This is a genomic window from Achromobacter sp. Marseille-Q4962 (assembly GCF_943737005.1).
Lineage (GTDB): Bacteria > Pseudomonadota > Gammaproteobacteria > Burkholderiales > Burkholderiaceae_B > Achromobacter.
Map to the genome: position 1 here is coordinate 1 of NZ_CALSFU010000020.1, position 56,010 is coordinate 56,010.

General features: G+C 68.7%; 49 protein-coding genes, 1 tRNA gene, 1 pseudogene and 1 CRISPR repeat array. Of the genes and pseudogenes, 19 read left to right on the plus strand and 32 right to left on the minus strand.

All coding sequences use genetic code 11. The annotated features are described in order from the left end of the window. Positions 1-354 precede the first annotated feature (354 nt). Genes NGJ44_RS17395 through NGJ44_RS17405 form a run of 3 tightly spaced genes read left to right on the plus strand, consistent with a single transcriptional unit; the run spans position 355 to position 2,529 of the window. A complete protein-coding gene (locus NGJ44_RS17395) occupies positions 355-1,617 on the plus strand; it encodes a DUF1173 family protein (protein ID WP_251864716.1) in 1,263 nt (420 codons plus the stop codon). A 17-nt stretch (positions 1,618-1,634) separates the two neighbouring features. Further along, the gene (locus NGJ44_RS17400; RefSeq protein ID WP_251864717.1) at positions 1,635-2,015 is read left to right on the plus strand and encodes a hypothetical protein; all 381 of its coding nucleotides are present in this window, start codon (positions 1,635-1,637) and stop codon (positions 2,013-2,015) included. Further along, positions 2,008-2,529, plus strand: coding sequence for a hypothetical protein (locus tag NGJ44_RS17405; RefSeq protein ID WP_251864718.1), 522 nt, complete (start codon positions 2,008-2,010; stop codon positions 2,527-2,529). The genes NGJ44_RS17400 and NGJ44_RS17405 overlap by 8 nt, the downstream gene beginning before the upstream one ends. A 123-nt stretch (positions 2,530-2,652) precedes the next feature. Here the strand turns inward: NGJ44_RS17405 and NGJ44_RS17410 are convergent, their stop codons facing one another. The 7 genes from NGJ44_RS17410 to cysS form a co-directional block, all read right to left on the minus strand. Continuing rightward, positions 2,653-3,816 (minus strand): tyrosine-type recombinase/integrase, encoded by a 1,164-nt coding sequence (locus NGJ44_RS17410; protein WP_251864719.1) that lies wholly within the window; start codon positions 3,814-3,816, stop codon positions 2,653-2,655. A 159-nt stretch (positions 3,817-3,975) separates the two neighbouring features. Beyond that, positions 3,976-4,068: transfer RNA gene (locus tag NGJ44_RS17415), tRNA-Ser, on the minus strand. 80 nt (positions 4,069-4,148) lie between these two features. Continuing rightward, on the minus strand, positions 4,149-5,414 hold the full coding sequence (locus NGJ44_RS17420) for an aspartate kinase (RefSeq protein ID WP_053245703.1): 1,266 nt from the start codon (positions 5,412-5,414) through the stop codon (positions 4,149-4,151). Positions 5,415-5,505: 91 nt separating this feature from the next. Continuing rightward, positions 5,506-6,519: a tRNA lysidine(34) synthetase TilS gene (gene tilS, locus NGJ44_RS17425; protein WP_502802140.1), complete on the minus strand. Its 1,014-nt coding sequence runs from the start codon at positions 6,517-6,519 to the stop codon at positions 5,506-5,508. 132 nt (positions 6,520-6,651) lie between these two features. Next, positions 6,652-7,617 (minus strand): acetyl-CoA carboxylase carboxyltransferase subunit alpha, encoded by a 966-nt coding sequence (locus NGJ44_RS17430; protein WP_251864720.1) that lies wholly within the window; start codon positions 7,615-7,617, stop codon positions 6,652-6,654. Between the two features lie 36 nt (positions 7,618-7,653). Next, a complete protein-coding gene (locus NGJ44_RS17435; protein WP_251864721.1) occupies positions 7,654-8,298 on the minus strand; it encodes a DNA-3-methyladenine glycosylase family protein in 645 nt (214 codons plus the stop codon). 16 nt (positions 8,299-8,314) lie between these two features. Further along, positions 8,315-9,769, minus strand: a complete 1,455-nt coding sequence (cysS, locus tag NGJ44_RS17440) for a cysteine--tRNA ligase (protein WP_251864722.1) — start codon at positions 9,767-9,769, stop codon at positions 8,315-8,317. A gap of 453 nt (positions 9,770-10,222) precedes the next feature. Between cysS and NGJ44_RS17445 the strand changes: the two genes are divergently transcribed. From NGJ44_RS17445 to NGJ44_RS17455, 3 genes are all read left to right on the plus strand, one after another. Beyond that, a complete protein-coding gene (locus tag NGJ44_RS17445; protein WP_053246290.1) occupies positions 10,223-10,906 on the plus strand; it encodes a tetratricopeptide repeat protein in 684 nt (227 codons plus the stop codon). Between the two features lie 134 nt (positions 10,907-11,040). Then, on the plus strand, positions 11,041-11,550 hold the full coding sequence (locus NGJ44_RS17450) for a peptidylprolyl isomerase (RefSeq protein WP_502802141.1): 510 nt from the start codon (positions 11,041-11,043) through the stop codon (positions 11,548-11,550). Beyond that, positions 11,543-12,313: a UDP-2,3-diacylglucosamine diphosphatase gene (locus NGJ44_RS17455; protein ID WP_053246291.1), complete on the plus strand. Its 771-nt coding sequence runs from the start codon at positions 11,543-11,545 to the stop codon at positions 12,311-12,313. Before NGJ44_RS17450 ends, NGJ44_RS17455 begins: the two co-directional genes overlap by 8 nt. A 79-nt stretch (positions 12,314-12,392) precedes the next feature. Here the strand turns inward: NGJ44_RS17455 and NGJ44_RS17460 are convergent, their stop codons facing one another. The 3 genes from NGJ44_RS17460 to NGJ44_RS17470 form a co-directional block, all read right to left on the minus strand. Continuing rightward, complete coding sequence (locus NGJ44_RS17460) at positions 12,393-13,256, minus strand: undecaprenyl-diphosphate phosphatase (RefSeq protein ID WP_053246292.1); 864 nt, start codon at positions 13,254-13,256, stop codon at positions 12,393-12,395. A gap of 17 nt (positions 13,257-13,273) precedes the next feature. Continuing rightward, on the minus strand, positions 13,274-14,857 hold the full coding sequence (locus NGJ44_RS17465; RefSeq protein ID WP_251864724.1) for a TerC family protein: 1,584 nt from the start codon (positions 14,855-14,857) through the stop codon (positions 13,274-13,276). 200 nt (positions 14,858-15,057) lie between these two features. Continuing rightward, positions 15,058-15,843 carry an inositol monophosphatase family protein gene (locus NGJ44_RS17470; RefSeq protein WP_053246294.1) on the minus strand — a complete coding sequence of 262 codons (786 nt, stop codon included), beginning with the start codon at positions 15,841-15,843 and terminating at the stop codon, positions 15,058-15,060. Positions 15,844-15,960: 117 nt separating this feature from the next. Between NGJ44_RS17470 and NGJ44_RS17475 the strand changes: the two genes are divergently transcribed. Further along, positions 15,961-16,746, plus strand: a complete 786-nt coding sequence (locus tag NGJ44_RS17475; protein ID WP_251864725.1) for an RNA methyltransferase — start codon at positions 15,961-15,963, stop codon at positions 16,744-16,746. 58 nt (positions 16,747-16,804) lie between these two features. Here the strand turns inward: NGJ44_RS17475 and NGJ44_RS17480 are convergent, their stop codons facing one another. Continuing rightward, on the minus strand, positions 16,805-17,794 hold the full coding sequence (locus NGJ44_RS17480; protein WP_251864726.1) for a tripartite tricarboxylate transporter substrate binding protein: 990 nt from the start codon (positions 17,792-17,794) through the stop codon (positions 16,805-16,807). A gap of 159 nt (positions 17,795-17,953) precedes the next feature. Between NGJ44_RS17480 and NGJ44_RS17485 the strand changes: the two genes are divergently transcribed. After that, on the plus strand, positions 17,954-18,715 hold the full coding sequence (locus NGJ44_RS17485) for an IclR family transcriptional regulator (protein WP_251864727.1): 762 nt from the start codon (positions 17,954-17,956) through the stop codon (positions 18,713-18,715). Positions 18,716-18,786: 71 nt separating this feature from the next. On the opposite strand, the gene NGJ44_RS17490 is transcribed toward NGJ44_RS17485, so the two are convergent. The 8 genes from NGJ44_RS17490 to NGJ44_RS17525 all read right to left on the minus strand — a co-directional run bounded on the left by NGJ44_RS17490 (position 18,787) and on the right by NGJ44_RS17525 (position 28,185). Further along, positions 18,787-19,653: a mechanosensitive ion channel family protein gene (locus NGJ44_RS17490; RefSeq protein WP_251864728.1), complete on the minus strand. Its 867-nt coding sequence runs from the start codon at positions 19,651-19,653 to the stop codon at positions 18,787-18,789. Between the two features lie 178 nt (positions 19,654-19,831). Then, entirely contained in the window at positions 19,832-20,941 is a 1,110-nt protein-coding gene (locus tag NGJ44_RS17495; RefSeq protein WP_251864729.1) for a DUF1513 domain-containing protein, read from the minus strand. Further along, positions 20,931-22,034: an imelysin family protein gene (locus NGJ44_RS17500; protein ID WP_251864730.1), complete on the minus strand. Its 1,104-nt coding sequence runs from the start codon at positions 22,032-22,034 to the stop codon at positions 20,931-20,933. The genes NGJ44_RS17495 and NGJ44_RS17500 overlap by 11 nt, the downstream gene beginning before the upstream one ends. 44 nt (positions 22,035-22,078) lie before the next feature. Further along, on the minus strand, positions 22,079-23,581 hold the full coding sequence (locus tag NGJ44_RS17505; protein ID WP_251864731.1) for a di-heme oxidoreductase family protein: 1,503 nt from the start codon (positions 23,579-23,581) through the stop codon (positions 22,079-22,081). Next, positions 23,578-24,876, minus strand: a complete 1,299-nt coding sequence (locus NGJ44_RS17510) for an imelysin family protein (protein ID WP_251864732.1) — start codon at positions 24,874-24,876, stop codon at positions 23,578-23,580. The genes NGJ44_RS17505 and NGJ44_RS17510 overlap by 4 nt, the downstream gene beginning before the upstream one ends. Positions 24,877-25,084: 208 nt before the next feature. Continuing rightward, positions 25,085-26,410, minus strand: coding sequence for an MFS transporter (locus NGJ44_RS17515; RefSeq protein ID WP_053246821.1), 1,326 nt, complete (start codon positions 26,408-26,410; stop codon positions 25,085-25,087). A gap of 62 nt (positions 26,411-26,472) precedes the next feature. Beyond that, on the minus strand, positions 26,473-27,150 hold the full coding sequence (locus tag NGJ44_RS17520) for a DUF4286 family protein (protein WP_251864733.1): 678 nt from the start codon (positions 27,148-27,150) through the stop codon (positions 26,473-26,475). A gap of 123 nt (positions 27,151-27,273) precedes the next feature. Next, positions 27,274-28,185, minus strand: a complete 912-nt coding sequence (locus NGJ44_RS17525; RefSeq protein WP_053246819.1) for a LysR family transcriptional regulator — start codon at positions 28,183-28,185, stop codon at positions 27,274-27,276. Between the two features lie 314 nt (positions 28,186-28,499). Here NGJ44_RS17525 and NGJ44_RS17530 point away from each other — a divergent pair, with 314 nt between their 5' ends. The 6 genes from NGJ44_RS17530 to NGJ44_RS17555 are packed head-to-tail and all read left to right on the plus strand — an operon-like array spanning position 28,500 to position 33,511. Further along, on the plus strand, positions 28,500-29,507 hold the full coding sequence (locus tag NGJ44_RS17530; RefSeq protein ID WP_251864793.1) for an ABC transporter substrate-binding protein: 1,008 nt from the start codon (positions 28,500-28,502) through the stop codon (positions 29,505-29,507). Positions 29,508-29,510: 3 nt separating this feature from the next. Further along, the gene (locus NGJ44_RS17535) at positions 29,511-30,296 is read left to right on the plus strand and encodes an ABC transporter permease (protein ID WP_251864734.1); all 786 of its coding nucleotides are present in this window, start codon (positions 29,511-29,513) and stop codon (positions 30,294-30,296) included. A 1-nt stretch (position 30,297) separates the two neighbouring features. Further along, positions 30,298-31,119, plus strand: coding sequence for an ABC transporter ATP-binding protein (locus NGJ44_RS17540; protein WP_251864735.1), 822 nt, complete (start codon positions 30,298-30,300; stop codon positions 31,117-31,119). A 35-nt stretch (positions 31,120-31,154) separates the two neighbouring features. Further along, positions 31,155-31,337, plus strand: a complete 183-nt coding sequence (locus NGJ44_RS17545; RefSeq protein ID WP_251864736.1) for a DUF4089 domain-containing protein — start codon at positions 31,155-31,157, stop codon at positions 31,335-31,337. Beyond that, positions 31,334-32,722 carry an AtzE family amidohydrolase gene (locus NGJ44_RS17550; RefSeq protein ID WP_251864737.1) on the plus strand — a complete coding sequence of 463 codons (1,389 nt, stop codon included), beginning with the start codon at positions 31,334-31,336 and terminating at the stop codon, positions 32,720-32,722. The genes NGJ44_RS17545 and NGJ44_RS17550 overlap by 4 nt, the downstream gene beginning before the upstream one ends. 45 nt (positions 32,723-32,767) lie before the next feature. Then, a complete protein-coding gene (locus NGJ44_RS17555) occupies positions 32,768-33,511 on the plus strand; it encodes a GntR family transcriptional regulator (protein WP_251864738.1) in 744 nt (247 codons plus the stop codon). Between the two features lie 40 nt (positions 33,512-33,551). Here the strand turns inward: NGJ44_RS17555 and NGJ44_RS17560 are convergent, their stop codons facing one another. Beyond that, positions 33,552-34,091 (minus strand): antibiotic biosynthesis monooxygenase, encoded by a 540-nt coding sequence (locus NGJ44_RS17560; protein WP_251864739.1) that lies wholly within the window; start codon positions 34,089-34,091, stop codon positions 33,552-33,554. A 288-nt stretch (positions 34,092-34,379) separates the two neighbouring features. Here NGJ44_RS17560 and NGJ44_RS17565 point away from each other — a divergent pair, with 288 nt between their 5' ends. Further along, positions 34,380-34,934 (plus strand): NADPH-dependent FMN reductase, encoded by a 555-nt coding sequence (locus NGJ44_RS17565; RefSeq protein WP_053246769.1) that lies wholly within the window; start codon positions 34,380-34,382, stop codon positions 34,932-34,934. Positions 34,935-35,926: 992 nt separating this feature from the next. On the opposite strand, the gene NGJ44_RS17570 is transcribed toward NGJ44_RS17565, so the two are convergent. Further along, positions 35,927-36,142, minus strand: coding sequence for a dodecin (locus NGJ44_RS17570; protein WP_053246768.1), 216 nt, complete (start codon positions 36,140-36,142; stop codon positions 35,927-35,929). Positions 36,143-36,326: 184 nt separating this feature from the next. Between NGJ44_RS17570 and NGJ44_RS17575 the strand changes: the two genes are divergently transcribed. Further along, positions 36,327-36,839 carry a DUF6496 domain-containing protein gene (locus tag NGJ44_RS17575; protein WP_251864740.1) on the plus strand — a complete coding sequence of 171 codons (513 nt, stop codon included), beginning with the start codon at positions 36,327-36,329 and terminating at the stop codon, positions 36,837-36,839. 1 nt (position 36,840) lies between these two features. Here NGJ44_RS17575 and NGJ44_RS17580 read toward each other — a convergent pair whose 3' ends face one another. Continuing rightward, on the minus strand, positions 36,841-37,758 hold the full coding sequence (locus NGJ44_RS17580; RefSeq protein ID WP_251864741.1) for a LysR family transcriptional regulator: 918 nt from the start codon (positions 37,756-37,758) through the stop codon (positions 36,841-36,843). A 119-nt stretch (positions 37,759-37,877) separates the two neighbouring features. Here NGJ44_RS17580 and NGJ44_RS17585 point away from each other — a divergent pair, with 119 nt between their 5' ends. Then, the gene (locus tag NGJ44_RS17585; protein ID WP_251864742.1) at positions 37,878-38,672 is read left to right on the plus strand and encodes an SDR family NAD(P)-dependent oxidoreductase; all 795 of its coding nucleotides are present in this window, start codon (positions 37,878-37,880) and stop codon (positions 38,670-38,672) included. A gap of 20 nt (positions 38,673-38,692) precedes the next feature. Next, positions 38,693-39,706, plus strand: a complete 1,014-nt coding sequence (locus tag NGJ44_RS17590; RefSeq protein ID WP_251864744.1) for a zinc-binding alcohol dehydrogenase family protein — start codon at positions 38,693-38,695, stop codon at positions 39,704-39,706. A 3-nt stretch (positions 39,707-39,709) separates the two neighbouring features. On the opposite strand, the gene NGJ44_RS17595 is transcribed toward NGJ44_RS17590, so the two are convergent. From NGJ44_RS17595 to NGJ44_RS17610, 4 genes are all read right to left on the minus strand, one after another. Beyond that, positions 39,710-40,066, minus strand: coding sequence for a hypothetical protein (locus NGJ44_RS17595; protein WP_251864746.1), 357 nt, complete (start codon positions 40,064-40,066; stop codon positions 39,710-39,712). A 78-nt stretch (positions 40,067-40,144) separates the two neighbouring features. Beyond that, positions 40,145-41,047, minus strand: coding sequence for an aldose 1-epimerase (locus tag NGJ44_RS17600; RefSeq protein WP_251864748.1), 903 nt, complete (start codon positions 41,045-41,047; stop codon positions 40,145-40,147). Positions 41,048-41,153: 106 nt separating this feature from the next. Beyond that, the gene (locus NGJ44_RS17605; RefSeq protein ID WP_251864750.1) at positions 41,154-42,365 is read right to left on the minus strand and encodes a CaiB/BaiF CoA transferase family protein; all 1,212 of its coding nucleotides are present in this window, start codon (positions 42,363-42,365) and stop codon (positions 41,154-41,156) included. A gap of 30 nt (positions 42,366-42,395) precedes the next feature. Continuing rightward, positions 42,396-43,265, minus strand: coding sequence for an enoyl-CoA hydratase/isomerase family protein (locus NGJ44_RS17610; RefSeq protein ID WP_251864752.1), 870 nt, complete (start codon positions 43,263-43,265; stop codon positions 42,396-42,398). A gap of 88 nt (positions 43,266-43,353) precedes the next feature. Between NGJ44_RS17610 and NGJ44_RS17615 the strand changes: the two genes are divergently transcribed. After that, on the plus strand, positions 43,354-44,196 hold the full coding sequence (locus NGJ44_RS17615; protein ID WP_053246589.1) for a LysR substrate-binding domain-containing protein: 843 nt from the start codon (positions 43,354-43,356) through the stop codon (positions 44,194-44,196). 9 nt (positions 44,197-44,205) lie between these two features. Here the strand turns inward: NGJ44_RS17615 and NGJ44_RS17620 are convergent, their stop codons facing one another. The 6 genes and pseudogenes from NGJ44_RS17620 to NGJ44_RS17645 form a co-directional block, all read right to left on the minus strand. Then, positions 44,206-45,255: a Bug family tripartite tricarboxylate transporter substrate binding protein gene (locus NGJ44_RS17620; RefSeq protein ID WP_251864754.1), complete on the minus strand. Its 1,050-nt coding sequence runs from the start codon at positions 45,253-45,255 to the stop codon at positions 44,206-44,208. 35 nt (positions 45,256-45,290) lie between these two features. Next, positions 45,291-47,117: an acyclic terpene utilization AtuA family protein gene (locus NGJ44_RS17625; protein ID WP_251864756.1), complete on the minus strand. Its 1,827-nt coding sequence runs from the start codon at positions 47,115-47,117 to the stop codon at positions 45,291-45,293. Continuing rightward, entirely contained in the window at positions 47,114-49,138 is a 2,025-nt protein-coding gene (locus NGJ44_RS17630; protein ID WP_286012388.1) for an acetyl/propionyl/methylcrotonyl-CoA carboxylase subunit alpha, read from the minus strand. The genes NGJ44_RS17625 and NGJ44_RS17630 overlap by 4 nt, the downstream gene beginning before the upstream one ends. A 16-nt stretch (positions 49,139-49,154) precedes the next feature. Beyond that, positions 49,155-50,321: an acyl-CoA dehydrogenase family protein gene (locus NGJ44_RS17635; RefSeq protein WP_053245591.1), complete on the minus strand. Its 1,167-nt coding sequence runs from the start codon at positions 50,319-50,321 to the stop codon at positions 49,155-49,157. Between the two features lie 111 nt (positions 50,322-50,432). Continuing rightward, the gene (locus NGJ44_RS17640; protein ID WP_053245590.1) at positions 50,433-52,043 is read right to left on the minus strand and encodes an acyl-CoA carboxylase subunit beta; all 1,611 of its coding nucleotides are present in this window, start codon (positions 52,041-52,043) and stop codon (positions 50,433-50,435) included. A 375-nt stretch (positions 52,044-52,418) separates the two neighbouring features. Continuing rightward, positions 52,419-53,789: a CRISPR direct-repeat array (repeat unit 29 nt; unit sequence CGGTTCATCCCCGCATACGCGGGGAACAC). A 62-nt stretch (positions 53,790-53,851) separates the two neighbouring features. Then, positions 53,852-55,648 (minus strand): annotated as a pseudogene (locus NGJ44_RS17645) (CRISPR-associated endonuclease Cas3''); the annotation flags it as partial. Positions 55,649-56,010: the final 362 nt, after the last annotated feature.

A 56,010-nucleotide genomic window follows, 5' to 3' on the forward strand; every position in this document is an offset into this window, starting at 1 on the left:
GCCATTACCTTGATCTCCACTGCTTGCTCCTGAGTCAACATTGTCGGTGGCCAAAAAGCCACCATCATTGCCCAGGTGGGTCAGATTTACTCCGACGGGGTGGGTCAGTATTACACCGGCGCTAACAAGTGGGCCTGTGTGTCAGCGGCGTATTCGCCGTGGTTCTCGGCCTGACGTATGGAATAAGCGTAACGATGAGCCACGCTGCAGCCTTTCAAGAGCGCAAATTGAGACGCCCGCGCCGCTCGGTGTAAACGGCGTTATCACCGGCCCAATCAGAAGGTGCGCCGCCAAGACAGCCATCGCCTGCGTGGTCCTGGTGGTCCAAAACGCAGAAACAACGCAGAGATGAACATGAAGGAAACCCGCTACCCGGTCGAGATCACGCTCGGAGGGAACACACGCATCTACTCTCCGGAGTTCCAGGCCGAGGAACAGTACGCTGCGGCCTGGAAGAGAGTCCTGTTGCTCTCTCATGGAAAAGCCGAGGTGCGGTGCTGCTGCCTCGGTCCCGGCGACAAGCGGCTGTCGATTCACAGCCGCTCGAATTCGGACGCCTTCCATCTGGCTCGATTTCCTGAGACTGGCCCCGAGCATAGCGAGGACTGCATCTACTACGGCGTGGATCCGAACATGTCGGGGCTCGGAGCGTACCGGCGCGGAGTCGTTCAGGAGCTGGATGACGGCAACGTCAAGATCAAGCTCAAGGTGGGACTGCAGCAGCGCGCCGCCACCGCGCCGCAGGAGGAACAAACAGGAACCTCGTCCGAAGCCAAGAAACCAGCAGGCCGAGGACGGCCAGGCCAGGCGAGCATGACACTGCTGGGGCTGCTGCACTACTTGTGGACAGAGGCCGGCTTCCATACCTGGTCGCCGTCCATGCAAGGCAAACGCAACCTTGGCGTGTTGCATTACCACTTGCTGCAAGTTGCCAGCTCAACCTACGCGGGAAAAGTGCGGCTATCCAGCAATCTGCTCATCGGCACTCCCACTGCGGCTGGCCGGCAGGCCGAGCTCAACAAGGCCAAGGCTGTCGAGGCCATGAACCGGCGCCGCCGCCTGGTGATCGTCGCACCCCTAGCTCAATACCAGGCAGGCATGGAGGAAGGTTCGCGATTACCCATCTCCGGCTACCACGGGATTCCTCATTTGCAGGTAACCAGGGAGATCTGGGACGTGCTGCAACGCCGGTTTGTGAGCGAACTGAACAGCTGGATGGCCGGCGACCAGGTCGTTGCGATTGTACAGACGGATGTTCCGACCCCTGCCACTGGCTCGATGCAAGCACGGGTGGTCGACGCTGCCCTGATGGTCACGACCCCTCAGTGGATCCCCGTCGATTCCGGCTATGAGGCCGCGGTCGTCGCTGCTCTGGTGGCCGAAAACCGGCGCTTCGAGAAGCCGCTGCGTTTCGACGCAGGCGAAGACCGGGTGTTTCCGGATTTTTGGCTGCGGGACCGGGCGGAAGATCTGCCGATGGAAGTATGGGGACGCACCGACCCAGATTACATAGCACGCAAGGAGCAGAAAATCGTCCACTACGATGAGAAGTATGGTCCTGGCAAGTGGTGGCAATGGGATGCCACCACCGGGTCTGCCATACCCCCATTCCCGTGAATTTCCGCGAGCGAGGCATGATTGCTGCACTTGGAATTATGACCAACCATAACAACGCCGCCCAGGCGGCAGAGCAAGACCCGATCAACGCCGCTATCCTCATTCTGACCGAGGAAGCGGATACTCTGAGTGACTGCCACACAAGGACCATAGGCGACTGGGCGGGCGAAGATGAAGTCAAGGCAAGGTACGACCACATCCGCGCCATCATCGCTGCGCTGTCCAAGCTGCGCGCCCCTGTAGCCGATGAGCGGGCGGCGTTTGAGAACAGGTTCCCGTCCGCCAGAAACGACCTAGTGACTCACGGCGTGTACCTGCACCAGCGTAACCAAGACCGCTGGGAAGCATGGCAAGCCCGCGCCGCCCTGGCCGCTACGAAAGGGGAAAGCAATGAATGACGTACTGAATGATGCGCTGTCGAACCTGGAACACGACAACTACGAGCGCAGCCACAAGGGGTACGAGAATCGACAGGCCGATGTTGCGATGATCCGCGCCGCCCTGGCCGCGCAGCCTGCCGCGAGCGCGGAGCCGAGCGACGCCCTGAGTGAAAACGAATGGTATGACCTCGCACAGCGGCACGCGACGCGGGACTGGAACGGTAACGGCTATATGGCGGCGATCCAGGCTGTATGTCTCGATTTTCTATCCCGCTACGGCAGGCCCGCAGGGGAGGCGCAGCCGGTGGCGTGGGTCGCCGCCGATACGCTCAACTCCCCGCATCCGAAGAGCATTTCGTCGCTCGTCTATATGTCGCAGATCGACCAGGATCGGGGCCGTGAATACGTGCCGCTCTACGCCGCACAAGCCTCTGTTCGGCCACCCCAGCGGCAAGCGCGCAGACACGCACTGGATGACGTTCATGAAGCCGTCCCACCCCACCCAGCACAACGACGGAGGCGCGGTGTATGAGTGACACCGAAAAAATTCTGGTGACCGCCACCGAGGCGGCCAGCATGCTTTCCATTGGCCGCTCCACATTCTTCCGCAAGGTGGCGAGCGGTTATTTGCCGAAGCCGGTGAAGATCGGCGGAGCTACGCGCTGGCGTCTGGATGACCTGCGCGCTGTAGGTCGAGCCAATCGGCCCACCATTGCATCAGCAGCCGACGCTGCGGCAGGTACTGAGCCCGGTTGTACGCAGCCCTGACTTCATCGACCTCCTTGTGCGCAAGTTGCCGCTCGATCACGTCATGCTCAAACGACGACTGTTCGTTGAGCACGGTGGATGCCAGCGCGCGAAATCCGTGGGCCGTCATGCGCCCACGGTATCCCAGACGATACAGCGCGAACAGGAAAGTATTTTCTGACAGCGGTTTGCCGCGCGACAGCGGAGATTCCAGCACCAGCTCCGACTCGCCGGTCAGCAAGCGCAACTGCGCCAGCACTGCCTGGGCCTGCCGAGACAGCGGCACAACGTGTGGCACGCGGAGTTTCATCCTGCTATCCGGCACCACCCACACCCCACCGTCCTCGCGCAGCTCATCCCATCGCATGGCGCGCAGTTCCCCCACGCGCACGAACGTCAGCGCCAGCAGTTGCAGCCCCAGGCGAGTTATCGGCTCGTCGTAGGTATCGATCAGGCGGAGCAATTCGCCGGCCTCGGACGGCGGGATGCTGGCCATCGGCTTGCGCACCTTGCGGGCTTGCAGCACGCGCACTAGGCCGGCCGCGCCGTGGCTTTCCAGGATCCCCACGTCCTGAGCGTAGTTGAACACCGCCGTGATGCGGCCAGCCACCCGATGGGCAGTCTCGACGCGCCCTCCTTCCTGCGCGGCCTGGACGACCTCGACCAGTTCCGGGCGCCGGATGGTGTCGATAGGCATTGCTCCGATCTTCGGGTACACGAACCGCTCAAGAGTCCCGGCCACCTGACCCTGGTGCTTGATGTTGGACAGACCCGGCAACTTGACCTTCAGCCACGCCTTTGCAACCTCCCGGAACGTCGGCGCGGCCGCTTTGTCCTCAGGCGTTCCCCTTCCGCTCTTGGCCATACCATGAGCGGCCCTGGCCTGTGCCAGGCTCATGCCGGGGTATCGCCCGTAGGTACGCGTTTTCTGTTTGCCGTCCTGCTGATAGTTGGCGCGCCAACTTTTCAGTCCTGTGGGCGCTACGTACAGGTACAACCCTGCGCCATCAGCGAGTTTGTAGGGTTTTTCGGCCGGCTTGGCAGCGTCAACCTGCCGCACGGTTAATGTCATGGTATCGCCTCCAGTTATGCCACGGCGGATACCACGATTGTCTGTTAGATTGAGCGGCACCGACCGAGACTGAGCGGGCCTATTATGCACTGACCAGCCAAGAAGAAAGCCCCACCCAGAGACTGAGTGGGGCTTTCTGAAGCTGCTTGAGATTGTTCTTGGCGGAGACGGTGGGATTCGAACCCACGATGCAGTTTTTGGCCACATACTCCCTTAGCAGGGGAGCCCCTTCAGCCTCTCGGGCACGTCTCCGAAGAATTCGAGATTCTAGCAGAATTTTTTGCTTGTGGCCCCATATGCGGGCCGCCGGGCAAAAAACCCGCAGAGGCCCGTCATTCCTTGGGCGCGGGCACCTGGTCCAGGCCGAACGCCTTGTGCAGGGCGCGCACGCCCAGCTCCATGTACTTGTCGTCGATGATGACGGACGTCTTGATCTCGCTGGTGCTGATCATCTGGATGTTGATGCCCTCTTCCGAGAGCGTCTGGAACATCAGGCTGGCCACGCCCACGTGCGAGCGCATGCCGATGCCGACGATGGACACCTTGGCGACCTTTTCGTCGGTGACCAGCTCGCGCGCGCCCACGGCGGGCACGACTTCGCGCTTGAGCAGGTCGACCGTGCGCGCGAACTCGTTGCGGTTCACGGTGAAGGAGAAGTCGGTGGTGCCGGCCACAGACTGGTTCTGCACGATCATGTCGACGTCGATGTTGGCGGCGGCGACGGGGCCCAGGATGGAGAAGGCGATGCCGGGCTTGTCCGGCACGGCCAGCAGGGTGATTTTGGCTTCGTCGCGGCTGAAGGCGATGCCGGAGACAACGGCGGCTTCCATTTTTTCGTCTTCCTCAAAAGTAATCAGCGTGCCCGAACGCATTTCTTCTTCGAGCGGGATGAGCGGGTCGGTCAGCGAGGACAGCACCCGCGTCGGCACACGGTATTTGCCGGCGAATTCCACCGAACGGATCTGCAGCACCTTGGAACCCAGCGAAGCCATTTCGAGCATTTCCTCGAAGGAAACGACGGACATGCGGCGGGCTTCGGGCACCACGCGCGGATCGGTGGTGTAGACCCCGTCGACGTCCGTGTAGATCAGGCATTCGTCGGCTTTGATGGCGGCCGCCACGGCCACAGCCGAGGTGTCGGAGCCGCCGCGGCCCAGGGTGGTGATGTTGCCGCCGTCGTCCACGCCCTGGAAGCCCGTCACGATGACCACGCGGCCGGCGTCCAGGTCGGCGCGGATGCGCGCATCGTCGATGGAGGAAATGCGGGCCTTGGTGTAGGCGGAGTCGGTGCGCACGGGAACCTGCCAGCCGGCATAGCTGCGCGCCGGCACGCCCTCGGCCTGCAGCGCGATGGCGAGCAGGCCGCTGCTGGCCTGTTCGCCGGTGGCGGCGATCATGTCGAGCTCGCGTCCGTCGGGCTGGGGGGTAATCTCGCGCGCCAGACCGAGCAGGCGGTTGGTTTCGCCTGCCATGGCCGAGGGCACCACGACAACCTGGTGGCCGGCGGCGTGCCACTTCGCGACGCGGCGCGCCACGTTCTTGATGCGCTCGATCGAGCCCATCGAGGTACCGCCATATTTGTGAACGATCAGGGACATCTCGTACTCTGGCTGGGGAACCCGCCGCAAGAAGTATTGACGGGCAAAGCCACATATTCTAACGCGGCGGTAAAAAATTGCGCAGCGCCGGCTATTTTTCGTCCGTGGGGCGCACGGCCCGGGACGGCCGCGGTTCCATCCATACGCGCCCCCGGTGGCAGCGCACCGCATGGCCGGCCTGCTCCACCCGCAGCTGGCGGTCGTGGCCCAGGCTGTGCAGGCCGCGCAACTGGCGCAGCAGGTCGCGCATGCGGGCGTCGGTGGGCATGCGCGCCCCGCACAGCCCGAACCAGTAGCGCAGCACTTGCGCCTGGCGCGGCGCGGAAAGACGGCGCCAGGCGGCCAGCGAGAACGACCGTCCGTCGGGCGCGGGGTCCAGCCCGGCGAAATCGCCGCGCGCCACTTCTTCGAGAATCTGCGCGGCCTCGGCCATGTGGCCGGCATGGCGGGCCACGATGGCGCGCCAGCCCGGCCAGCGCGCATCCAGCACGGGCGCGAGCAGTTCGCGCACCGCCGCCCGCGTGTAGCGCGGATCGGCGTTGGTGGGGTCTTGCACCGGACGCCAGCCGGTGGCGGCCTCGAAGGCCGCCGCGGCGTCGAGAATGGCCGCGCGGTCCTGGTCGAGCCACGGGCGCAGGTAGCGCACGCCATCGCGTTCGGACGCGGGCGCCATGGCCGCCATGCCCGCCACGCCCGTGCCGCGCAGCAGGCGCAGCAGCACGGTTTCGGCCTGGTCGCCGCGGTGGTGCGCGAGCAGCACGGCGCACACGCCGTGCCCGCGGGCCAGGCGCCCCAGGGCCTGATAGCGGGCTTCGCGCGCGGCCGCTTCCTCGCCCTTGCCGTCGGGCCGAACCAGCACGCGTTCGACCGCCACCGGCGCCTCCAGCAGCGCGCCCAGCTCGCGCACCCGGCGCTCCCACTCATCGGCCGCGGACTGCAGGCCATGGTGGACGTGGAAGATCGTCAGGGCCAGGCCCAGCTCGCGCGCCGCCGCGGCCGCATGCGCGGCCAGCATGGCGGAGTCGGCGCCGCCGCTGACGGCCACGCCCACGCGCGCGCCGCGCGCGCACGGGCCGCCCAGCGCCAGGCGCAGGGCGGCCAGCAGGCCGGCATGGGGAAAAGCGGCGGGAGCCGCCGCAAGCGCTCCCGCAGGACTGGGCTGGGGCGGTTGCGGGCGGGTCATGTCGCGGGCGCGGAATGGAACCGCCGCGCCGGCAGGCCGGCGCGCGGCGGCGCCTTAGGCGCGCACTTCCTGGAAAGCGCCGTAGGACAGCAAGCGTTGCACCCGCTGTTCCACCAGTTGCTCGGGCGTCATGCCCTGGAGCTGGCGCAGCGCGTCGCCCAGGGCGCGGCGCAGCAGGCGCGCCATGACGCGGGGGTCGCGGTGCGCGCCGCCCACGGGCTCGTTGACGACGCGGTCGATGAGGCCCAGGTCTTTCAGGCGCGGCGCGATGATGGCCAGCGCCTCGGCGGCCTCGGGCGCCTTGTCGGCGCTGCGCCACAGAATGGACGCGCAGCCTTCGGGCGAGATCACCGCGTAGGTGGCGTATTGCAGCATGAGCACGGTATTGCCCACGGCAATGGCCAGGGCGCCGCCGGAGCCGCCTTCGCCGATGATGGTGACGATGATGGGCACCTTGAGCTCGGCCATGGCGTAGAGGTTGTGGCCGATGGCCTCGGACTGCCCGCGCTCTTCGGCGCCGATGCCCGGATAGGCGCCCGGGGTGTCCACGAAGGTGAAGACGGGCATATTGAACTTCTCGGCCAGGCGCATCAGCCGCAGGGCCTTGCGGTAGCCCTCGGGACGCGGCATGCCGAAGTTGCGCGCGGCGCGCTCTTTGGTGTCGCGGCCCTTCTGGTGCCCGATGACCATGCAGGGCATGCCGTTGAAACGGGCCAGGCCGCCCACGATGGACTGGTCGTCGGCGTACATGCGGTCGCCATGCAGTTCGTGGAAGTCGGTGAAGATCTCGCGCACGTAGTCCAGCGTGTAGGGGCGCTGGGGATGGCGCGCGACCAGGGCCGTCTGCCAGGGCGTGAGCTTGGCGTAGATCTCCTTGGCCAGCGTCTGGCTCTTTTGCTGGAGCCGGCCGATTTCGTCGGAGATGTCCACCGCCGAGTCGGCCTGCACATAGCGCAGCTGCTCGATCTTGTTTTCAAGCTCGGCAAGCGGTTGTTCAAATTCCAGGAATGTATTGCGCATGTAGTGTGGTTCCGTTGATGGGCAACCTGGCGGGCGTCAGTACTGAACCGGCGTCGGTTCCAGACTGCGCCAGAGATACCAGGTGGCCACGGTACGCCAGGGTTGCCACGCCAGCGAGACCTCGCGAGCCTCGAAGCGCGAGACAGGCTCGCCGCTGAAATAGTGTAGCGAGATTGCCTTGAGCAACCCAAGATCATCGAGCGGCAGCACGTCGGGCCGCTGCAGATTGAAAATCAAAAACATCTCGGCCGTCCAGCGGCCGATGCCGCGGATGGCGACCAGTTCCGCGATGACGGCCTCGTCGTCCATGGCGGCCCATTTCTCGGGATGGACGCGGCGCTCGCCGAAGTGGGCGGCCAGGTCCAGCACGTATTCCGCCTTGCGCTGCGACAGGCCGGCCTTGCGCAGGCCCTCCACGCCGGTGCGCAGCACGGCCACGGGCGTGGGACGCTTGCCCACGGTTTCGAGAAAGCGGCCCCAGACCGCGTCGGCGGCCTTGGTGGAAACCTGCTGGCCCACGATGGCGCGCGCCAGCGTGACGAAGGGCGTGCCGCGCGAGGTCAGCCACACCTGCGGATGCTGCGGAATGATCTTCTTGAGAATGCGGTCGCGGCGCATGAGATGCGCGACCGCGGCTTCCCAATAGTCGGGTTTGGGAATCTCGATATCGGCGATGGACATGTCTGACGATTCCCGCTCAGGCCCGGCGCCACTGGGTGACGCCGCCCGGCCTGTCATCGAGCTCGATGCCGGCTTCGCGCAGTTCGGCGCGGATGCGGTCCGCCTCGGCGAAGTCGCGCGCCGCCTTGGCCGCGGCGCGGGCCGCGATGCGGGCCTCGATGGCTTCGGCGTCCAGCACCGGGCGCGCGCCCTGCTCCATGGCCGCCGCGGAGTAGCGCGTGGGCGACTGGAAGTAGGCGGCCGGGTCCTGCTGCAGCAGGCCCAGCAGGCCGCCCAGGGCCTTGAGCTGGCCGGCGCTGCGCGCGCGCTTGCCGCGGTTGGCCTCGGACGCCAGCTCGAACAGCGCGGCCACGGCGCCGGAACTGTTGAAATCGTCGTCCATGGCGGCCTTGAAGGCCTGGGCCTGGGGCTCGTTCCAGTCGATGCCTTGCGCGTCCGGCGCAACGTTCTGCAGCGCCTGGTACAGGCGGTCGAGCGCGTTCTGGGCGTCGATGAGATTGTCCGGCGTGTAGTTCTGCGGGCTGCGGTAGTGGTTGCGCACGATGAAGAAGCGCACCATCTCGGCCTCGCGCGGGTTCACACGGTATTCGGCCTGGTCGGCCGCGGGATCTTCGAGCGCGACCGTCTGGCGGATGGTGCGGAAGTTGCCCAGCGACTTGGACATCTTGTCGGCGTCCACCATGAGCGGCCCGCAATGCATCCACAGGTTGGCCAGCGTGCCGCCGAAGGCGCCCTCGGTCTGCGCGATCTCGTTCTCGTGATGCGGAAACTTGAGGTCGGGGCCGCCGCCGTGGATGTCCAGCGGCAGGCCCAGCAGCGCGCGGCTCATGGCCGAGCACTCGATGTGCCAGCCCGGCCGGCCCAGCCCGTAGGGCGACTCCCATTTGGTGTCTTCGGGCTCGTCGGCCTTGGCCGCCTTCCAGAGCACGAAGTCCAGCGGATCGCGCTTGGACGAATCAACCGCCACGCGCTCGCCTGCGCGCAGGTCGTCCAGCGACTTGCCGGACAGCTTGCCGTAGCCGGCGAAGCCGCGCACGGCGTAGTTCACGTCGCCGTCGGCGGCCTGGTAGGCCAGGCCGTTGGCCTGCAGCCTGCCGATGATGTCGAGCATCTCGCCCACGTACTGCGTGGCGCGCGGCTCGCGGTCCGGCGGGGCCACGCCCAGCGCGCGCTCGTCGGCGTGCATGGCGTCGATGTAGAAGGCGGTGACCTCGCCGATGCGGCGGTTGGTATCCACGGCGCGCCGGATGATCTTGTCGTCGATGTCCGTGATGTTGCGGACGTAATCCACGTCGTAGCCGCTGGCGCGCAGCCAGCGCTGCACCACGTCGAACGACACCAGCATGCGCGCGTGGCCGAGGTGGCAGAAGTCGTAGACCGTCATGCCGCACACATACATGCGCACCTGGCCGGCGTGCGCCGGTTTGAAGGGTTCTTTGGTACGCGATAACGTGTTGTAGATTTGCAGCATGGCGCTCGAGGATCAGTCCAAGTGTTTTTCCGTGCCGGCGGCGCCGGTCCGGCGCCTGCCGTGGTCCGCAGCCGGCCCCCGCCCACCGCGCCCGCCGCGTCCCCGCGCAGGGCATGGACGAGGCATGGACGGGGCGAAAGCGGCCCCGGCTCCGGCGTGCCCGGCGAGCCGGGCATACGCCCGCGTACGGAACGAGACATATTGAAAGACGCGCATTGGAACACCCGTGCGCGCATCCGTCAAAATTTCGGGCCGACTTCCAGGCCGGCTGCCGGGACAAACCGCCAGGCCGGCTGCCGGGACAAACTTCGCCGATCCGGGCTCGCGGGCGCCGCCGGCAAAGGCGCAAGGCCAAAAGCGCATACGAGGCTAAAATGGCGGTCGTCAAGTATAGCAAGCGGCCTGCCGGCGCGTGAATGCGCCCGCGGGCCCGGACTTTTAACGGATGCCCACGTGACTCCAACGCCGCGTTTCTGCGCCACCCTGCTCGCGCTCTTGCTGGCGGCGGCGCCTGCCGCCGCCCCCCGTGCCCAATCCATGGCCGGCGGTTCCGGCGAGAATCCGAATGCCACGCGCACCAAGCTCGACCCCATTCCGCCCGAAGGCGGCTGGGAAGGGCTGGCCCGGCTGCTCGAGGCCGTCAAGCCGAGCCTGGACACGCGCCTGGACCCCACGCCCTCGCAGATCACCGACCATATCGAGCGCCTGCTCAACCGGGGCGAGAACGACGAAGCCCTCGCCCTGATCGAAAAGCGCGAGGCGCAGATCAAGAACCAGCGCGGCACCGACGTGCAGCTCATGTTCCAGCACGCCCGCGCGCTGGCCGCGCTGAACCGCACCCAGGAGGCCATCGACCTCTACACCGAAATGACCACCCGGTTTCCCGAGCTGCCGGAACCCTGGAACAACCTGGGCGCTCTATATGCAGGCCGCGGCGAGCTCGAGAAGGCGCAGGACGCCCTGAAGATGGCGTTGCGCGCCGACCCGAACTATTCCGCCGCGCGGGCCAACCTGGGCGATCTGCAGATGCTGCAGGCGCTGCGCACCTACAAGCAGGCCGCCTCCGAAGGCGTGCCCGGCGCGCAGGACAAGGCCCGGGAAGTCGAAACCATGCTGAAGGACAAAGAACGGAAATGATGTCTCGCACCTCCCCGCTACACCTGCTGCGCCTGACGGCGTGCTCGTTCGCGCTGGCCGCCTTCGCGCCAGCCTTCGTCAGCGCCGCTCCCGCGGCCGCTTCCTCCACTTCTCCCTCTGAAGGCAACCAATCCATGAGCACCAATCCCCGCGTCAAGCTTCACACCAACATGGGCGACATGGTCATTACGCTGGACGCCGCCAAGGCGCCCAAGACCACCGAGAATTTCCTCACCTATGTGAAAGAAGGCTTCTATAACGGCACGATCTTCCATCGCGTGATCGACGGCTTCATGATCCAGGGCGGCGGCTTCGAGCCCGGCATGAAGCAGAAGCAGACGCACGCCCCCATCGAGAACGAGGCCAACAACGGCCTGAAGAACGACAAGTACACGGTGGCCATGGCGCGCACCAGCGACCCGCACTCGGCCACGGCCCAGTTCTTCATCAACGTCTCCAACAACGACTTCCTGAACTTCACCGCCCCGACCCCCAACGGCTGGGGCTATGCCGTGTTCGGCGCGGTGACCGAAGGCACCGAGGTGGTGGACAAGATCAAGGGCGTGAAGACCGGCAACAAGGGCTTCCACCAGAACGTCCCCAACGAGGACGTCGTCATCGAGAAGGCCGAAGTCGTTGAATAAGATCAGCCTTTCCGGACCGGTCTGGCTGGCTTCGGACGTGCACCTGGGGCCGGCCACGCCGGCCACGTCGGAGGCGTTCCTGGCATTCCTGGGCGCGGCGGCCGAAGAGGCGTCGGCCCTGCTGCTGCCGGGCGACATCTTCGACGCCTGGATCGGCGACGACATGATCCGCGCGGCGCCGCCCTGGATGGCCCGCGCCCTCCAGGCCCTGCGCGACACGGCCGCGAAGATTCCCGTATGGCTGGGCCGCGGCAACCGCGACTTCCTGATGGGCCAGGAGCTGGCCGATGCGCTGGGCGCGCGCCTGCTGCCCGAGCCCGCGCTGCTCGAAACCGACTACGGCCTCGTGCTGCTGACCCACGGCGACGAGTTCTGTACCGACGACGCGGCCTACCAGCAGTTCCGCAAGATGGTGCGCGACCCGCAATGGCAGGCCGAGTTCCTGGCCAAGACCATTCCGGAGCGCCTGGCCATGGCGCAGCAGGCGCGCGGCGAAAGCCAGGCGGCCAACCAGATGAAATCGATGGAGATCATGGACGTCAACGCCAGCGCCATCGAGCGGATCTTCCGCGAAAGCGGCGTGACCATGCTGGTGCATGGCCACACCCACCGGCCGGCGCGCCACGTGCTGGACGTGGACGGCAAGAAGCGCGAACGCTGGGTGCTGCCCGACTGGGATTGCGACCACGCCCGCCCCCCGCGCGGCGGCTGGCTGGTCATCGACCGCGACGGTCCGCAGTTCTACGATCTCGAGCAGGAATAGGCGCCGGACATGGCCCGTCTTCGGCGGGCCGGCCCCGACGGGCTGGCCCGCCGAAGACGGGCCCACGCGTTCACGCCGCTCAGCGCGTGAAGATCCACGCCGCCACCACCCCTCCGAACACGATGCGGTACCAGGCGAACACCCGGTAGGTGTGGTTGGCCACGAAGCGCAGCACCGCGCGCACCACGACCATGGCGCTCAGGAACGCGGCCGCGAACCCCACGGCGATGCCGGCGAGGTCGTGCCGGGTGAGCAGGTCGATGTTCTTGTACATGTCGTAGGCCGCCGCCCCCAGCATCGTGGGCATGGCCAGGAAGAACGAGAACTCCGTGGCGGTCTTGCGCTGGATGCCGGCGATCATGCCGCCGATGATGGTGGCGCCGGAGCGGGACGTGCCGGGAATCATGGCCAGGCACTGCGCCACGCCCACGCCCAGGGCCTGCTTCCAGGAAATCTGCTCCAGGCTGCGCGCCGTGGCGTGCTCGTCGGAAGCGGTGTCATCGGCCGCGCCGGGCACGTCGCCCGGCGTGTGGCGCGTGCGGCGCTCCACGTAGAGCATGATGAGCCCGCCCAGCACCAGCGTCACCACCACCACGGCGGGGTGGTAGAAGATCTGCTTGATCGATTTGATGAAGACCGCCCCCACCACCGCCGCGGGCAGGAAGGCGATGAGCAGGTTGCGGGTGAACGCCACCTCGGTGCGGTCGCCGCGCAGCGTGCCGCCGATGAGTCTGGCCAGGCGCGCGCGGAACACCCACATCACCGCCAGGATGGAGCCGAGCTGGATCACCACCTCGAAGACCTTGCCCTGGCTGGACTCGAAGTTCAGCCAGTCTCCGACGAGGATGAGATGGCCGGTGCTGGAGACGGGAATGAATTCCGTCAGTCCTTCCACGATGCCCAGGATGCAGGCCTTGATGAGATAGAGAGCGGCGTCAGTCACGGTCGGGGCGTTTCCGGTTAGTCATTGGCCAGGGCGGCGTCTTCGTCCAGCGGCTCCACGGGCCGCTTCTCGACCCGCACCAGCGCGATGCGGCGGCCGTCCATTTCGAGCACCTCGAAGCGGAAATGCTCGTGATGGGCTTCGTATTCGCACACATCGCCCGGCTTGGGCAGGTGGCCGAAGCGCGACAGCAGGTAGCCGGCCAGGGTGGAGTAGTCTTGCGCCTCGTCGACGAGGCCCTCGGTTTCCAGCACCTGCTCCACGTGATGCAGGTCGGCCGCGCCGTCGATCTTCCAGGTGTTGTCGCCGTCGGCGACGATGTCGGGCATCTCGTCTTCGTCGGGGAACTCGCCGGCGATGGCCTCGAACACGTCGATGGGCGTCACCAGGCCCTCGATGGCGCCGAACTCGTCGGCCACCAGCACGAGCTGTCCGCGCGAGCGCTTGAGGGTGTCCATGAGGCGCAGGATGCCGATGGACTCATGCACGATGATGGGGTCGCGCAGCCGGTTGCGGCGCACGCGGCCCTCGGTGATGAGGTCGGCGATGAGATCCTTGGCGCGGCCGATGCCCAGCACCTCGTCCAGCGACCCCCGGCACACGGGGAAAAAGCTGTGCGGCGCCTCGGTGAGCTGGCGGCGGATGGTTTCCGCGTCGTCGTCGATGTTGATCCAGGAGACGTCCATGCGCGGCGTCATGATGGAGCGGATGGAGCGCTCGGCCAGGGTGAGCACGCCGCTCACCATGTTGCGCTCTTCCACCCCGAAGGCCGGCGCCGTGGGGCCGTCCTGGCTGGGCAGGTCGGGCTCGTCGGCCGGCGGGCGCTTGCCTAGCATGCGCAGCACGGCCGCGGCGGTGCGTTCGCGCATGGGGCGGCGCGCGTCGAGCTTGAGCAGGTTGCGCCGCGCCACCTGGTTGAGCGCCTCGATGGCCACCGAAAACCCGATGGCCGCGTACAGGTAGCCCTTGGGCACCTTGAACCCGAACGACTCCGCCAGCAGCGAGAAGCCGATCATGAGCAGAAAGCCCAGGCACAGCACCACCACGGTGGGGTGCGCATTCACGAAGCGGGTGAGCGGCTTGGAAGCCAGCAGCATGATGCCGATGGCGATCACCACCGCGATCATCATGATGGCCAGGTGATCCACCATGCCCACGGCGGTGATCACCGAATCCAGCGAGAACACCGCGTCCAGCACCACGATCTGCGTCACGATGACCCAGAAGCTGGCGTACACGCGCGGGCCCGAGGCGCCGGCGTGCTGGCCGCCCTCCAGGCGCTCGTGCAGCTCCATGGTGCCCTTGAAGAGCAGGAAGAGGCCGCCGGCCATGAGGATGAGGTCGCGGCCCGAGGGCGATAACGGCCCGATGGAAAAGAGCGGCCGGGTCAGCGTGACCAGCCACGACATGAGGGACAGCAGGCCCAGCCGCATGACCAGCGCCAGCGACAGGCCCATGATGCGCGCGCGGTCGCGCTGCGCGGGAGGCAGCTTGTCCGCCAGGATGGCAATGAAAATCAGGTTGTCGATGCCCAGGACGATTTCGAGAACGACCAGGGTAAGCAGGCCGACCCACGCTGCGGGGTCCAGCAGCCACTCCATCAGGAGCTCCAGAAGTTATGCGACCGATAATCGTACATGGAAATTCCATGACACGCCGGTAACGCGCCTCATCCCTATGCAGGAGAAAGAGAGGCGGCGGCTCGGGCGGCGGCCGATGGCAAGAAGCGCGGCGGCCGGCGCGCGATGCCGCCGGCCGCGCGCATGGAGCCCGCCGCTTGCGGACCCCATGCGCCGATGCGTCAGGCCGCCGAAGGCGGGGTCAGCGCATTGAGCATCTGCGTGAAGACCTTGGGGCTCGCGGCCAGGACGTTGCCCGAGTCCATCCAGTCCTGTTCGCCCTGGAAATCCGCCAGCAGGCCGCCGGCCTCGAGCACGAGCAGGCTGCCCGCGGCCAGGTCCCAGGGCTTGAGGCCCACGCCGCAGAAGCCGTCGAGGCGGCCGCAGGCCACGTAAGCCAGGTCCAGCACGGTGGCGCCGAGGCGGCGCACGCCCGCGCTGCCTTCGGCCATCTGGCGAAAGCGCGCCGAGCCCTGCTCGGGGTCGCTGGAGTTGGGCCAGTGCGCGCCCAGCAGCGCCTCGTGGTAGCGGGTGCGGCCCGAGACGCGCACGCGGCGGTCGTTGAGGAAGGTGCCGCTGCCCCGGCTGGCGGTGAACAGCTCGTTGCGCGACGGGTCGTAGACCACGGCCTGCGTCACCTGTCCGCGCTGGGTCAGGGCGATGGACACCGCGTAGTTGGGCAGGCCGTGGATGAAGTTGGTGGTGCCGTCCAGCGGGTCGATGATCCACTGGAACTCGGCCTGGTCCGGCCCCTGCAGGCCGAATTCCTCGCCCAGCACCGCGTGGTCGGGATAGGCGGCGCGCAGCGTCTCCACGATGGACTCCTCCGCGGCGCGATCGACTTCCGTGACATAATCGCGCGGCCCCTTGCGAGCCACGCTGATACGTTCCAAATCCATGCTGGCACGGTTGATGATGGTGCCGGCACGCCGGGCCGCCTTGATGGCGATGTTGAGCATCGGGTGCATAGAATTCCGTACGAATGCGGTGAAATAGCCGCTTGCCGCCTTCCCGCGGGCCCTGCCGCCCCAACCGGGAAGGCGCCCAAAAACCAGGAAGGCACTAAGCCAAACATGGCATTTTAAATGACTCAGGCATTTTCTCGCGTCCGCTTCATCATGGTGCAGCCCAGCCACCCCGGAAACGTGGGCTCCGCGGCCCGCGCCATCAAGACGATGGGCTTTTCCGAACTGGTGCTGGTGGCCCCCCGCCACGAGGACGTGATCCGCCACCCGGACGCCCTCGCGCTGGCCAGCGGCGCCACCGACGTGCTGGAGCGGGCCCGGGTGTACGGCACGCTGGAACAAGCCCTGGCGCCGGTGACGCTCGCCTTCGCCCTGACGGCGCGCGTGCGCGACCTGGGGCCGCCGCCCTGCGACATCCGGCAGGCGGCCGGACTGAGCTGCGAACACCTCGCCTCCGGCGCCGACACGGTGGCCGCCGTCGTGCTGGGCACCGAGAAATCCGGGCTGACCAATGCCCAGATCGCCCTGTGCCACCGCATCTGCCACATTCCGGCCAACCCCGAATACAGCTCGCTCAACGTGGCGCAGGCCCTGCAGCTGGCGGCCTGGGAGCTGCGCTATGCGCTGCTGGCGCACGCAGGCGCCGCCATGCTGCCGGCGTCCGCGGCGCAGACGCCCGACCCCGGCGCGGAGCCCGCCTCCGGCGAGGCCGTGCAGGCTTTTCTCGCGCACTGGGAGCAGGCCCTGGTCGGGGTGGAGTTCCTGGATCCGGCGCACCCCAAGAAGCTGATGCCGCGCATGCGGCACCTGTTCGCGCGCGCCGGCCTGACGCGCGACGAGGTGGACATGATGCGCGGCGTGTGCACCGCCATGCTGTCGCCGCGCCGGCAATCGGTAAAAAAATAGGGACGGCATAGCCGTCCCTATTTGCCGCCCTGGAGGCCCGCCGAGGCGGACGCAGTCGTCAGTCGACGCGGGCGCCGGAAGCCTTGACCACGGGGGCCCAGCCTTCCACTTCGCTCTTGATGAACGCGCCGAACTGCGCCGGCGTGGTCTTCTCGCCCACCGCGCCCAGCTTCTCGAAGCTGGTCTGCACTTCGGGCTTGTCCAGCGCCTTCTGCATGGCGGCGTTGAGCTTGTTCACCACCTCGGGCGGCGTGCCGGCCGGGGCGATCATGCCGAACCACGACGACACGTCGAAGCCCGGGAAGCCCGATTCCTGCATGGTGGGCACGTCGGGCGCGCTCTTGGAGCGCTCCTTGGTGGTGACGGCCAGCGCGCGCAGCTTGCCGCTCTGCACGTGCGGCCACGACGAGGGCATGTTGTCGAACATGTACTGCACCTGGCCGCCGATCAGGTCGGTCACGGCCGGGGCGCTGCCCTTGTAGGGCACGTGCAGCACGTCGATGCCCGCCTTCATCTTGAAGAGCTCGCCCGCCATGTGGATGGACGTGCCGCTGCCCGATGAAGCGAACGCGAGCTTGCCGGGGTTCTTCTTGGCGTATTCGACCAGTTCCTGCACCGACTTGACCGGCACGCCGGGGTTGACCACCAGGATATTGGGCACCTTGGCGCCCAGCGCCACCGGCGTGAAGTCCTTGGTCAGGTCGAACGTGACGTTCTTGTACAGGGTCTGGTTGATGGCGCTGGTCACCGCCACGAACAGCAGCGTGTAGCCGTCGGGAGCCGCGCGCTGCACCATGTCGGTGGCGATGTTGCTGCCCGCCCCCGGCTTGTTCTCGACCACGAACGACTGCCCCAGCTCCTCGGTAAGTTCCTTGGCGAAGATGCGGGCAATCACGTCGGTGGTGCCGCCGGCCGAGAAACCGACCACGATGCGTACGGGTTTGTCGGGGTAGGCCGCGTGAGCCGTGCCCATTGCGAAAGCGCCGGCGGCGGTTGCCAGCAGCGCGGCGGCGATGCGCCGCAGACCAGGCTTTTGACCTTGAGTCATAGTGTCTCCGTGCAGATACTGTCCACTAAGCGGACGATTGGAATTATTGGACGGGGTATTCTCGACTATACATAGGACGCACATCAAGGTAGAGTCCACTGTACGGACAATGGTTTTCCCCAGTCCTACAAAAAAATTTCCGAGATTTCAGAGAGTTGCATGCAAGACAGTGATGCCGCCGCCGCGGGCCCACGCACCTTGCGGCGCGGATTGGCCGTACTCGCGGCCCTGCGCGACCAGGGCACCGACGGGCTCAGCGTGACCGATATCGCCCGCCTCACGGGCATACAGCGCCCCACCATCTACCGCCTGCTGGCCGCCCTGCTCGACGCGGGCCTGGTGCTGCCGGTGGCGGGCACCAAGAAATACCGCGCCCAGCTCGCCGTGGACCCCGACACCCGCTCGCGCGACCCCCGCGTGCGGCAGCTGCTGCCGGTGCTGCGCCGGCTGGCGGACCGCACGGGCGACGCCGTGTTCCTGGTAGTGCGCGACGAAGACGATTCCATCAGCCTGCACCGGGAAATCGGCAGCTACCCGGTGCAGATCCTGGCCACCTATGCCGGCAAGCGCCAGCCGCTGGGCGTGGGTTCAGGGGGCATGGCGCTGCTGGCCGCCCTGCCCGACGAGGTGGCGCGCGGCATCGTGGAGCGCAATTCGGGCCGGCTGGACGAATACGGCGGCATGACGCCGCAGGAAATGTACCGCCTGATCGAAAATACCCGCGCGCGCGGGTATTCGGTGGTGGGCAACCATGCGGTGCGCGGCGCGCTGGGCGTGGGCTGCGCCCTGCTCGATGCGCACGGCGCGCCGCTGCTGGCGGTGAGCGTCACCGCCATCATCGACCGCATGCCGGCCCAGCGCCAGCGCGAAATCGCCGGCTGGATCAAGGCGGAGCTGGCCCGCCTGGCGGTGCAGGCCTGAGTCCGCCGGGCCGCCCCGGCTCGGGAAGCACGGCGGCGCTCCGGCAAGCCCGCCCGCGGCGCACGGCCGGATCAGGCCGCGCCGGCTCCGGAATCGGCGCGGCGTTCCTGGCCGGCTTCCTGTTTCGGCGCCTGGATCTCGCGCAGCGGAATGGGCGCCTGGAAGCCCGCCTGCTCCAGCGAGCAGCGGATCTGGTGATAGAGGCCCCAGCGCAGGTCCCAGTACTTGGCGGCATCCGCCCAGACGCGCACGGTCACGATGACGCCGCTTTCCTTGTAGTCGCTCACCATGACGATGGGCTCGGGGTCCTTGAGCGCCAGCGGATGCGCCGTCACGATTTCCTTGAGCTTGGCCACCACGGCATTCAGGTCGTCGCCGTAGCGCACGGGCACCGGCACGTCCAGGCGCCGCGTCTTGTTGCGGCTGTAGTTGGTGATGGTGGCGTTCCAGACCGTGCTGTTGGGCAGCGTGAGATGAATGCCGTCGACCTGCACCAGCCGCGTGAGAAAGAGTCCCACCTCTTCGACCGTGCCGTCCGCGCCCGAGCTGAGGGCCACGTATTCGCCCGCGCGGATGGGACGCAGGATCAGCAGCATGATGCCGGCGGCGATGTTCTGCAGCGTGCCCTGCAGCGCCAGGCCCACGGCCAGGCCGGCCGCGCCCAGCACCGCGATCAGGCTGGCCGTCTGCACGCCGAAGCGCGCCAGCACCGCGATCAGGGTAAAGATGCGCACCGTCCACACCACGGTGGTCTGGAACATGGGAACGATGGTGGGATCGACGCGGCTGGAGCGCGTGGCCGCGCGCCGCACCCAATTGCCCAGCAGGGCCGACACCCACCAGCCGATGACGAGGATCAGCAGGGCCACGAGCACATTGATGCCCAGATCCACCAGCCTCGGCGCCCAGGTGTTGAATTCTCGCAAGACGTCGTCCATGGACTCTCCCGGTTAAAGCCAGAAACGGAACGGCCCGAGCGGGCCGCCTCCCGGGAAGGTTCCCGGGAAAAAACGACCGCAAACTTTATCAGATGCCCCCTGCGCGGCGCTGCCGCGGGGATGTCAAGGTTTGTAAGGAAATACCACGCCGGCGCGCCGCGCAGGCGGCGCGCCGGGATCAGGCCGGCACGCGCCGGAAATGGTTGTCCCAGGAAAGCCCGGGCGTGGGCGGCAGCACCTGCGCGGGCCGCGCGCCGGCCCGCGCGCGCAGCATCGCGCCCAGGCCGCTGGTGACGAAAAAACCACCCTCCGGCGCGGGCGCCACGCCGCAGCCGTCGGCGAGCTCCGTCGTGCCGAGGCAGCGGCCGCTCGCGGCGTCCCAGTACATGACCTGCCCGCCCACCGGGCTGGACGTGGCCACCACCGCGCCGCTCGCGTCCACCGACACCGAGCCCACGTAATTGCGCATGCGGCGCAGGCTTTCGGCCGGGCCGGCGTACAGCTCGGGCCGGCCGCCGCGCCGGTGGCGGCCCACCAGCGCGGGCCGGTCTTCGGCGGGGCCGGCGTACTGGCAGCCGAACCACACGCTGCCGTCGCCCGCCAGGGCGAGGTGGCGGATGGAAAGGCGATGCCAGCGCGGATCCAGCTCCACGCGCTCGAGCAGTTCGCCCGTGGCGGCGTCCAGATAGGCCAGCGACGGCCGCATGGTGTCGAGGTTGAGCTCCAGCTTGCCGTAGTCGGGGTGCGTGAGAATGCCGCCGTTGGCCACGCACAGCGTTTTGCCGTCGGGCATGAGCACGACTTCGTGCGGGCCAATGCCGCCGCAGTCGTATTCTCCGATGCGGCGGTATCCGCCTTCGGGCGCGGCGTCGTAGATGCCCAGCACGCCGCGCCCGCCCTCGAAGTCGTTTTCGGTGGCGGCCAGCCGGCGCGCGCCGTCGAAGAACACGCCGTGGCCGAAGTAGTGCCGGTCGTCGGGCAGCGGCAGCGGGCGCGGCGCTTCCTTGCCGTCCAGGCGGAAAGCCAGCGCGAAGAACCCGGGTTGGCGTCCGAACACCACGCCGCGCCGGCCCGCGGGGTCGATGGCGAAACTGTGGCCGCGTTCGGGCATGGGCACGACCAGGCGGTCGCGCCCGGCGGCATCGATGACGGCCGCCTCGTCCCGCCCGTCGCGCTTGCGGGCGCTGAGATAGAGGGGCCCTGCGGCGGGCAGCGCCGCCAGCGCGGCGGCGGGGCCCAGGCCCAGCGCGGCGGCCAGGCCCAGGAAGCGGCGGCGGTCAATCTCCATCGAGCGCGTTGAATCCTATGGTGACGCCCACGGCGGGGGCGAGATCCTGGTCCACGATGGCCTTGGCGTTCTTGAGCGTGACCGCGGCCAGGTTCACCGCGCGCCAGCCTTCGGCGGATGCCAGCGCGGCCTCGATGTCGGGCGGCGCCTCGCGCAGCGCCCGGGCGGCGCGCGCCAGCTCGCCGCGCACCGAATCGCCGATCCAGGCGCTTGCCTCGGGCAGGGGATAGCGGCCCGCTTCGTAGAAAGCGCGCATGCCGTCCAGGCCCGCCGACAGCGTGCGCAGGGCCAGCCCGCTGCGCCAGAACGCCGCGCGCCTGGGCCGCGCGGACGCGGGGTCCTGGCCGAGCGTCGGCAGGAGCTTGATATCGCGCGCGAACTGCAGGCCGGTGGAAAGCGATTTGACCGCCTCGGCGGCCACTTCCTGCGCGTCGCGGTACAGGGCGTTGCCCGGCTCGGGCCGGGCGAACTGTCGTCCGAAATCCGCGCCGGGACGCCAGGCCTCGTCCACCTCGGCGGAAATCGCCGCCACGTTGGCGGCCACCGCCCGCGCATACCCGCAGGCATAGGCGGCGGCCGGCGCCTGCGGCTCGGCCAGCAGCGCCGGCTCGCCGTAAAGCGTGTACTCGAGGGCGGGCAGCCCCTGCACGGCCACGCTGCGCGCGGCGAGCGCGCCGGGCGCCAGCAGGGCCGCGTCCTGTTCGGCCAGCAGCGCCCTTACCTGGCGCGGCATGACCCCGCGCGCGTCGGGCCAGAAAACCAGGCGCTCATAGCGGTTGCCTTGCACCAGCGGACCGAAGCGCAGGAACTCGACGCCGGACCACGCCGTCGCCAGGCGAGCGAAGGCGTCGCCCACGGCCCGCGCGCCCGCGGCGTCGCGCTTGCCGCACCAGCCAGCCAGGGTCTGCTCCATGCCGGCGGCCGCCTCGCGCAGCGCCGCTGCCGCGGGACGGACGTAGCCGCCCGCCAGCCGCTCGCCGAGATCGGCGGGCAGGCCGGCCGCCGCGGCGGGCAGCGCCAGCGAGGCGAAAGCCAGGGCGCGGAGGGGGTTGACGAAACGGCGGCCGGCGCGGACCGCGAGGGAAAGAGACATCGAAACGACTCCGTTCATGGCGGCGGCGAAAAAAAAGGCTGCATTCAGAGCGACTCCAGGAAGCGGATCAGGTCGGCGCGCTCTTCGGGCGTCATGGCCACCACGCGGTCGCGCGCGGCCTGCGCCTCGCCGCCATGCCACAGCACGGCCTCCAGCAGCGTGCGGGCGCGTCCGTCGTGCAGCCAGGTGGCGGTGGGGTTCACGCTGCGGGTCAGGCCTATGCCCCACAACGGCGGCGTGCGCCAGTCCCGGCCCGTGGCCTGCCCGTCGGATACCCCGTCGGCCAACCCGTCGCCCATGTCGTGCAGCAGCATGTCGGTATAGGGCCAGATGAGCTGGAAACGGTGCTCGGGCTGGCGCGCGTTGCGGCTCGTGACGTACTTGGGCACATGGCAGGCGACGCAATTGGCTTCATAGAACAGCTTCTTGCCCGCCAGCACGCGCGGATCGCCGGCGTCGCGGCGGGCCGGCACGGCCAGGTTGCTGGAGTAGAAGGAAACGAAATCCATCAGGCGCGCCGGCACCTCGTGCTCGCCCAGGTGCGGCTGCGCGCCGTGGGGCATGTCCAGACAGGCCGCCTGCGCGGCGGTGCATTCGCCGGAGTGCCGCGGAAAGAGCGGCGTGGACAGGCCCATGTCGTTGGAAAAAGCCGATGCGCTCTGCTGTTCCACGGAAGGCTGGCCCGCCTTGAGGTTGAAGCGGCCCAGCACGCGCTTGCCGGTGCGCGCGTCGACGACCCAGTTCGGCTTGCCCACGATGCCGTCGCGCTTGTCCGCGCCCACGTTGGCCAGGATGTCGGCCTCGTGGATGGCTTCGAGCAGGCCCAGCCCGATCATGGGCGGCGCCAGCCGGGGAGAGAGCTGCGTGTCGGCCCGCATCGGCCCGTAGCCCAGGTTCTCGATGCGGTAGACGGGTTTCATGAGGGTCGCGGTCTCGCCCCCGTTCAGCGCCACGGGGACCGGCTCGTATTCGATTTCCATGCGGCCCTCGGCGGGCAGTCCGGCCACGGCGAAGTTCTGCAGCTGCACGCCGTACACGGGTTCGGGCAGCGCGGCGATCTCGCCGGGCGCGAGTTCCGCCCGGCCGCGGTCGGGGCCTCCGGGCACCGCCAGGCGCAGCAGCAGGGCCACCGTATCGGCGCGCTCCAGCGGATCGAAGCCAGGCACCGAGCCGCGCCCGTCCTTGGTGTGGCAGCCTTGGCAGGAACGCGCGTTGAACAGCGGCCCCAGCCCGTCGGACGCCTGCGTGGAGGACGGCGCCGACACCCAATCCTTGCGAAACAGCCCGTTGCCCACCTGGAACTGCTGGCGGCCCTCGAAATCCAGATTGGCCGAGGGATGGGAAAAGATGTCCGCGTTGAGCAGCTTGTTGGTCGTGGCCGCGCCGGCCTGCATGACCTCGAACTTCTCGGGCTGCGAGAAATCGCGCGTGGGCGCGGTGACGGCCCGCACGCGCCCGAGATCCCGGGGATTCAGGTCGTCGCGCACGGGCTGGGCGGCGGCGGCGTGGGCCGACGCCGCCAGCATGACGGCGACTGCGAGCTTCACTTGAAAACCGCGTCCGGATTGTCGAGGCTGTCGGACCCTTCGATGGCAACCTTGCCCAGATCCAGCAGCGTGATCACGCGCTCCAGGCTGCGGGTCTGGTCGACGAGGCGGTCGATGGCGGCCTGCACCACCGCGTTGCCCTCCTTGTTGCCCTGCGCGATCATCTGGTCGTAGGTTTCGACCTTGTCGGCGCGGTCGCGGATGGCCTGCATGGCGGCCACGGTGGCGTCGAGCTTGGCGCGCACCTCGGCGTCGAGCTTGGGATCCCGGGCCTTGACCAGGTCGGACAGGCTGGGGCCGGAGACGGTCTTGCCGTCCACGCGCGCATACTTGCCCAGGTACACGTTGCGAATGCCGATCTGGTTGTAGTAGTGCGAGTTGTGCGTGTTGTCGGAGAAGCAGTCGTGCTCTTCTTCGGGATCGTGCAGCATCAGGCCCAGCTTCATGCGCTCGCCCGCCAGCTCGCCGTACGAGAGGCTGCCCAGGCCGGTCAGCATGGCCGCCAGCCCGGCCTTGGGATCTTCCTGCACCGCCTTGCGCGCGGCGCCGTCCGGTTTCCAGTTGGCCGCCATTTCGGCCAGGTCGTCCACGAGCAGCTGGGTGACGGCCTTCAGGAACTCCACGCGGCGTTCGCAATTGCCGCCCGTGCAGTTGGCGGGATCGAAGTCGGTATGGGGACGGTTGCCGGAATGCCGCTCCTGGGGCGTGCCCTTGCGGCCGGCCGGCGCCGGGCCGGTGCCATTCAGATCCTGGCCCCACAGCAGGAATTCGATGGCGTGGTAGCCGGTGGCCACGTTGGCCTCGTTGCCGTCGGCCTCGTGCAACACTTCGGACAGCAGCTGGGGCGTGATCTTGCTGGCGTCCACGGTCTTGCCGCCCACCGAGATCTTGGCGTTGGCGATGACGTTGACCGCGTAATAGGCGTTTTCGTCGTTTTCGGTGCCGTAGGAGGCGTCCACGTAGTCGATCAGGCCCTCGTCCAGCGGCCAGGCATTCACGCGGCCCTCCCAGTCGTCCACGATGGGGTTGCCGAAGCGGTAGGCTTCGGTCTGCTGGTAGGGCACGCGCGCCTGCAGCCACGCCTCGCGGGCGGCCTTCAGCGTGTCGGCGCCGGGCTTGGCCACCAGCGCGTCGATGGCGGCCTGCAGCTTGCGGGCCGAGGCCAGCGAATCTTCATAGCCGGCCAGCGCCAGGTCGGCGTAATTGGCGACCACCGCCTTCGGCTCCGCGGCGGCGTGCGCCGCTCCCCCGAACACCGCCGCCGCGAGCGCGGCCCCCAACAGCAACTTGCGCATGGACTTTCTCCCGTATGGCGGGCGCGCCGCCCCGCGACGGCGCGCCCTGACTCGAATCTTGTGGATGCGAGTGTAAACAATTTTTGTTTGCCATTCAGAAGACCGTCAGGTAGCTGACATTTTTCCGAACAATACCGGCTGCGGCCGCGCGCGAAAACGCCGGCGCGGGACGGCCCGGACCGGCGTTTTCAGGAAGCGCGCGCCGCGTTCAGCGCTGCAGGGGCGACTTGCCCGTTTCCCGCGCGGCCAGCACGGCCACCGCCGTGACGACCAGCGCCAGCGTCACATAGACCGAAATGGCCAGCGTCGACTGCCAGGACTTGAACACGCTGGCGATGATCAGCGGCGCGAAGCCGCCGCCCAGGATGCCCGCCAGCGTGTAGGCCAGCGACGCGCCGGCATAGCGCACCCGGCCCGGGAACTGCTCGGCGACGAAGGCCGCCTGCGGGCCGTACATCATGGCGTGCACCAGCAGCCCGCCCGCCACCGCGGCGCAGATGGCCACGGGATGGGCCTGGTCCATCAGCACGAAGAACACGAAGGCCCACGCCATGCCCAGCACCGCGCCGGCGAGGTACACCGGGCGTCGGCCCACTTTGTCGGAGAGATGCCCGAACAGCGGCACCGCGACCGCGTTCAGGGCCGAGCCCAGCATGGTCGCGCCCAGCGCCATGGGACGCGACAGGTGCAGCACACTGGTCACGTAGGTCAGCGAGAACACCACCACCAGCGCGTACAGCACGTCCGAGCCGATGCGCGAGCCGCCGGCAATGAGCAGCTGCCGCCAGTACGCGCCGAGCACTTCCTTGATGGGCGTCCTGGCGGTTTCGCGCTTCTGCTCCATTTCGCGGAACACCGGCGTTTCCTCCACGCCGCGGCGCAGCCAGAGCCCGAAGCTCACCAGCGCGACGCTGGCGATGAACGGCACCCGCCAGCCCCAGGCCTGGAACTCCTCCGGCGCCAGCCACGCCGACACCGCGGCGATGAAGCCCGTGCCGATCAGCGTGCCGCAGGACGGCCCGATCTGGGTGAAGGAGGCGTTGCGGCCGCGCTGGTCCGGCTTGCCGTGCTCCATGGACAGCAGCACCGCGCCGGCCCATTCCCCGCCCAGCGCCACGCCCTGCACGAAACGCAGCGCCACCAGCGCAATGGGCGCCCACACGCCCCACGTGGCGTAAGTGGGCAGCATGCCCATCAGCCCGGTCGAGGCGCCCATGATGACCAGCGTGGTCACCAGCACGAACTTGCGGCCCAGGCGGTCGCCCAGGTGGCCGAAGACGAAGCCGCCCAGCGGCCGCGACACATAGCCCACGGCATAGGTCGAGAAAGCCAGTATGGTGCCCGTCAGCGGATCGAAGGACGGGAAGAAGATCGCGTTGAACACCAGCGCCGCCATCAGGTTGTAGATGGTGAAGTCGTACCACTCCAGCGTGGTGCCGACCGAGCTGGCCATCGCCAGGCGCTTCATCTTGCCCTGGCCGTGCGCAACCCCGGCCCGGACGGACGCCGGGCCGCGCAATGCGTTTTCTGTCATGCTGTTCCCCTGGTTGAATATGTGGCCGGGCGCGGCCGGAGGGGCGCCCGGCGGCGCCGGCGTCAGCGCAGGTCGGCCGCGTTGAGCTTCCAGCCCAGCGCCATCAGCCACGCGTCGGCGGCGCGCGCGCCCAGCGTCTCGCGCGCCCGGGCGCGCAGCGCCCGCGCGGCGGCCTCGGTGCCGGCCTCGATGACGAAAATCGGATCGAGCCTGCGGTTCTCCGGCGACTCGCGCGGCAGCGGCGTGCTCAGGGACGCGTCGGGCGTCAGCAGATACGCATGGACGAAACCGTCGATCTCCGCCAGGGCCGCGCCCAGCGCCTGGGCCTGCGCCTGCAGCGCGTCGTCGGAAGCGGCCAGCGGCAGCACCGCGAGATGGCTGCCGCTGCCCATGCCGGTTTGCGCCGTCACGGCGCAGACGCGTCGCATGGGATCGCGCATGCGGTCCAGGTTGGCCACCGACCACGGCGTCTGGCGCTGGAACGCGGCGCGGTAGGCGTCGGAAGTGAAGGCGTCCAGCGACCGGGTCAGGTACAGGCCGAGGTATTTGCGGCCGCCTTCCAGCGAGAAATAGCGGGCGCCGGACAGGAAGCCCGGAATGCGCACGCGCTCTTCGACGTGCTCGCGGTCGTACCAGCGGTTGAAATCGCGCTCGTCGGCGGCCGGGTCCAGGTCGCAGGCCACGAACAGCATGCCTTGCGGTCGCGGCGGCGAGGACGGGGAATTGACGGTATGGCTCATGGAATGAAGTGGCGGTCCTGCGTTGACGAAAGACCTCATCTTCGATCCGGGGCGCGCTTCGGACAAACGAGTTATTTTTTGTCCGCGGCAACAGAATTACTGAAAGCCATCTAGGGGATAACACTATTGCGCGGAACCGAAATCCGGCTCCCGCACCGACGAGGTGAACTGATCCGAGGCCCGGCACGCCATTTCCGCCACCAGCCGGATCGCGTCCGACCCCGCGCCCTCCAGATAGCTGACCACCAGCAGTTGCGGCGGCACGATCACGTCGCTGCGTATGACCTGCACCTCGCCGCGCGCCACGTATTCGTAGATGGGCGGCAGCGGCACCAGGGCGCGGCCGAAACCGCCGCGCACCAGGCGCGCCAGCGCCGAGATCGAACTCACGCAATGCACCTTGCCCAGCGGGATGCCCGCCTCGCGAAACAGCGCCTTCAGGGCCTCGTGCGGCTGCGAGCCCGGGCTCATGGTCAGCACGGGCTCGGCGAGCAGTTGCCTCACGGGCAGGAAAGCCTCGTCGCCCGCCGGGCCCACCCAGCCCATTTCCATGGGCAGGCACGGCGTGCTGATGATGCCTGCGCCGCTGAGATGGTCGGTCTGCAGGGCGATGTCCAGCGTGCCTTCGCGCAGCCCGCGATGCAGGGCGCGCGTGGTTTCCGAGGTGAGCTGGACCTCGATGCCCGGGTAGGTGGAGCGCAGGTTCGTGAGAAAGCCGATCAGCCAGGTGTGCACCACCGTCTCGATGGCGCCGATGCGCACCAGCCCGAACACCTCGTCGCCACGCCTGCCCAGCGACAGGATCTGCTGCCGCAGCTCCAGCAGGCGCTCGCCGTAGTCCAGCAGGCGCGTGCCGACCGCGGTGAGCCGCAGTTCCTTGGCATCGCGCTCGAACAGGCGCGCGCCGATGTCCTCTTCGAGCGAGGCGATGCGGTTGGCCACCGCCGCCTGGGTGATGTGCAGCCGGTCGCTGGCGGCGCGGAAACTGCCCAGCCTGGCCGACCACAGGAATGCTTCGACAAAACGCGTATTCATTGCTTCACACCATCGCGCGGGCGCCCGCCCCGAAACGGCGGACGCCGGTTTCCGGGGGCACTGCCCCGGCGATTTCTGCATCCTAACCCGTCCGCCCGGCGCGCGGGGCCGGCCGCGCCAGGCCCCGGGGTCGCGTCCCCTCCGGCGGTGCGCCGCGCACTGTTTTGGGTCGCCGGCGGCACCACGCTGAGGCTGGGCCCGCGGGCCGGGGCTGGGGCCCGGCCGTGCATGGGGTTGGCACGGGTCTTGCTTGAAGAGGCTGGTATGCAAGCTTGTCCACAAGACTCTTCGACACCGCCGACCAGGAGCTTTCCATGATTCACCGCAACGCGCCCTTCGCCTTCAACGCCACCCGCCGCAAGCTGATCCAGGGCGCCGCCCTGGGCGCGGCGACACTGGCCGCCCCGGCGCTGGCGCGGGCGCAGGCCGGCCCCGCCATCCGCATCGGCTTCTGGCCCGTGGCCGCCGGCCTGCCCTTTTACGCGGCCATCGAAAAGGGCTACTTCAAGGAGGCCGGCCTCAACGTCGAACCGCTGAAATTCGCCGGCGCCCAGCAGGTCATGGAAGCCATGCTGTCCGGGCGCGCGGACGGCAGCGCCAACGGCACCGGCTCGGCCAACCTGGCCATCGGCGAAATCGCGTCTCCCGGGCTGTTCAAGATCTTCGCGTCCAACCCCAGCAACGCCAAGTACGTGCTGGACGAGTTCATCGTCGCCAAGGACAGCCCCATCCGATCCATCGCAGACCTCAAGGGGAAAAAGGTCGGTTCTGGTCCCGGCATCCAGAATTCCACGCTGGCCAAAGCAGTGCTGGAGCGCGCCGGCGCAACCGGGGCGACCGTGGTCGAGCTGGCGATCAGCCAGCACGTGGCCGCGGTCGCCGCCGGCCAGCTGGACGCATGCTACACGCTCGAACCCACGGGCACGGTGGGCCGCCTGAACGGCGCCACGCGCGTGCTGGAGGCGGGCGTGATCGCGAAATACGTGCTGGGCGACCCGATGGCGCCGTGGTTCGGCGGCTCGGCCTCGCTCACCACGGCCTTCCTGAAGAAGCATCCCGAAGAAAGCCGGAAATTCATCGCCGCCTACGCGCGCGGCATCGAACTGGTGCGCAACAAGCCGCACGAGGCGCGCCCGTTCCTCAAGGGCTACACCGCCATCGAAGGCCCCATGACCGAGGAGGTGCCGCTGGCCGCCTACACGCTTTACAGCGAGTTCACCGAATCGGACGTGCGGTACTTCCAGAAGTTCTTCGACCTCTTCGCCGACAAGGGCGTCTTTGCCGGCAAGGTCGACGTTTCCTCCATGCTCTACAAGGGCTGACCGATGAACGCAGGCATCGCCAAACCGCCGCGCCGGTTCAATGCCGGCCGCTGGCTGCCGCTGGCCGGCCCGCTGGCCCTCTTCGTGGTCTGGGACCTGACGCTGCGGCTGCAGCTCGTGAGCCCGGTGCTGCTGCCCACGCCCGCCGCCACGCTCGCCGCGCTGGCCCGCGGCATGGCGGGCGGCCCGCTGCTGTGGGACTTCCTGGCGTCGGTCAACCGGACCCTGCAGGCTTTCGTGATCGCCGCCGTGATCGGCGTGCCGCTGGGCGTGGTGCTGGGCAGCAACGAGAAGGCCTACCGCAGCGTGGAGTTCCTGGTGGATTTCTTCCGCTCCACGCCCTCTTCCGCGCTGATACCGCTCTTCCTGATGATCTTCGGCGTGACCGACATGAACAAGATCGCCATCGCCGCCTTCGCCGCGGTGCTGGTGATCCTGTTCAACAGCGCCTATGGCGTCATCAACGCCCGCAAGCAGCGCGTGATGGCCGCGCGCGTCATGGGCGCGTCGCGCTGGCAGATCTTCAAGGACGTGCTGATCTGGGAAAGCCTGCAGCCGACCTTCGTGGGCCTGCGCAGCGGCGTCTCCATGGCGCTGGTGATCGTGATCGTGGCCGAGATGTTCATCGGTTCTGACACGGGGCTGGGCAACCGCATCATCAACGCCCAGCAGGTGCTCAACGTGCGCGACATGTACGCCTCCATCCTGGCGGCCGGCGCGCTGGGCTACGTACTCAACATTCTCTTTCTCGTGCTCGAAAAGCGCGTGGTCCACTGGAGCGGCCGCTGACATGTCCACCGTCCTCAACCCCGTCATCGCGCCCGCGCCCGCCGCCGCGCCGTTCCGGCCGGGCCCGCTGGGCACCCACATCACCATCCGCGGCCTGACCAAGCATTTCGCGGGCTGGCCGCTGTACGAGAACTTCGACCTGGACATACCCAAGGGCAAGATCGTCTCGGTGTTCGGCCCCAACGGCTGCGGCAAGTCCACGCTCATCAACATGATCGCGGGGCTCGTCCCCATCGACGCGGGCGAGATCCTGTTCGACGGCAAATCGCTGGCGCAGACCAAGATCGGCTACGTGTTTCAGAACTACCGCGAGGCGCTTTTTCCGTGGCTGCGCACCATCGACAACATTGCCTACCCGCTGCGCCTGGAGGGGCGAAGCAAGGCCGAGGTGGACGCGCGCGTGCAGGAGCTGGTGGCCTCGTTCGACGTCAAGTTCGATCTCAGACGCTATCCGTACGAGCTGTCGGGCGGACAGCAGCAGACCGCCTCCATCATGCGCGCGCTGGCGCCCGGACCCGAGGTGCTGTTCCTCGATGAGCCCTTCTCCGCGCTCGATTTCGAGATGACCCTTTTCATCCGCGAAAAGCTGCAGGAAGTGTTCATGCAGACCGGCACGACCATGCTGCTGGTTTCGCACGACCTCGAAGAGGCCGTGTACCTGGCCGACCAGATCCTGCTGCTCACCAAGCGCCCGACTCGGGTGGCGGAGATCCTGGACTACGCCGACGCGCGGCCGCGCACGGTGGAAACGCTGTCCGAACCCGGCTTCGTCCGCATGAAGAAGCTGAGCCTGGAGATCTTCCAGCGCGAAGTCCGCAAATAGACCGCAAAGACCTTTGAACATCCAGGGAGCCCGGCATGACCCAGGAAACCATCGACCAGTATGTGCGCACCGCGCTGGCCCTCGCCGGCTACGCGCTGCGCGACTCCGCCGAAGCGGAAGTGGCGCTGCAATTCGCGCGCATCCACGACATCGCCTCGGTCTTCGTGGACGAGGCGCTGCCCGTGGAGCTGGAATCGGCGTCGGTGTTCCGCCCGTGACCGGCCCCGCCCTCGATATCGCCCGCCAGGTGCGCAGCGGCGAACGCAGCGCCGTTGCGGTGCTGGACGCCACGCTGGCCCGCATCCGCGAGCGCGACCCGCGCTACAACTGCTTTACCGAAATCACGGAGCAACGCGCCCGGCAGGAAGCGGCCGCCATCGACGCGCTGCGCGCCGGCGGCGCGCCGCTGCCGCCGCTGGCCGGCGTGCCCTACGCCGTCAAGAATCTGTTCGACATCGCCGACGTGACCACGCTGGCCGGCGGCAAGGTCAACGCCGCCAACCCGCCGGCCGCCCAAGACGCCGTGCTGGTGCGGCGCATGCGCGCGGCCGGCGCGGTGCTGGTGGGTGCGCTCAACATGGATGAGCATGCTTACGGCTTCACCACCGAGAACACGCACTACGGCGCCTGCCGCAATCCGCACGATCCCGGCCGCATCGCGGGCGGCTCGTCGGGCGGCAGCGCGGCCGCGGTGGCCGGCGGCCTGGTTCCGCTGACGCTGGGCTCGGACACCAACGGATCCATCCGCGTGCCCGCCTCGCTGTGCGGCGTGTTCGGCCTGAAGCCCACTTTCGGGCGCCTGCCGCGCACCGGCAGTTTCCCTTTCGTGGGCGACCTCGATCATCTCGGCCCTTTTGCCGCCAGCGCGGCCGACCTGGCCGCGGCCTACGATGCGCTGCAGGGCCCCGATGATCGCGATCCGGCCTGCGCGCCGCGCGCCGCGGACCCCGCGCTGCCCGACGTGACCGACGCGGACCGCCCCCTGCGTGTGGCCGTGCTGGAAGGCTACTTCGACCACTGGGCGGGCGAGCAAGCCCGGCGCGCGGTGCGGCTGGCGGCCGAGGCGCTGGGCTCGTCGGACAGCGTGGAATTCGCCGCCGCCGCCCAGGCCCGCGCGGCGGCTTTCGTCATTACCGCCGCGCAGGGCGGCGCCCTGCACCGGCGCCGGCTGATCACGCACTATGACTACTACGAGCCGCATTCCCGCGACCGGCTGGTGGCCGGCAGCCTGGTGCCTGCCGACTGGGTGCAGCAGGCCCAGCGCGTGCGCCATCGCGCCAGCCAGGAGGCGCGTGCGCTGTTCCGGCGCTACGACGTGCTGCTCGCGCCGGCCACCCCGGTGCCGGCCACGCCCCTGGGCGCGCAATGGCTGGAGCTGGCAGGCGGCCGGCTGCCCGCGCGCGCGGGCATGGGCCTGCTCACGCAGCCGATTTCCTGCGTGGGCCTGCCCGTCTGCGCCGCCCCGGTGTGGCCCGGAACGGGCCTGCAGGCCCATCTTCCGATAGGCGTGCAGCTCATCGCCGCCCCGTGGCGCGAAGCCGACTGCCTGCTGGCCGCGCGCCGGCTCGAACAGGCGGGCGTTGCCCGCGCGCGCCCCGCCTGACGAACCCTGCCCCTATTCCGAACCGACGATTACCGAGGCATCGACATGACTACCGCCTTCGCCGTTATCGACACCCCGCGCACGCTGGCCGACGCCGCATACGGCGCGCTCAAGCGCGACATCCTGGATTTCCGCCTCGCCCCCGGCGACCGCTTCACCGAAACCGAAATCGCCGAACGCCTGCAGGTCAGCCGCACGCCGGTGCGCGAGGCGCTGTTCCGGCTGGAGCGCGAGGGCTATCTGGAAGTCCGCCAGCGCAACGGGTGGCTGGTCAGACCGCTGGATTTCGACACGCTGGATCATTTCTACCAGTTGCGCTGCGTGCTGGAAGCCGCGGCCGTGCGCATCCTGTGCGCGTCCGGTCCGGTGTCCGGTCCGGTGTCCGGTGCGGCCGGCGCCGCGGCCCCGGACCCGCGGCGGGCCCTGGCGCCGCTGGCCGACATCTGGCTGGTGGACCCAGGCGACCGCTCCGCCAATGCGGAATGGCTGGCCGACCTCGATGAACGCTTTCACATCGGGCTGGTGGCCGCGGCGGGCAATCCCGAGATCGCCCGCGTGCATCGCGCCGCCACCGAGCGCATCCGCATCGTGCGCCGGCTGGACTTCACCCAGCCCGAACGCATCGACAAGACCTACGAAGAACACGGCGCCATCCTGCGCGCCGTGATGGCGGGCGAAGCCGAACAGGCCGCGCGCCTGCTCGAGGCCCACATCCGCGAAAGCCAGGAGGCCGTGCGCAAGATCACCCTGCACCGGCTCTATTCCGCGCGCCGGGCGCGGGCGGCATGAGCCAGCCGGAGGCGCCCCCGGCGGAGCGCCCCGGCGCGGCTCATTCCGGCCGCAGCCAGCGGTGCAGCGCGCGCGTGACCAGCGGAATGCAGATGAAAGACAGGATGGGCGTGAGGACCAGCGTGGTGAGCAGCACCCGCCAGAACACCGGCAGCGCGCTCAAGTGATCGCTGGCCAGCACCGTGAACAGCAGCAGCATCGGGAAGTAGGCCAGCCAGATGCTCACGGCCTGCTTCCAGCGCGGCGGGGCGCTCTGCCGCGCGCCGAACCAGCTGTCCATGCCGCTCACGCGGCGTTCGCGGCTGGCCCGCACGAGCTGGGCTCCGCGCTCCAGCCACATGCGCCGGGGCAGCGACTTTTCCCAACGCGCGAGGCTGGCCTCGTCATTGAAGCGCAACACGATTTCGTACTGGTCGCCGCCCTCGGGCGGCTGCAGCACCCCGGAACCCAGGAAGCCCGGAAAGCCCGCCGCGAGGATCTCGCCCTGCCGCATCCACGAAAGAAAATCTCCGTAGCGTTCAGGCGCGATGTGACGGGTGACCAGCATGGTGACCGGGGCGGTGGCGGCAACGTGGGACATGAGGGAACTCCTGCAACGAAGCGGCCGGAAGCGGGTTGGCCGCCCTCTCTTCAAAGCAAACGGCATGCCAGCGCTGCGCCGGGCCGGCGCGCGCGGCGAACGGATGCGCCGCCGGGCCCGCGCACCGCGCCGCACACCATATCGGTGATTACCCCTAGATTGCGCGCCATCATGGTGCACGCCGGCCGGGCGCAGGCAGGCGCGCGCGGCGCCGGCGCCGTCATTGAGCCGTCCCGTTCCGGGGTCTACACTGTTTCTCCCTTCCCTGCCTCAAGGAGCATTCGCCTCATGAGCACCTACAAGATCGCCGTCTTCGTCGGCAGCCTGCGCGCCGCCTCGATCAATCTGCGTCTGGCCCGCGCGCTCGAAAAGCTGATGCCCGCCGACTTCAAGCTGGAATACGCGAGCCTGGGCGACCTGCCCCTTTACAACCAGGACAACGAAAACAACCCGCCCCCGCCCGTGGTCAAGCTCAAGCAACTGATCGCCGACGCGCAAGGCATCCTTTTCGTGTCTCCCGAGCACAACCGCTCCCTGCCCGCCGCGCTCAAGAACGCCATCGACTGGGGCACGCGCCCGTGGGGCCAGAACTCGTGGGCGGGCAAGGCCGCCGGCATCCTCGGCGCCTCGCCCAGCGCGGCCGGCACCGCCATGATGCAGCAACACCTGCGCAACATTCTTGCCGCCGAAGGCGTCAGCGTGCTGAGCACCCCCGAAGTCTTCATCCAGTTCGGCGAAGGGCTGGTGGATGACCAGTACAACATCACCAACGAAGGCACGCGCAAGTTCCTGCAGGGCTGGGTGGACCGCTATGTGGCCTGGATCAGGAAGTTCAACGACTGACGCCGCGAAGCTGGCGAGGCGCGGCCGGCGAGGCGCGGCCGGCCAGGCGCGCCCCCGTCCGCCGGCGCCTCCCAGCCCCTTGCCCCGGCAGGGCCGGGGCGCTGCAGGTTGCCGGAAGCGCGAAAATCGGTCTGCTTGCCGTCGCTGCAGAACGGTGGCAACCCGGAAGACGATTGCCCGCGCGGATCGTGCTGTTGATAGCCCCACGCCCGCGGTCGCCAGCGTGGCCGGCGTCAGGCCGGCCTTCAGCACGCCATAAAGCACGCTCTTATTCTGTTTGTCGTGGCCGATATAGGTATTGCCTTGCTCATCGCAGCCACGAAGCGTCCGCGCGCGCGACATGCCGGCGGCATTGATCGGGCCGCCCATATCCAGCTCGCCGCGCCCGCGCTTATCCCCGCCCGCTGTGGAGAAGCATGAGGACAGCCTTGGGGAAGCTGGAAAAAACCCAATGCCGCCAGGCACTTGCGGAACCCGGTCAAAAACTGCGCACCCGGGCGCCCGGGTGCGCAACGGCCCGGATCCGCCCGGACTTATCCACGGACGGCCGGCCGCAGAGCCTGGAATGCGCCGATGCGCCCGCCTTGTCCCCGTCTTTTGTGGACAAGCATGAGGACAGTCTGAGGGCAGCATGAAAATTCCCTTGCCGATCAAGGCACTGCGGGCGCTGGTCAAGAAAGGAGCACGCGCCGTTCCCGGCCGGCCGGTTGTCCCCGGCAAATGTGGATAAGGCTGAGGACAGCATGCGGGCAGGTCGGAAATATCCTTGCATGCCAATGACTTGCGGCGCGCGGGCAAGAAAGGCGCAGCAATGGAGCGCCCGCGGACCACGGAAGATCCGCCGTGCCGGCCGGCGTCGGGCGCGCGCCGCTCATCCACAGCGCATGTGGACAAGGCTCTGAACAGTGCGCTAACAAGCGGAAATTTTCCTTTCCCGTCAGGCACTTGCGGGCTCCGCTCAAAAAATGAGCGGCGCCCGCGCGCGGCGCGCGCTATTCGTTTCCTTCGAGGCGCATGCCGATCTTCAGGCCCACCTGCCAGTGCGCGACCTTGCCGTCCTTGATGTGGCCGCGCACTTCCGTGACTTCGAACCAGTCCAGGTTGCGCAGGGTTTCCGAAGCGCGCGCGATGGCCCGGGCAATCGCGTCATCGGTGGACGTCGTGGAAGAGCCCACCAGCTCGATCTGCTTGTACACGTGATTCGTCATCGCTCGTCTCCGTTGTGGTGAGGAAAAACCGGGAACGGCCCGCCGGGTGCTGACGCTTACGACCGGCAATCCATTCGTACACACAGCATACGCGCGCGGCGCTATGGTGGTGTTACGAGTTCCGTCGCGGCGTGACGCCGCGGCGATCCGTTCTCGCAACCGCAAGCAAGCCAAGGAGATCGTCATGCCTGAACGCAAGACCCTGGAGCGAGCCGCGCGCGACAAGAAGCAAGGAAAATCGGCGTCCACCCAGGCGGGGGAATTCGTGCGCGAGGAGATCGACCGCGTGCGCGCCGGCAAGCACGGTGTCAAATCCACCAAGCAGGCCATCGCCATCGGGCTCTCGAAAGCGCGGCGCGCCGGCGTGGACGTGCCCGCCTCCAAGAGCGCCAGCTCCGCCACGCGCCGCAAGGCCGAACAGGACAAGCGCGCCAGCCGCGATGGACACGCCAAGTCTTCCACCCGTTCCCAAGCCACCACCAAGGCGCTGAAGAAGGAAAGCGGCGCACCCGTTTCGCGCGGCGCGCTGTCGCGCCAGGCCAGCCGCGCCGCCGCCAAGCGCACGGCGGCCGACCGTTCGGCCGCGGCGCGCAAGGCGGCCCGCACCAAGGGCGCGGCCGGACGCTCGGCGGCGGCCAAGAAAGCCGCCCGCACGCGGGCCGCGAACCGCGCCGCCGCGGCGCACGCGCACCACTGAGTCAGACGCCCGCGCCGTCTTCCGCGTCGAAAGCCTGGAAACGCTCGCGCAGATAATCGCGCAGCCGCTTGACGGCCGGAGACAGCAGCATGCGGTGCACGCACAGCAGGTAGACCGGCGAAGGCTCGGTGCCGTAGCCGGGCAGCAGCGGCACCAGACGGCCGGCGCGCAGGTCGGCCAGCACGTCGAAACGCGACTTGTAGGCCACGCCCCGGCCGGCCAGCGCCCAGCGGCGCACCAGCTCGCCGTCGTCGCCCGCCCGGTCGCCCTGCACGGGCACGGTCAGCGGCGCGCCGTCGCGCTCGAAGCGCCAGCGGTCGTGCAGGGTTTCGCCCAGCACGAAGGACAGGCAGTTGTGCCGCCGCAGGTCGGCGGGCGTGCGCGGCACGCCGTGGCGCTGCAGGTAGGCGGGCGAGGCGCACACCACGCGGCGGTTGTGCTCGGCCACCGGCAGCGCCACCAGGCTGGAATCGTCGGGCGTGCCGTAGCGCACCGCCAGGTCCACCGGCTGCCGGTAGAGGTCGGCCAGGCGGTCGCTGATGCGCACCTGGAAATGCACGCGCGGATGGCGCGCCTGGAATTCGTCCAGCCACGGCAGCAGCACGTTGCGGCCCAGGTCCGACGGCACCGAAACCGACAGCGTGCCGCCCACCGCGGTCTTGTCCCGGGCCAGCGCGTTGCGGCCCGCCTCCAGCGCCGCGAGCGCGGCGCGCGCGTGCTCCAGGTAGCGCTCGCCGTCCGCGGTAAGCCGGATGCTGCGCGTGGAACGCACGAAGAGCCGCGCGTCCACCGCCGCCTCCAGCCGCTTGAGCGCGGCGCTGGCCACCGCCGGCGTCACGTCGAGTTCGCGGGCCGCGGCCGAGAAGCCGCCCAGGTCGGCCGCCGCCACGAAAATGCGCAGGTCGTCGAAACGGACCATGGATCTATTTTCAAAAATCCGTTGAAACTGACTGCGATGCTAGCGGGTTTTTCCGCTGCCGGACATGGGCAATCATGCGGCCATACCCGTTTTCCCTTTTCTCTTTCAGGAGTCCTCGCATGAAAATCGAACTCAACGGCAAGAAGGCGCTGGTGACCGGTTCGTCGGGCGGCATCGGCCTGGCCATCGCGCAGGGCCTGGCCGAGGCGGGCGCCGAGGTAGTGCTGCATGGCCGCAACGCCGACAAGCTCGCCGCCGCGCGGGCCGCCGTCGCCAGCCGCCATCCCGGCGCGCGCCTCGGCACCGTGCAATCGGATCTCGCCACCGCCGACGGCGCCGCCGCCCTCTGCGCCGCCCATCCCGACGTGGACATCCTGGTCAACAACGCGGGCTACTTCGCGCCCAAGTCCTTCACCGAGATCACCGACGACGATTGGCAATACATGCTGGACGTGAATGTGATGAGCGGCGTGCGGCTGTCGCGCCACTACCTGCCCCGCATGATGGCGGCCAACTGGGGGCGCATTGTCTTCATCTCCAGCGAATCGGCCCTGCAGATCCCGGCCGAGATGATCCACTACGGCGTGAGCAAGACCGCGCTGCTGGGCGTCTCGCGCGGGCTGGCCGAACTCACCGCCGGCACCGGCGTCACGGTCAACGCCGTGCTGCCCGGCCCCACGCGCTCCGAAGGCGTGGCCGGGTTCTTCGCCGAAATGGCCAGGGAGCAGAACGTGCCGCAGGCGCAGATGGAAAGCGACTTCATCGCCCGGCACCGGCCCAGTTCGCTGCTGCGCCGCCTGGCCACCGTGGAGGAAGTCGCCAACATGGTGGTCTACGCCTGCTCCGCGCAGGCCTCCGCCACCAACGGCGCCGCGCTGCGCGTGGACGGCGGCGTGGTGCGTTCGATCGCCTGAACCCTCATGCATCCGAGCCCATGAAAGCCATCGCCTATTATCGCAACCTGCCCGCCGCCGATCCCGAGTCGCTGCAGGACGTCACCCTGCCCGACCCCGTGCCCGGCGAACGCGACCTGCTCGTCGAAGTGCGCGCCATCTCGGTCAACCCCGTGGACGTGAAAGTCCGCGCCAACCGCCGCCCCCGGGACGGCCGACCCGAAGTGCTGGGCTGGGACGCGGCCGGCGTGGTGCGCGCCGTGGGCGCGCGCGCCGGCCTCTTCAAGCCGGGCGACCGCGTGTACTATGCCGGCGCGCTGGACCGCCCCGGCGCCAATAGCGAACTGCACGTCGTCGACGAGCGCCTGGTGGGCCGCATGCCCGAAAGCCTGGACTATGCCCAGGCGGCCGCGCTGCCGCTCACCACCATTACCGCCTGGGAGCTGCTGTTCGACCGCCTGCGCGTGCTGGACAACGCGGCGCCCAGCCAGCGCAGCCTACTGGCGGTCGGCGCGGGCGGCGGCGTGGGCTCCATCCTGGTGCAGCTCGCGCGCCAGCTCACGGGCCTCACCGTCATCGGCACCGCCTCGCGCCCGCAAACCCGCCAATGGGTGCTGGACCTGGGCGCCCATCACGTCATCGACCACAGCCGGCCGCTGGCCTCCGAGCTGCGGCGCGGCGGGTTCGGCCAGGTGGACTTCATCGCCGGCCTGACCCAGACCGACCAGCACTTCGGCCAGATGGCCGAGGCCATCGCGCCCCAGGGCCGGATCGCGCTCATCGACGACCCCGGCGCCATCGACGTGCGCCTGCTCAAGAGCAAGGCCGCCTCGCTGCATTGGGAATTCATGTTCGCCCGCCCGTTGCACGGCACGCCCGACATGATCGCCCAGCACGGGTTGCTGGAGCAGACGGCGCGCCTGGTCGACGCCGGCCGGCTGCGCACCACGCTGGGCGAGCACTACGGCGCCATCAACGCCGCCAACCTGCGCCGCGCCCACGCCTTCCTCGAAAGCGGCAAGGCGCGCGGCAAGATCGTGCTGGAAGGGTTCTGAACCTCAGCCCCGGCCCTCGCGCCGGGCGCGCGCGTGGGGGTCGGCGATCTCGGCTTCGATCTCGGCGATGAGCCAGTCGAACCACCCGCGCTCGGCGCGCGCGTACACGGCCGCCGCCGGCGTCTTGCCGTCGCGCCAGCCCGGCTGGTGCGCGTCCATCCAGGCCGCCAGGCTCTTGTGCGGCGCCAGCAGCCCGGACAGCCAGGCCCAGACGTACTGGCCCATGCCGCGGCGCAGCCCCTGGGCGCTGGCGTATATCGCGGGCTCCAGCGCGAGGCTGCCCGTGCGCGCCAGCCTCGCCTGAGTCCGGCGCAGGATTTCCGCGGCGGCCTGCAATTGTTCGGTGCTGAGCTTTTTCACGTCACGACTCCTACGACCTGTTGATACGTACCGGCGCGGATTATCGCCCGCCCTGCCCCGCCGCTCCAAGCGCGGCCTTCAGGCGGCGCGCCGCGACGGCTGCAGCGCCATCAACAGGGTCGCGCCGTAGCGCTCGCCCGGCTCCAGCACCCGCATGCCCGTGCGCGCCTGGCCCGCCGCCGCCAGGTTGAAGGCATCGGCCACCTGGGTGACCGGCTCCACGCAGAGAAAGTCCGCGCCGGGCGCGGCGTACACCACCAGATGCTCGAAGGCCGCATCGGCGTGCAGGGTCAGCGCGTGCCCGTCGTCCCAGTGCAGCGTGGCCTGGCCGCCCCACTGCGACAGATAGGTGTCGCAGCCTTCGGCGGACTGGCGCAGCTCGCGCACGTGCGTGGTTTCGCTGCCCGTGGCCAGGCCCTCGGCATCGGCCTGCCACCGGCGCCGGGCATGCAGCGTCACGCGCCGCGCGGTGAAATACGGATGGATGCCGAAGCCGAAAGGCATGGGCGTATCGCCCAGGTTGGCCATCTGCAGCGTCAGGCTCAGCCCGCGTCCGCCCAGCCGGTAGCGCTGCACGCACTCGAACGGCCACGGCCAGCCCAGCGGATCGTCCTCCGAGGCCAGCACCAGGTCCACCGACTCCGGCGACTGCGCGCGCACCGTCCAGGCGCGGTACAGGCCGCTGCCGTGGATGGCGTGCGGCCGGCCGGGCAGCGGCCGCAGCGCATGTTCCCGGCCCTCGAAAACGAAGCGCCCGTCGCGGATGCGGTTGGAATACGGAACCAGGGGATACGACCCGGCGCGCGGCCAGCGCGGCGCCGGCCATTGGGTTTCGGTTACCGGAACGATCCATTGATGCTCGCCCGTCGCCAGCCGCGTCAGGCGGCCGCCGGCCGCCGGTGCGAACTCCGCGCGGTGCGCGCCATAGGCGATGGAAACGCGCCCGGCGGCGTCCAGAATTTCGGGGATGGAAGTAGGCATAAGGCTCGTCGCGCGCAGGAAGACGGCGCGCCGCCGGCCGGCAAGCCGCCGCCCCGGGCGGACGCGCTGCCGCCATGATAGCAAGGCCGCGCGGTCCGGGCGCTGCCTATGCCGGCGCCCGGGCCGCGTCCTTCGACTCCGCCTGCCGGATCACCCCCTTGGACATCAGCCATTCGATCTGCTGCGCCGACAGGCCCGCCTCGCTCAACACCTCCAGCGTGCTCTGGCCGATCTCCTGCGGCGGCCGGCGATAGCTGGCCGGCGTGCGGCTGAGCTTGATGGGCGAGGCCACGGAGCGAAAGCCGTCCACCTCGGCCACCATGCCGCGATGCGCCGTGTGAGGATGGTCCAGCGCCTCGACCACGCTCTGGATCACGCCGCAAGGCACGCCCACCGACACCAGCTTGCGGAACAGCGTCTGCGCATCGAAGCCGCCGAAGGCGCGCTGCAGGTCCTGCTTGAGTTCGAAGCGATGCACGGCGCGTTGGGCGTTGGTGGCATAGCGCTCGTCCTGCGCCAGGTGCGCGTGGCCCACGGCCTCGCACAGGCGCTGGAACTGGTTGTTGTTGCCCACCGCCAGGTAGATGGGGTCCGTGGCGGTGGCGTAGGTGTCGTAGGGTGCGATATTGGGATGGCCGTTGCCGGAACGCAGCGGCGCCCGTCCGGTGAACAACGTGTTGATGGAATGCGGATAGAGGGAAAAGATGGCGCTGTCGTACAGCGCCGATTCCACCGACTGTCCCCTGCCGCTGCGCTCGCGCTCATGCAGCGCCATCAGGATGCCGATCACGGCGTTCAGCCCCGTGGTCACGTCCACGACGGGCACGCCCATGCGCGTGGGCACGCCGTCGGGGTCGCCGTTGATGCTCATGAGTCCGCTGAGCGCCTGCACCGCGGCGTCGTAACCCGGCAGCCCGCCCAGCGGGCCGGTGGCGCCGAAGCCGGTGACGCGGCAGTGGATCAGGCGCGGAAAGCGCCGGCTCAGCGTGTCTTCGTAGCCCATGCCCCAGCGCTCCAGCGTGCCTACCTTGAAGTTCTCGATGAGCACGTCGGCGTCGGCCAGCAGTTGCATCACCACGTCGCGTCCCTGCGGATCGGACACGTCGACGCACACGGTGCGTTTGTTGCGGTTGATGCCGGCAAAGTACGAAGCCATGCCCGCCTCGTTGAAGGGCGGCCCCCAGGTGCGGGTTTCGTCGCCCGCCGGCCCTTCCACCTTGATCACGTCCGCGCCATGGTCGCCCAGGATCTGGGCGCACAGCGGCCCGCCCAGCACGCGCGACATGTCCACGACTTTCAAACCGTCCAATGCTGCCATGATGTCTCCTTTTTTCGCGGCGCCCTGGCGCTATGCCAGATCCAGCGCCGACAGTTCCGCGGCCTCGTTCCAGCGGGCGGGCCGTTTTTCCCTGGCCGCGCTCACTCCTTCCAGGGCTTCCGTACGCATCTGCTGCGCGAACAGCTCGGACGCCGCGTCCAGGTAGCCGCACAGCGCGGCGTTGGATTCCAGGGGCGCCATGGGCAACTGCCCCAGCATGCGCTTGGTGCGCGCCGACGCCTGCGGCGCGGTGGCCAGAATGGATTCCAGCACCTGCCGCGTGAGCGCCGGCAGGGCCTGGTGCGATTCCGCCACGTGATCCAGCAGCCCGATGCGGCAGGCCTCGGCGGCATCGATGCGGCGTCCCGTGAGCATGAGCCGCCGGGCGGCGGGCAGCCCCAGCCGCGCGGCCACGAAGGGCAGGATCTGGCCTGGCACGAGCCCGATGGCCGTCTCGGGAAAACCGAACCGGGCCTCGGGCGATCCGATGGAAATGTCCACCGCGCACGCCAGCCCCGCGCCGCCGCCCATGGCCGCGCCCTGGACGCACGCCACCGTGACCTGCGGCACCTGGGTCAACCGGGTCAGGAACTCGCCGTAGCGCCGGTTGCCGGCCGCGATCGGATCCTTGCCGTCCGGCCCGGCCGCCGCCGCGAGCCGGTCGCCGAGGTTGCCCAGGTTGCCTCCCGCGCTGAACGCCGGCCCCGCGGCCGTGAACAGGATGACGCGCACCCCTCCCAGCGCGGACGCGCTCTCCACGGCCTCGCCCAGCGCCTGTACCATTTCCGCGCCCAGGGGATTCCGGGCGTCGCCCCGGTTCAGGTGGATCCGGAACACCGGCCCCACCCGCGAGGCGCGCACCCACGCTACGCTGTCTTTTTCTTCCATCTCGAACCTCATTCCAAAGAGCCGCCTACAATCGCGGCACAATACGGCGACAAGGGCACACGGGATACCTCATGCAACCGGGGATCGTTCTGCGATGAGCATGCGCAATCTTGATATCGGCCTGCTGCGCACCTTCGTGGCCGTGGCGGAGCGCGAGAACTTCACCAGCGCCGCCGAAAAGGTCTACCGCACGCAGGCCGCGGTGTCGCAGCAGATGCAGAAACTCGAAGCGGTGCTGCAATGCACGCTGTTCGAGCGGGTGGGCCGCCGCAAGAAGCTGACGGCCGAAGGCATGCGGCTGCTGGAATACGCCCGGCGCATGGTCAGCCTCAACGACGAGGCCTACCGCGTCGTCACGCAGCAGGAGTTCACCCAGCCCGTGAAGATCGGCTCGTGCGCCGACGCGGTGGACACGCTGATGCCCGCCTACCTCGAGATCTGCGCCGAGAACTTCCCCAAGCTGAGCATCGACATCCAGGTGGGCCGCAGCCGCTGGCTGGCCTCGGCGCTGCGCAAGGGAGACATCGACCTCATGGTGGACATCGCCCCGCATCCCGAATTCGCGCACACGGTGCTGCGCACCTCGCCCGTGGCCTGGATCGCCGGCGCCCGCTACCACCCCCAGGCGGGCGCCTCGGTTCCGCTGATCCTGATGGAAGCGGCCTGTCCGTTCCGCAGCAGCATGGTGCAGGCGCTGGCCGACGCCCGCATCCCCTGGCACCTTGCCTTCGAAACCTCCACGCTGGCCGGCGTGCGCGCCGCGCTGCGCGCCGGCCTGGGCATCACCGCCCGCACCGTGGAGATGCTGGCGCCCGACCTGCGCGTGCTGGATCCGCTGGCCCGCCTGCCGGCCCTGCCGCCGATCAGTTTCGCGCTGTACTGGCGCGCCGACGCCGACAACGAAAGCGCCATGAAAGTCCGCCATCTGATCGCTCCCCCTTGAACGCGCCGCTCAGGGCTGGCGCATGCCGGCTTCGACGATGATCTTTCCCCACTCCCGGGTATCGCGCGCCTGCAGGCGGCGCAGATAGTCGGGCGACACGGGCGTGGGAACCAGGCCCTTTTTCACGAGAAACTCCTGGCCGGCCGGCGCTTGCAGCGCTTCGCCGATCCAGCGCGACAGCGCGGCCGACACGGGCGGCGGCGTGGTGGCCGTGGCGCTCCACATCGCGATCCACGAGCTGACGTCGAAATCCGGATAGCCCAGTTCGGCCACGGTGGGCACCTCGGGCAGCGTGGCGACGCGCTGGGCGCTGGACAGCGCAAGCGCCCGCACGGCGCCGGCCCGCACCTGGGGCAGCGCGGTCACCATATCGCAGAAGTAGTAGTCGAACTGCCCGCCGATCAGGTCGGTCATGGCCTGCGCGCTGCTCTTGTACGGCACGTTCACGGCGTTGATGCCGCTGAGCTGCTTGAAGCGCTCACCGGCAATGCGCCCGCCCACGTTGGCGCTGGCGAACGACAGGGGCTGGCCGCTTTTCTTCGCCCAGTCCAGAAAGCCCGCGATCGAGTCCTGCGCAATGCGCCGGGGGTTGACGAGCATGGCGTAGGGCGTGGTGGCCAGCGTGGCCAGCGGCGTGAAATCGGCTTCGGGGTCGTAGCCCAGCTTGCGGTAAATGGTGGCATTGGCCGCATGGGTGGACGAGCCCGAAACCAGCAGGTTGTAGGCATCGCCCGACGGCGCCCGCACCACGAACTCGGCGGCGATGTTGCCGTCCGCGCCGGGCCGGTTTTCCACAATGGCCGGCTTGCCGCCGCGCAGGGCGATTGCCTCGCCCACGTAGCGGGCCAGGCTGTCGGACGCGCCGCCCGCGCCGTACGCCACCACGATGCGGACCTGCTTGTCCAGCCTGGGTTCGGACGCGCCGGCCTGCTGCGCCAGCGCCGCGCGGCCGGCCGGCAGGCCCAGCAGGCCGAGCACGCCTGCCCTGCGCAACAGCTCCCGGCGCGACAGCAGGAAACGGGACTCCGGATTCGCCACAGGGGCTGAATGTCTGTTCATCTTCTGTCTCCTCGGCTCCGCAAGGCAAGCACGGTTCAAACCGGCGCCAGCTCCGCGGGGCAATCGATTTCCATGTCCAGCAGCATCTGCGCATAGCACTTGCCCAGGGGATCGGACCGCAGGCTGCACGAACCGCCGCCGCCCAACGCGCGCTGCAGCACGAAGTTGAATGCGCCCAGGCCGGGCAGTTCGTAGCGCTGCACCGGGCCGCGCACCAGATGGGCGAAGTAGGCCAGCACGCGCTCGGCCGTCACCTGCTCCCGCAACACCGGCAGCCATCGCGGATGGCGGGCCATTAGGCCGATGTTGGCGTCGTCGCCCTTGTCGCCGCTGCGTCCATGGGCGATGCGTCCCAGCGCGATGCGCACGGCCGGGCCGCGCGGCGGGCGGGCCGGCTCCCCGGCTTGCGGCAGCGGTCCGGACGCGCGCTCGGCGGGCCGGGCCGCGCCGTCCGCCGCCAGGCTGCCGAGCGCCAGCGGCGCCTCCTCCGCGCACGCCTGCACCTGCACCAGGACAGCCGTCTTGGGCAGCAGAAACGAAGCGGTTCGGATGACGCTCTGCACGTCGGAGCGGCCGCCGAAATGGCTGCGCGTGCCCGGCCCCATCGAGGTGCCCGCCGAGGACGCCTCCTTCTGCAGAAAGGCCAGTGCGCGCCGCTCGCCATGCCGGGCCGCGATGCGCAGCACGATCTCGCGGCTGTCGGCGACGCGCCGGTTCGGACCGTACATGGACTCCGCGCCCAGCAGCTCCACCAGGGTCTCGTCGTAGTCCGCGAAGCCGGCCGCCTCCATCTGCCAGCGCGTGCGGGCCAACAGGGCATCGGCGGTGCGCTGCGCCTTGGCCAGCGCCCGCTGGCCCCGGATGGCCATCATGATGGCGATCTGCCAGCCGTGCTGGTAGGTGGCCGTCACCTTGTACCTGCTGCCGGGCGCACGGCCGCGCGCGCCGGTCACCCGCACCCGGCCGCCTTCCGCGTCGTGGCCCGCCAGGTCTTCCAGCCGCACCTGCGAGAAGTCGCAGATCACGTCGGGCAGCTCGTAGGCCGCGGGGTCGCCGATTTCGTACAGCAGCTGCTCGCCCACCGTCTGCCGCGTGACCAGGCCGCCTGCGCCCCGCGGCTGCGCAATCTCGAAGCTGCCGTCAGCGTGCATCAGCACCAGCGGATAGCCGATCTCCGCCCAGTCCGGCACTTGCTCCCAGTCGGTGAACAGGCCGCCGCAGCCCTGCGCCCCGCATTCCACCAGATGGCCCGCCAGGCTCGCCTGCGCCAGCCGGTCGTAGTCGTTCATGTCCCAGCCGAATTCGTGGATCGCGATGCCCAGCAGCGTGGCGCTGTCCACGCAGCGTCCCGTGATCACGATGTCGGCGCCGGCCGACAGGGCCTGGGCAATGGGCCAGGCTCCCAGGTAGGCGTTGGCCGACATCAGGGGCGGCAGATCCTGCACGCGCTCCGCCTCTGCGCCCCAGGGCTCGAACCGGTCCTGCAGCGCCAGCACGTCGTCGCCCGTGACGATGGCCACCTTCAGCGGCACGCCCTGCTCGTGGGCCAGCGCCAGGATGGCGTCGCGGCAGCCCGCCGGGTTCAGTCCGCCGGCATTGGAAACCAGACGGATGCCCCGGTCCTTGATGGCGCGCAGATGGGGGCCGACCGCCGCGGTGACGAAGTCCGTGGCGTAGCCGAGTTCCGGCGAGCGCAGCCGCGCGCGCTGCAATATCGACATCGTGGTTTCGGCCAGGTAGTCGAACACCAGGTATTGCAGCCCCGGCTGGCGCAGCAACTGGGGCACCGCGATCTGCGAGTCGCCCCAGAAGCCGGACGCGCCGCCGATGAGCACGGTGCGGGAGGAAGACGGGAGATTCATGGCGCCTCCTTGCCGGATTCACGCTCCACTTCCAGAATGGCCTGACCGGCCTCCAACTGCTGGCCCTCGGCCACGCGCAGCTCCGCGATGCGGCCCGCGCAGGGCGCGGCCAGCGGCATCTCCATCTTCATGGACTCCAGCACCACCAGCGGATCGCCCTCGGCGACTTCCTGCCCCGCCCGCGCCAGCACGGCGATCACCCGCCCGCTCATCGGCGCGCGCAGCATTCCGCCGCCCTCCTGCGTGCCGCCGCCGGCCTCGAAACGCTCGACACGCTCGAAGACGAAGGCGTCCGCCCCATCCTGCACCCACAGCCGCCCCGGCCGCTCTTCGAAGCACGCCAGCTCGCGGTAGATGCCGTCGACGGCGAGCCCGAGGCGGCGCCCGCCGGCGTCGTCGTGCCAGCGCAGGTCGCCGATCCGCCATGTGGCGGCGTCGGGCGCAGCCTCGGGAGCCGGGTCCGCACCCGCCGGATGCGCGCGGCACCGCACCGCGCAGCCCTCGGCGTCCTGCGCCACGGCGCAATGCAGCACGCGGCCCCGCGGGTCTGCGGTGACGTCGCTCAGCCACAGCGCGCGCCCGCCCAGGCGTTCGGACGGCCCCGCGCCGGGCCGGGCCGCTCCGCCGAGCGCGAGCGCCGCCGCGGCCAGCGCATGCGGCGAGGGTTCGCGCCGCCAGAACGGCTGCTGCAGGTCTTCGCCCGCCAGGAAGTCGGTGGTTATCTGGCCCGCCGCGAAGCGGGGATGCCGCAGGCAGCGCGCCAGGAACCCCTGGTTGGTACGCACGCCGAGCGCGGTGGCGCGCTCGCAGGCCCGCGCCAGCCGGGCAATGCAGGCTTCGCGGTTCTCGCCCCAGGCCATGAGCTTGGCCGCCATGGAGTCGTAGAACGGCGTAATCTCCACGCCGCTGCGCAGCGCCGCATCCACGCGGATGTCCTCGGGCGCGCGCCAGTCGCCCATGACGCCCACCTGGGGCAGAAAGCCCGCCCAGGGGTCTTCGGTGCAGAGGCGCACCTCGATGGCATGGCCGCCGAGCCTCACGTCCTGCTGGCCGAACGCCAGCGGCTCACCCTGGGCCACGCGGATCTGCTGCTCCACCAGGTCCAGTCCCGTCACCAGCTCCGTGACGCCGTGCTCCACCTGCAGGCGCGTGTTCATTTCCATGAAGTAGAAACGCCGCTGTTCGTCGAGCAGGAACTCCAGCGTGCCCACGCCGGCGTAGCCGATCGCCTCGCAGGCCTGGCGGGCGACCTGTCCCATCGCCTCGCGCAGCGCCTCGTCCACCGCGGGCGACGGCGCTTCCTCGATCAGTTTCTGGAAGCGGCGCTGCGTGGAGCAGTCGCGCTCGCCCAGGTGCACGCAATGCCCGTGCTCGTCGCACAGCACCTGCACCTCGATGTGGCGCCCCCGGTCGATGGCGCGCTCGATGATGATCTCGCCGGAGCCGAACGCGCCCGCGGCCTCGGATTGCGCCTGGCGGAACATGTCGGCCAGGTCGTCCGGCCGCCGCACCACGCGCATGCCTCTCCCGCCGCCGCCGGCCGCGGCCTTCAGGATCACGGGAAACCCCAGCCGCTGCGCGGCGTCGGCGGCCTGCGCCGGGGTGGCGCAGCCCTGTTCGCCGGGCACGGTGGGCACGCCGGCCGCCTGCATGGCCTGCTTGGCCCGCGCCTTGTTGCCCATGAGCGCGATCACGCGCGGCGAGGGCCCGACGAAGACCAGGCCGGCGTCGGCCACGGCCTGCGCGAACTCGGCGTTCTCCGAAAGAAAGCCGTAGCCCGGGTGGATGGCCTGCGCGCCCGACCGGCGGCAGGCCTCGATCAGCGCCGCGCCGTCGCGGTAGCTGCGGTCGGCGGGCGCCGGGCCGATGTGCACCGCCAGGTCGGCGGCGCGCACGTGCGGGCTGCGCGCGTCGGCGTCCGAGTAGACCGCCACGGTGCGCAGGCCCATGCGCCGCGCCGTGCGCAGGACGCGCAGCGCGATCTCCCCGCGGTTGGCCACGAGCAAGGTGTCGAAACGCATGATGCCTCCCCGGCTCTCAGGCCGCGCGCCTGGGCAGAATGCCCATGTGCTTGCAGATGATGGTGAGCATGATCTCGTCGGCGCCGCCGCCGATGGAGATCAGCCGCAGGTCGCGCCAGGCACGCGAAACCTTGTTCTCCCAGGTAAAGCCCATGCCGCCCCAGTACTGGAGGCAGGAGTCGGTCACCTCGCGGCACAGGCGGCCGGCCTTGAGCTTGGCCATCGAGGCCAGCTCCGTCATGTCGCCGCCGCTCATGTGCACCTGCGCGGCGCGGTAGATCAGCGAGCGCAGCATCTCCACTTCGGTCTTGAGCTCGGCCAGCCGGAAGTGCACCGCCTGGTTGTCCAGAATGGACCGCCCGAAGGCCTTGCGCTGGCGCGTGTACTCGATGGTGTCGTTGATGACGTTGGTCAGCGCCGTCACGCGGCGCGTCGCGCCGCTCAGGCGCTCTTCCTGGAACTGGCGCATCTGGTAGATGAAGCCCATGCCCTCCTCGCCGATGCGGTAGCGCTGCGGCACGCGCACCTCGTCGAAGAAGACCTGCGCCGTGTCGGACGACCACATGCCCACCTTCTTGATCTTGTTCATGGTGATGCCGGGACGCAGCTTGCCGTTCTCGCGCAGCGGCAGGCAGATGAGCGACTTGTTGCGGTGCACGTCGCCCTCGCTCGTATTGGCCAGCAGGCACATCCAGTCGGCTTGCGTGCCGTTGGTGATCCACATCTTGGAGCCGTTGATCACGTAGTCGTCGCCGTCCTTGCGCGCGGTGGTCTTGAGCGAGGCCACGTCCGAACCGGCCCCCGCCTCCGACACGCCCAGGCACACCACCCGGTCGCCCGCCACCGTGGGTTTGAGGAAGCGCTCGCGCAGCTCGTCCGAGCCGAAATGCGTGAGCGCCGGCGTGGCCATGTCGGTCTGCACCGCGATCGCCATGCCCACCCCGCCCGAGCTGATGCCGCCGATGGCCTCGCAGAACGCGATCTCATACGAATAGTCCAGTCCCATGCCGCCGAACTCCACGGGCTTGTTCACGCCCAGGAAACCGGCCGATCCCAGCTTCTTGAACACCTCGTGCGCGGGAAAGATCTCGGCGGCCTCCCACTCGTCCACATAAGGCTCTATCTCGCGCTCGATCAGCTTGCGCACACTGTCCTGCAAGGCGATGTGGTCGGAAGTCATCATGATCTTGTCTCCATGGGAAAAAGGGAATGCCCGGATCCGGCAACCTGCCGCGGCGGCAGGCCGCCGGACGCCTGCTTTTCTGCATGAACCGGGTTCGCCGGCTGCACCCGCCTACAGGCGGGCCACGCCGAACTGCATGGGCTGCGCCGTGCGGCCGCGCGCCTGCGCCGCCATGGCCAGCGCCATGCCCAGCCAGGCGCGCGTCTCGCGCGGGTCGATCACGCCGTCGTCGAGCAGCAGGCTGCTGGTGTGGATGGCGCTCGACTGCGACTCGAAGGTCTCCACGATGGCGCGGCTCTCGGCTTCCAGGGCCTGCTCGTCCAACGGCTTGCCGCCGCGCCGGGCGGCGTTCTCGGCCACGGTGCGCATCGTCATGGCGGCCTGCTCGCCCCCCATGACGGCCGTCCTGGCGTTGGGCCAAGAGAACAGCAAGTCGGGCTTGAAGGCGCGCCCGCACATGCCGTAATTGCCGGCTCCGTACGACGCGCCGCAAAGCACGGTAAAGCGCGGCACCGGCGCGTTCGACAGGGCCTGGATCAGCTTGGCGCCGTGCTTGATCATGCCCGCCTCCTCGTGCCGGCGCCCCACCATGAAACCCGTGATGTTCTGCAGGAAAACCAGCGGCCGCCCCAGCTGCACGCAGAGCTGGATGAACTGGGCCGCCTTGTTGGAGCCGTCGCTGTCCAGGGGACCGTTGTTGGTCAGGATGCCCACCTCGCGGCCCTCGATGGCCGCGTAGCCGCACACCGTGGCCGGGCCGAACCGCTCCTTGAAGCCGTGGAACTCCGAACCGTCCACCAGCCTGGCGATCACATCGCGCATATCGACCGGCGTGCGCATGTCCGCGGGCATGATGTCCAGCAGTTCGTCGGCATCGTGGCGCGGCGGCCTGGCTTCGGGCGCCGGCGGGCTCGTCCAGCCGATGCGCCGCAGGATCTCGCGCACCCGCATGATGCCGTCCAGATCGTTGTCGGCCACGTAATCGGCCAGGCCGGACACGCTGGCGTGCATGTCGGCGCCCCCGAGTTCCTCGTCGCTGGCCTCCTCGCCGGTCGCGGCCTTCAGCAGCGACGGCCCGGCGAGATAGGCATGCGCCTGTCCGCGCACCATCACCACATAGTCGGACAGGCCCGGCAGGTACGCCCCGCCCGCCGCCGACGAACCGTGGATCAGCGCCACCACCGGCAGCCCCGCCGCCGACAGCCGCGCCAGGTTGTAGAACATGCCGCCGCCCACCACGAAGCGCTCGACGCGGTACTTGCGCAGATTGCCGCCCGCGCTTTCCACCAGCTGGACGAAGGGCAGCTTCTGCGCCAGCGCGATCTCCTGCGCGCGGATGAGCTTCTGCCCGGTCAGCGCCTGCATGGCGCCCGCGCTGATCCCGGAATCGTTCGCCGCGACCATGCAGCGCACGCCGCTGATATGGCCGATGCCGACGATCAGGGCGCTGCCGGGCACGCTGGTTTCCGGGTTGGGGTCTTCCAGCCCGCAATAACCGGAGAGCGTCATCAACTCGTAAAAGGGCTGGTCGGCATCCAGCAAGTGGGCCAACCGCTCGCGCGGCAGCAGCTTGCCCTGGGCATGGAAATGCGGAGCGGCGCGGGCCGAGCGTTCCTCCGCCCGGCGCTCCAGCCGCCGCACTTCCTCAATACGCTCCAGCATGTGCGAGCGGTTGCGCTGCGCGCGGCTCGGCGCCGGATCGGTATCGGACCTGTCAGCCATCTCGGTGTCTCCTCCTGCGCCGCGCCGGCCGGGCCGAGCGGGGCATGTGCGGCGTCGCCGGGCCGGTCTGCCCCGCACGCGCCGCTGGTCTGCATGCTGGCCATCATGGCAAAGGCCAGGCCGGGTTTCCAACAATTACTTCCAGCGCAATCCATAAGAGGCATTTATGATTCGCTCCGACCGTGGCCGAAGGCTGCCGCCGCAGCCCCGCGCGCACGCTTGCGGCCGATGCGCGAGGCATGGCCAGGCCGGCCCACAGAGTAAGGTACGGCTTTCATAAGCTGGCGCTCCAGAGAATCGCGCCGACCCGGCGCCCCGAACGGGCGGCCGCCCGCCATGCAAAACCGGCGCAATCCGGCCGTAATCCGGGTTGCGTAGTTCATCCCCGCATACGCGGGGAACACCACGCTTACTACGGGCGGCGGCGCTCGATTCGCGGTTCATCCCCGCATACGCGGGGAACACTGAAGCTGTCCTATTTCATCCCGGGCTTGCGCCGGTTCATCCCCGCATACGCGGGGAACACCAAATCGTTGAAGTGGGCCTGTGTGTCAGCGGCGGTTCATCCCCGCATACGCGGGGAACACACCCACTCGTTGCGCAGGCGGATCGTGGCTGGCGGTTCATCCCCGCATACGCGGGGAACACGACCCCTCGGTCCAGGTCTGGACGCATGTGGTCGGTTCATCCCCGCATACGCGGGGAACACTGGAATTCGACGGCCAGGCCGCCGTCGGCCAGCGGTTCATCCCCGCATACGCGGGGAACACTGGTCAACGATCGTGTCGAACGACTGGACCTCCGGTTCATCCCCGCATACGCGGGGAACACGCAGTCGAAGTCGGTTCCGAGTCCGCCACCGCCGGTTCATCCCCGCATACGCGGGGAACACGTGTACTCGTCGTGGTCGACATACCGATCCCGCGGTTCATCCCCGCATACGCGGGGAACACGAGACGCTGACGGACATCCAGCGCGCGGCGCGCGGTTCATCCCCGCATACGCGGGGAACACCTGTTCGCCAAAGACGACTGGAGGGCGGCACTCGGTTCATCCCCGCATACGCGGGGAACACATTGAAACCGGCATTCTGTCGTTCGAGGGTGCCGGTTCATCCCCGCATACGCGGGGAACACATCATCAGACTCCACGCAGGCGCCCGGCGCTACGGTTCATCCCCGCATACGCGGGGAACACTTCCCCCTTTCGCGCTGACGTAAAAAAGCCGCCGGTTCATCCCCGCATACGCGGGGAACACATGCCGCGGCGCAGCTTGGGCAGACCGATTCGCGGTTCATCCCCGCATACGCGGGGAACACCCTCCGTTAGGCTGTGGCGTGTCCAGATCGACCGGTTCATCCCCGCATACGCGGGGAACACGCCCGCCTTGTCCCCGATGATGAGCGCATGGGCGGTTCATCCCCGCATACGCGGGGAACACGGGTTCTCGTACAGCAGTTCTTTCACCATCTTCGGTTCATCCCCGCATACGCGGGGAACACCCGAGCAAAGTCTTCTGCTCGGCAATTGCAGACGGTTCATCCCCGCATACGCGGGGAACACCGTTTCCTCAACGGTCGATTCCATGCCGCCGACGGTTCATCCCCGCATACGCGGGGAACACGTTTCCTTGAGGGCCGCGGACAAATCCTCAGTCGGTTCATCCCCGCATACGCGGGGAACACGGACATGCTCCGGCCCTTCGTAGATTGGCAGGCGGTTCATCCCCGCATACGCGGGGAACACTCCTCGATGTCGAGCCGGTCGCCCATGGCGAATCTTCCGTGAAAGAGCGTCAATTGATCGGGGGGCAGGCTGGCCGCCAGCAGATCGCAGGCCCGCAGGGCGTCCTCCACGGTGTTCCGGATCCAGCACACGCAGCGGCCGGCGGCCGCCTCAGTCAACACGGCGGCAACGGCCTCGTCCTCGCGATGGCAAAAGTTCACTTGCACGCGCCGCACCAGCCGGGGCCGGGTCTGGCAGGCATGGACCGCAATGTCCTCGCCCATGCGCGTGGCCAGCGGATAGCGCAGATCGGGCGCGACGTCGATCGGCGGCAGGCCCAGGCCGGCGCGGTAGTCCTGCAAAAGCTCTGCGCGGTAGAAAGAAGGCAAGGTCGCCGACAGCAAGATGGCGCTGCCGCCCTGCCGTGCATGGCTGGCCAGCAGGCGCTTGAGCAATGTGCGCACGTAGCTGTCGTAGGCGTGGACCTCATCCACGACGAGCACTTTGCCTGCCAGGCCCAACAAGCGCAGAGACTGGTGCCGCACGGGCAGCACGCCCAGCAGGGCCTGGTCGATCGTGCCCACCCCGACCTCGGCCAGCAATGCTTTCTTTCTGTTGTCCGCGAGCCAGGCGCTGCATGCGGCCGAGGCCGTGGCCTCTTCGGGCGTGTAATTGCGGTCTGCCGGCAGACCGTCGGACTGAAGAATGCTTTGCCTGAACCCCTCCATGAGATGGCGCGCGCCGTGCGCCAGCACCAGCGATGGCAAGGCATCGTCGGCGAACAGATGTCGATATACCGAGCCGACCCGCTGGTACATCTGATTGGCCGTCGCCATGCTCGGCAGGGCGAAGTACAGCCCGCACGCCAACCCTTTCTCCATGAGCCGTTGCACGAGCATGAGCGCGGCCTCGGTCTTTCCCGCGCCGGTGACGTCTTCCAGGAGAAACAGTTGCGGCCCGGCTTCCAGCGCCACGCTGGCCGCATAGTGCTGCAGCGGCGTAGGTTCGCGCAGATAATCGAAAAGCCCCGTCGGTCCGGACCAGGGACGCGCCGTTTGCGCTTGCAGGCCAGCCTGGCGGATGGCGGTTTGCGCGCGCGGCAAGGCGGTGTTTCGCCAATAGGTCGACAGATCCTGCGGTTCCTGGCGATAGGCAAAGACGGACTGATTGGACCCCAGCCAATCGGCAAGCACCGCCAGGCCGGCCAAACGCCATGCGTGCTGCCGCAGCATTTCCAGTTGCTCCCGGCCGGGCTTCGGAATATCGGGCGGCGCCCAGCCCGCCGCCAGCGCCTGGGTGTAGGCCGCGGCCGCTTTTCTGTCCTCGTCGAGGAAGTGGTCCTCGACGTACAGGCCGGACAGCCCATCGCGGCTGGCTTCATGAGGCGGTTTGCCGTGGTGCCCCACCGCCGTTTTCATCCAGGCCGCCCAGAAATCTCCTTCGGCATTCGGCAGAACGTCGGCAAGCGTCTCGGGGGCAAGATCGTCCCGCCACAAGATCCAGCCCAAGGTATCGTGCCGATACTGGTAGGGCATGCCGGCATCGTTCTGCACGAGATCCGCCGACAGGCCCGGCGCCCGGCCCTGGAAGCCTCGGGCAAACTTGCCCACGTCGTGCAGCGCCAGAAAGAACACCGCCAAGGCATTCACCACGGGCAGCGGCCACCCAAGCGCTTGTGCAAGCCGCGTCAGGGAAAACTGCGGCAGCTGGAGCAACTGCCATCCGCATGCGGCCACATCCAGGCCGTGAAAGGCCAGGAGATGATAGCGATCCAGACCCGCCTGGACAGGCGACGCCTTTCCCCAATAGGCAAAATACGAAGCGCTGACTGTCATCGATTCATGCGTTTTGTGGAACATGACGAGCACGCGCAGCGGCATTGCCGGTTTGCGCTACCTTTGAATTATGGCTTTTTAATTCAAAAAGTAAAATTTCCCACAATCCGCCCGGCGCCGCTTCCGGACCTTGAAGCACTTACCTTCGGCCTCTTGCGTTGCGCTTGAATGGTTTCTGCACGCCAGCGCCGGCATTGCCGCCCCGGCGACACTGCGCCGCATGAACACCAGTGAGCGCAATGAACACTTGCGTACGAACGTTGCCGTGCCGTCGAATGGGGGTCGGTCCGTGCCGACCTTTGTTGCCGCGCGCGACCGACGCCGAGCCGATTGATCTCATGAACAGAGCGGCGCCATGGGTGCGCGTGCACCGATGCACCTCGTCCGGGACGCCCGGGTGCTGCCGG

Excerpts from the sequence above, each read along its gene's own strand:
- NGJ44_RS17490 (WP_251864728.1), bottom strand. The coding sequence starts at position 19,653 with ATGGACGACGTCTTGCGAGAATTCAACACCTGGGCGCCGAGGCTGGTG.
- NGJ44_RS17580 (WP_251864741.1), bottom strand. The coding sequence starts at position 37,758 with ATGGTCCGTTTCGACGACCTGCGCATTTTCGTGGCGGCGGCCGACCTG.
- NGJ44_RS17625 (WP_251864756.1), bottom strand. The coding sequence starts at position 47,117 with ATGAATCTCCCGTCTTCCTCCCGCACCGTGCTCATCGGCGGCGCGTCC.
- NGJ44_RS17480 (WP_251864726.1), bottom strand. The coding sequence starts at position 17,794 with ATGACTCAAGGTCAAAAGCCTGGTCTGCGGCGCATCGCCGCCGCGCTG.
- NGJ44_RS17540 (WP_251864735.1), top strand. The coding sequence starts at position 30,298 with ATGTCCACCGTCCTCAACCCCGTCATCGCGCCCGCGCCCGCCGCCGCG.
- NGJ44_RS17630 (WP_286012388.1), bottom strand. The coding sequence starts at position 49,138 with ATGCGTTTCGACACCTTGCTCGTGGCCAACCGCGGGGAGATCGCGCTG.
- NGJ44_RS17410 (WP_251864719.1), bottom strand. The coding sequence starts at position 3,816 with ATGACATTAACCGTGCGGCAGGTTGACGCTGCCAAGCCGGCCGAAAAA.
- NGJ44_RS17555 (WP_251864738.1), top strand. The coding sequence starts at position 32,768 with ATGACTACCGCCTTCGCCGTTATCGACACCCCGCGCACGCTGGCCGAC.
- NGJ44_RS17575 (WP_251864740.1), top strand. The coding sequence starts at position 36,327 with ATGCCTGAACGCAAGACCCTGGAGCGAGCCGCGCGCGACAAGAAGCAA.
- NGJ44_RS17635 (WP_053245591.1), bottom strand. The coding sequence starts at position 50,321 with ATGATGACTTCCGACCACATCGCCTTGCAGGACAGTGTGCGCAAGCTG.
- NGJ44_RS17395 (WP_251864716.1), top strand. The coding sequence starts at position 355 with ATGAAGGAAACCCGCTACCCGGTCGAGATCACGCTCGGAGGGAACACA.
- NGJ44_RS17530 (WP_251864793.1), top strand. The coding sequence starts at position 28,500 with ATGATTCACCGCAACGCGCCCTTCGCCTTCAACGCCACCCGCCGCAAG.
- NGJ44_RS17485 (WP_251864727.1), top strand. The coding sequence starts at position 17,954 with ATGCAAGACAGTGATGCCGCCGCCGCGGGCCCACGCACCTTGCGGCGC.
- NGJ44_RS17465 (WP_251864724.1), bottom strand. The coding sequence starts at position 14,857 with ATGGAGTGGCTGCTGGACCCCGCAGCGTGGGTCGGCCTGCTTACCCTG.
- NGJ44_RS17520 (WP_251864733.1), bottom strand. The coding sequence starts at position 27,150 with ATGAGCCATACCGTCAATTCCCCGTCCTCGCCGCCGCGACCGCAAGGC.
- NGJ44_RS17500 (WP_251864730.1), bottom strand. The coding sequence starts at position 22,034 with ATGTCTCTTTCCCTCGCGGTCCGCGCCGGCCGCCGTTTCGTCAACCCC.
- NGJ44_RS17435 (WP_251864721.1), bottom strand. The coding sequence starts at position 8,298 with ATGTCCATCGCCGATATCGAGATTCCCAAACCCGACTATTGGGAAGCC.
- NGJ44_RS17405 (WP_251864718.1), top strand. The coding sequence starts at position 2,008 with ATGAATGACGTACTGAATGATGCGCTGTCGAACCTGGAACACGACAAC.
- NGJ44_RS17475 (WP_251864725.1), top strand. The coding sequence starts at position 15,961 with ATGACTCAGGCATTTTCTCGCGTCCGCTTCATCATGGTGCAGCCCAGC.
- NGJ44_RS17590 (WP_251864744.1), top strand. The coding sequence starts at position 38,693 with ATGAAAGCCATCGCCTATTATCGCAACCTGCCCGCCGCCGATCCCGAG.
- NGJ44_RS17450 (WP_502802141.1), top strand. The coding sequence starts at position 11,041 with ATGAGCACCAATCCCCGCGTCAAGCTTCACACCAACATGGGCGACATG.
- NGJ44_RS17615 (WP_053246589.1), top strand. The coding sequence starts at position 43,354 with ATGCGCAATCTTGATATCGGCCTGCTGCGCACCTTCGTGGCCGTGGCG.
- cysS (WP_251864722.1), bottom strand. The coding sequence starts at position 9,769 with ATGCTGCAAATCTACAACACGTTATCGCGTACCAAAGAACCCTTCAAA.
- NGJ44_RS17420 (WP_053245703.1), bottom strand. The coding sequence starts at position 5,414 with ATGTCCCTGATCGTTCACAAATATGGCGGTACCTCGATGGGCTCGATC.
- NGJ44_RS17400 (WP_251864717.1), top strand. The coding sequence starts at position 1,635 with ATGATTGCTGCACTTGGAATTATGACCAACCATAACAACGCCGCCCAG.
- NGJ44_RS17525 (WP_053246819.1), bottom strand. The coding sequence starts at position 28,185 with ATGAATACGCGTTTTGTCGAAGCATTCCTGTGGTCGGCCAGGCTGGGC.
- NGJ44_RS17560 (WP_251864739.1), bottom strand. The coding sequence starts at position 34,091 with ATGTCCCACGTTGCCGCCACCGCCCCGGTCACCATGCTGGTCACCCGT.
- NGJ44_RS17585 (WP_251864742.1), top strand. The coding sequence starts at position 37,878 with ATGAAAATCGAACTCAACGGCAAGAAGGCGCTGGTGACCGGTTCGTCG.
- NGJ44_RS17570 (WP_053246768.1), bottom strand. The coding sequence starts at position 36,142 with ATGACGAATCACGTGTACAAGCAGATCGAGCTGGTGGGCTCTTCCACG.
- NGJ44_RS17515 (WP_053246821.1), bottom strand. The coding sequence starts at position 26,410 with ATGACAGAAAACGCATTGCGCGGCCCGGCGTCCGTCCGGGCCGGGGTT.
- NGJ44_RS17470 (WP_053246294.1), bottom strand. The coding sequence starts at position 15,843 with ATGCACCCGATGCTCAACATCGCCATCAAGGCGGCCCGGCGTGCCGGC.
- NGJ44_RS17535 (WP_251864734.1), top strand. The coding sequence starts at position 29,511 with ATGAACGCAGGCATCGCCAAACCGCCGCGCCGGTTCAATGCCGGCCGC.
- NGJ44_RS17495 (WP_251864729.1), bottom strand. The coding sequence starts at position 20,941 with ATGGAGATTGACCGCCGCCGCTTCCTGGGCCTGGCCGCCGCGCTGGGC.
- NGJ44_RS17610 (WP_251864752.1), bottom strand. The coding sequence starts at position 43,265 with ATGAGGTTCGAGATGGAAGAAAAAGACAGCGTAGCGTGGGTGCGCGCC.
- NGJ44_RS17600 (WP_251864748.1), bottom strand. The coding sequence starts at position 41,047 with ATGCCTACTTCCATCCCCGAAATTCTGGACGCCGCCGGGCGCGTTTCC.
- NGJ44_RS17565 (WP_053246769.1), top strand. The coding sequence starts at position 34,380 with ATGAGCACCTACAAGATCGCCGTCTTCGTCGGCAGCCTGCGCGCCGCC.
- NGJ44_RS17545 (WP_251864736.1), top strand. The coding sequence starts at position 31,155 with ATGACCCAGGAAACCATCGACCAGTATGTGCGCACCGCGCTGGCCCTC.
- NGJ44_RS17430 (WP_251864720.1), bottom strand. The coding sequence starts at position 7,617 with ATGCGCAATACATTCCTGGAATTTGAACAACCGCTTGCCGAGCTTGAA.
- NGJ44_RS17510 (WP_251864732.1), bottom strand. The coding sequence starts at position 24,876 with ATGCGCAAGTTGCTGTTGGGGGCCGCGCTCGCGGCGGCGGTGTTCGGG.
- NGJ44_RS17605 (WP_251864750.1), bottom strand. The coding sequence starts at position 42,365 with ATGGCAGCATTGGACGGTTTGAAAGTCGTGGACATGTCGCGCGTGCTG.
- NGJ44_RS17640 (WP_053245590.1), bottom strand. The coding sequence starts at position 52,043 with ATGGCTGACAGGTCCGATACCGATCCGGCGCCGAGCCGCGCGCAGCGC.
- NGJ44_RS17620 (WP_251864754.1), bottom strand. The coding sequence starts at position 45,255 with ATGAACAGACATTCAGCCCCTGTGGCGAATCCGGAGTCCCGTTTCCTG.